A 54,758-nucleotide genomic window follows, 5' to 3' on the forward strand; every position below is an offset into this window, starting at 1 on the left:
TAAGCGGTGCTGCCTTGTCGGCGCCCTCGCGGCGATGGAAGATCAGTCGCGCTTCCACCTTTGTGTTTTGTGGGTCCAGTTCGAATGTGAGGTCAACCCGTTCAAGCACGAAATCCGTTTGGCGATAATCCGCCAACTGAACAATCTGACCCGTATCTGTTCGCATAACTATTCCCGAATGAACCTTGCTTCTGCCGCTGCCTGACCATCATGCGGGCATGATGGGTGAAAGTAAACTTGTCGACACGCGTCACCATCATGGAGAGGCGGGGGACATGTGTCCCTAAAATACTACCAGACAGAAGTTTTAACCCGCGTCTGAGCATTTCTGATCGGTGCATGATTTCATGAAATGTTGAACGATTACTGAAGCTGCGGACTCGTAGAAAGAGAATATCTTGAAAAAGAGGCTCGCTCCGCGCAGCCACAGCCACCCTGGAGCGCCGTTCGTCCTATTGAACGCACAATGAACGCTCTATCGTCTTTTATCTACGCATCGTGCTTTGCGAAAATCGATTCTGATTTTCGGGCCGATGCTGTAGACGATGAGACCGGCCGGCAGGGTCCGCCGAATCGGTTTACCTCCGTTGGCCAGCATGATCTAATGAACATGAAAGTCGATCTGCTGTGCTGTGCGCTCGGGTCAAACTCCAATCTGCGGGCATCTCGTCTGCAAATCCCGATCGCAAATTCCCATGAGTGCAGATACGTACAATCCCGTCCGGGGTATTGTCCTCAAACTCACCTCCGTCGCTTTCTTTCTTGTCATGCAGACCTGCATCAAGGCAGCCGGGCCGGATGTTCCTGCGGGGCAGATCACCTTCTTCCGCTCGGCTTTCGCCATCCTTCCCATCATCCTTTATCTGGCATGGCTCCGCAGCCTCACGCGGGCCTTTCACACAAGCAATCTGTTCGGCCATTTCAAACGCGGTTTTCTTGGCATTCTGTCGATGATGTGCGGATTTTACGGCCTCACCTTGCTGCCGCTTCCGGAATTCATTGCAATCGGTTATGCCTCGCCGCTGATGTCTGTCGTCTTCGCCGCCGTGATGCTGGGCGAAACGGTGCGCATCTACCGCTGGTCGGCGGTCGTCGTCGGTATGATGGGCGTCGTCATCATCTTGTGGCCAAAGATGACGTTGCTTCAGAATGGCGGCCTTGAGGCGAGCGAAAGCATTGGGGCTCTCGCGGTTCTGTTTGGTGCCGTCCTCGGTGGACTGGCGATGGTGCAGGTGCGCCAACTGGTTGTGACCGAACGTACCCCCACGATCGTTCTTTACTTTTCGCTGACCGGCACGCTCATTTCCGCCTTCAGCATGCCGTTCGGCTGGGAATGGCTGGATATGAAGCAGGCTAGTCTGCTGATTTCTGCGGGCATTGCCGGCGGGATAGCCCAAATTCTGCTGACAGAAAGCTATCGTCACGCGGAAGTGTCGACCATCGCGCCGTTCGAATATAGCTCGATCCTTCTCGGTATCTGCGTTTCCTACGTTCTCTTCGGCGATGTGCCGACCCTCACCATGCTGATCGGAACCAGCATTGTCGTTTCCGCAGGCATCTTCATCATCTTCCGCGAGCACCAGTTGGGGCTCCAGCGTAAAGCCGCACGCGAGGCCTCCACACCGTCCGGCTGACCCTGTCCGACTATGAATAAACACCTGTGAATTTTAAGAAAAATTTATGGTCACGCGCAAAAATGTGGTATGTACCTTCTAGGTTGCGGGTTTTAGGTGATGCATCTTGCGTTGGGATTTCAGGCCAAGGAAAATCAATCGACGGGGCGGGAAAAATGTCATGCGCCCTCTTTTCCCGTTTGAAAGAAGTGTCGCAGGCTCATCGAGTCCGGAGACGCGCCGATGAGCTTCTCCTATAACGACTTTATTGCTCATCCAGGTCTTCTAGGTGCGATTCAACACCTGGCGCGCACGTTGCGCGGACGTTTCGATGAAAATCCCCGTCTTGCGCGCTTGCTCTCCGCCCATCAGAAATGGCTGCTGACACAAATGGCGATGGGCCTCAGCGCCGAACAGCGGGCTCAGGGTTTCACCGTCGCGCAACTGCGCGATGTCGTCACCTCTACTGGTGTTGCCAGCCGCAACACGGTGCAGAACTATTTGGATCAGCTTGAGATCTATCGCTATCTCGAGAAGGCAAACCGCTCTGCGGCGACGAGACCTAAGCGCTACCGCGCCACGCAGATCAGCGAGCAGGGAATATTCAACTGGTACCTTGCAAACCTCTCCGCCATCGACGGCATTGACAATGGAAACCGCGCTGCAACTCTGATGGCATATCCCGAGATCGTCGTGCATGCGCAACCCGCCGCAGCGCGCGCTTGCCTTGCTGACCCGCATTGGGTCGAGCCGCCAAAGCGCGTCGGACAATTCCAGTGGGTGGAAGCGGGCGGCTTGGTGATGGACGAGATCGTCAGTCGTGTTCGAGACACCGAGAACGAGCAGATCGATATCGGCTATGTCGATGTTCGGGCGATGGCCTCAACATTCATGATGTCGCGCACGCATTTGCAAAGGCTTCTGAACAAAGCCGCCGACCAAGGCAGCGTCGGCTGGGTGGATGATACACCACGCAGCCCCATGTGGCTGTCGCGCGACTATCTTAGCGAGTATTGTGGCTGGCAAGCGAGGAAGTTCACGCACGTGGAAGACGCGTTCTTCGAAGCGAAATCACTGCTACGGGACCAAGTGAACGTGGCGCGGTGAAGCGCGACGGCTCGAGAAGCATTCTCCGCCCGAGAAACGGGTTAGCGCCCACGAATAATCGGGTCTATTGCTCCATTGGGCAGGGCTGCTGCGTAAACTCACCGTCTGAAAATGCAAAAGCGCCTTCCACATGAAAGGCGCCTCATCAGCATGGCAACGCATGCAGCGTGTGCGGACGTGACCGCACAAAGATCGTCTCAGCGTTCGCGAAAGTCTGCAAAAACCGCCGAAGGACGGGTTGTGCGGACCTGCTGCGTCGAAGCACGAGCGGTCAGCTGTTCGTTTGTAACACCGAAACGGTGGTAGCCCTGACTGGAGCGTGGGCCGAGGCCCGCCAGTCGAAGCGTTTCAAAGCCGGAATGAACCGGACGGTAGCGCGTGGTCATTGCCTTGGTTCCTTAAACCTTTTCCTCCCAAGACAGGGTTCTTATTGCAGTGCGGCATAGATTCGGCAATCCAACCGAATGCGTCGCTGTTATGCGCCATTTGCATGGCTTTTTTCATAATCTATTTACAATGATCAAAAAGGAAGCATTCATAGATCGCGCAGGCGCGCCTGGAATGCCAATAAATCGTTCCAGGCCAATGACTTACTCGCCGGAGCATTCAAAAGCTCCTGTGGATGCAGCGTTGCAATGGCGGGGGCTGTGCTGGGGCCAACTGCGACATCACGCCACTGTCCGCGCATCGTATGGATCGTGCCGGAGCCGCCAAAGAAAAAACGCGCTGTGAAGTTGCCCAGAAGCAACAGTACTTTCGGCTCGGCCAAAGCGATTTGTCGCTCGATGAACGGACGGCAGATTTCCATCTCCGGACCCGACGGCGAACGGTTGCCCGGCGGGCGCCAGGGAACGACGTTGGTGAGCATCAGCTTGCCGCGATCAAGACCGATCGCCGCCAGCATGCGGTCGAGAAGGAGGCCAGTCTTTCCAGTAAAGGGAAGGCCTTCCCGATCGTCATCCGCATCCGGCATGGGGCCGACGATCATGATGCCGGATGAAGGATCACCTTGCGCAAAGACCGTGTTGCGGGCGCTGTTTTTGAGATTGCAGCCGTTGAAGCTTTCGAGCGCGGTCTTCAACTCGAGAAGCGATCGCGCACTCTCGGCCGCGAAGCGTGCCGAAGCGATCGCCTGATCGTCCGGCAGTGCAACGTTGACCGGCGCGGGGGGCGCAGCGGCAGGCGCACGGGCAGCTTGCCGGGGAGAGCGGGCAGCTTGCTGCGGTGCGCTTCGTATCTCCGGCTGTTGCGGTTCGCTGCTTCTCTGCGGAGCGCGCGCCTGACGCCCTGCCGCAAATTCGGCAAATCGATCCAGCGGCTCGTCTTCCAGCAGCCAATCGACACCTGCATCTGCATGGAAATGCAGAAGCGCCGCCAGTTCTGCCGGGGAGAGGTCTTGTGCCGAGATCATGACCCGCAAACTAGAGCGTTTCCTTGTGAAATGGAAGCAGTTCCGCCAGGCATGTTTCTGCCGGGCTTAAAGCCAATATGCTCGACCGTAGCTTTGGATAGGCCACCCGCCAAACGCCCTTCGATCTGTCGACACCCGCTATTGCAAAACGCTTCTTATGCCGTCCAGCGCGCAATGTCGCCGCTTTCGCCGATCATCGCCAGACCATGGGCAATGGAAAGAAGTTCGCCGCCGCTTTCGATCTTGTCGGCATCAAACCGGCGGGTAAAGAGCTGGCGCACAGCAGGCACAAAGGAGGTGCCGCCGGTGAGGAAGACCTTGTCGATGGCCTGCGGCGCGGTGTTCGTCTTGGTCAGAACCTCGTCCAGAGCCTCTTCGATCTTGGCGAGATCGTCGGCAATCCATTGGTCGAAGTCCGACCGCTTCACCATCTTCTTGCCCGCGGCGCCAAGCGGCGAGAAGTTGAACTCCGCCTCTTCCTGCGAGGATAGCGCCATCTTGGTGGCAGAGATTGCCTGGTAGAGCGGGTAGCCCTCATCATGCTCGACCAGTTCAACGAAGAGCTCGAGCTTTTCTGGCTCAAGTGCCGAGCGCAGCAGCGATTTCAGATCGGAGAACTCTCTGGAGGTCTTGAAGATTGACAACTGGTTCCAGCGGCCGAAATTGACGTAGTAACCGGAAGGCACATCCAGAACCTTGTCGAAGCTCTTGAACTTGCTGCCCTTGCCGATTTCCGGCGACACTAGATTGTCGATCATGCGGAAATCGAAGTGATCGCCCGCAACACCGACGCCCGAATGGCCGACAGGGGTGGCAGAAAGCTTGCCACCATGCGTCTCGAAGCGGATCAGCGAGTAGTCGGTGGTGCCGCCGCCGAAATCCGCCACCAGAACATTGGCATCCTTCTTCAGACTCTGGGCGAAGTAATAGGCGGCTGCCACCGGCTCATAGACATAATGGATTTCGGGAAAGCCGGCACGTGTCAGGGCTTCATTGTAGCGGGCAAGTGCCAGTGCTTCATCCGGGTTGGAGCCGGCAAAACGCACGGGGCGACCGGCAATCACGGTCGATACATCGTTTTTCCATTCGTCGCCTGCGTAGGTCTTCAGCTTGCGCAGAAACACCTCCATCAAATCTTCGAAGCTCTGACGCTTGGCGTAGATCAGCGTGCCTTGAAACAGTGGAGAGGCAGCAAACGTCTTGATCGATTGCAGGAAGCGGCATTCGCCGGCGTTCTCGATGAATTGCTGGATCGCTGCCTGGCCGGCCTCGACATGCAGCGCTGCTGCACCAAGTCCTTTGTCCTTCATGAAAGACAGCGCGGTGCGCATGCTGTCTGTCGTTCCGGCACTGGAGGTAAAGCGCATGGAGTGGCTGCTGCTGCCGGTTTCCGAGAGCGCCATAACTGTGTTGGTCGTGCCAAAATCGAGCCCGAGTGTCCGTGCCATGGAGAGGATCCTTGTCAGTCAACGAGAGAGCATTCCCGGAATGCAGGCATCCGGGCAATAAAAGGCGCAACCGCGCCCGCCTGTTTTGAAGAGGGCGCGTGATGGCACAGCGAATTGTGAATGGCAAGCGCGCGGGTGCAGATTTTTCAGGCGTGCTGTGGCATCGCGGCAGCCTTCTCTTTCAGCCATGCAGCAAATGTTGCCATAGCATTGGTGACAGGTCGCGACTTGAGCCGTGTCAGCCAATAGCAGCCCTTCGACACGTAGACCGGAAAGGGCTGGACGAGATCTCCTGCGGAGAGGTGGCGCTGGAACATCAAGGGTGGCGCAAGCGCGACGCCAGATCCCTGCAGGGCCGCCTCCACCATGGGAACCGATGAGTCGAAGACGATGCCCTTGATCCTTGGCGAGGCAACGCCAGCCTCGGAAAACCAGTCCGGCCATTCATCGGCGCGGTAGGAGCGCAGCAACGTCTGTTGCGCCACGTCATGGGGGCTCTTGAGTTGCGCGGCCATCGTTGGAATGCAGAGCGCCGAGAGCGGTGCGGAAAACAATTCCTCAGCCTCGGTGTCGTGCCAGGCGCCATTCCCGAAGCGGATTGCAAAGTCGAGGCCCTCGGCAGCGATATCGACGCGGTTGTTGTTGGTGGAAAGGCGAATATCGATGAAGGGATAAAGGTCTTGGAACTCGGTGAGTCGGGGCAGTAGCCAGCCCACGGCAAAGGTTCCGACAGCGCCGACGCTCAACACTTCCTGCAGATGCCCGTCCTCGAAACGCTGGAGAATATCGGCCATGCGGTCGAAGGAATCACGAAGCGTCGGCAGAAGCGCCAGGCCCTCATCGGTGATCATCAGTCCGCGTGGCAGGCGCTTGAACAGCGTCGCGCCAACACGCTCTTCCAGCAGTTTGACCTGGTGGCTGATCGCCGTCTGCGTCACGCAAAGCTCGATGGCCGCACGGGTGAAGCTCAGATGCCGGGCGGCAGCCTCAAAGGCGCGCAGTGCATTTAGCGGAAGGTGAGGGCGAACCATGAAAGATCAGCTCCAGAAGAATGAAGGCCAAGTTTAATTCATGGCTCAAGCCAGATATCATCATTTGTGCCGCCCGCGCAAACCACCGTAAGTCTCTCTCATCGAAACTTTCGCGTTGACGCATAGAGGAGATAGTCATGCATCGTCCGATGGTACTGAAGAATCGAAGAACAGCGGCTTTCGCCTTGACGCTGGCCGTTTCGAGCCTTGCTTCGATAGAAACCAAAGCAGCCGAAAAGCTGCATTGCACGGTTGTGCTGGATGCCGAAAGCGGCGGCGTTCTGCACCGCGACGGCACGTGCGATAAAGCTTTCGCCCCACAATCCAGCTTCAAGCTTCCGCTTGCCGTCATGGGATATGACGCCGGGGTCCTGAAGGACGCGACGAACCCGCGTTGGAACTACAAGACGGAATGGAAAAAAACCAAGCGCGAACAGAAATCTGTCGATCCGACAATATGGGAGCGGGATTCGATCGTTTGGTATTCGCAGGAAATCACCCGGCGATTGGGCAAGGCCAAGTTTGCTGACTATGTGCAGCGCTTCGGTTATGGCAATGCCGATGTCCGTGGGGTGCCAGGACAGACGGATGGCCTGACGGAATCCTGGTTGATGTCCTCTTTGAAAATCTCCGCCGATCAGCAAGTAGATTTCGTGCGTCGCTTCGTCACCGGAAAGCTGCCCGTATCGAAGGAGGCGATCGCGAAAACGGAGGCGATCATTCCGCAGTTTTCAGCCGCGGATGGATGGCAGGTTTACGGCAAGACGGGATCCGGGCGCATGCGCACCAAAGCCAACACCTATGATGGCGACTGGTGGCTCGGCTGGTTCGTCGGTTGGGCGCAGAAGGGCGAACGCAAGGTCGTGTTTGCCAGCCTGAATATCGATGATTGGAAGAGTAAAGAGCCGATCAGTTTTTCAACCCGCGACGCTTTGATTGCCGATCTACCCAAACGCGTCAAATGACGATCAGCGAAGCGCCCTGCGCGCGACGACGATGAGCACGATGCCGGCAATAGCTGTCAGCGCGCCGCGCAACATCCATGGGCTTTGATTGATCATGAAACTGGAGGCGGGGTAGGGGAAATAGCCGCTGCCCTGTCCGATCCAGACAAGACCCATCAGCACGATCAGAACACCCAGTATGCTTAAAATCGTGCGAAGTGCCTGCATGATCGTCTCCCAAAAGCAAAGCCTTTCCGAATGTTATCCGGAAAGGCTTCCAATTCAAAGCGTTACCTATAAGCGACCGGGATGATCAGATCGACTTTGCCGCTCCACCATCCACATGCAGCATGGTGCCGGTAATGTAGCTCGCTGGCTGCGAGCACAGGAATGCGCCTGCTGCGGCGAATTCTTCCACCGTACCAAGCCTGCCGGCGGGGATGCTCTTGACCGAGGTTTCACGAACCTCTTCCATGCTCTTGCCAAGGCGCTTGGCGTTTGCGCCATCCAGCTCATCGATACGATCGGTGTGGATGCGACCGGGCAGCAGCATATTGGCGGTGATACCGAAGCCTGCGACTTCACTCGACAGCGTCTTGTTAAAGCCAACAAGTGCGCCGCGCAGCGTGTTGGAGAGCGCAAGATTTGGAATGGGCTCGAACACGCCGGAGGAAGCAACGGTCAGAATACGGCCCCAGCCTTGCTCCTTCATCTGCGGGACAAGCGCGTTGGTCAGGGTGATGACGCGCAGCACCATGGATTGAAAGAACGTATCGAGTTTTTCCGGGGTGATGTCCTGCGCCAGCCCTGGTGTCGGGCCGCCCGTGTTGTTGACGAGAATATCGATACCGCCGAGCTTCGTCTTCACTGCATCGATCATGGACGGCACGAAGGTCTCCTCGCCAAGATCGCCCCAGACCCATTCCGCCTTGCCCTTGCCGAGCGCGTTGATCGTCTTGGCGTTGGCGTCCAGCTTTTCGCCGCTACGGCCCACCATCAGCACGTTGACGCCTTCCTTCGCGAGCGCCGTTGCGATGCCGAGACCCAAGCCGCGAGATGAGGCCAGAACCAATGCGCGCTTGCCGGAAATACCCAAATCCATGACGGTGTCCTTTCATGCTCATGACGATTGCCCACGCTTGTAGCGTCTGCGTCCGGCCCTGAAAAGTGTTCATCGGCTGGGCATTGACCCGTTTGCTTGCGCGCCCTGTTGCGCCTCGGTAAGACAGCCCCGTGAATTTTGTGTTTGGAGAGGACGGGCTTGAACGTGTGGAACGAGCGTCAGAAAGTCGAAAACCGCAAGAGTGACGACGCCCGCAGCGAAAGCGACATCGATTATGGGCGGATCATTCACTCCACCTCTTTTCGGCGCCTGCAGAGCAAGACGCAAATCCTCAATCTCGGCGACAGCGATTTCTACCGCACCCGCCTCACGCATTCCCTCGAAGTGGCGCAGATCGCCGCGGGTCTGGTTAAGCACCTGCGCAAATCCTTTCCCCATCATCCGGTGACAGCTGAATTGCCAGAGCATAGCCTCATCCAGGCGATCGGCAGCGCCCACGATCTCGGCCATCCGCCCTTCGGGCATGGAGGCGAGGTCGCGCTGAATTACTGCATGCGCGTTGCGGCAGATCCGAATGAAGCGGGGCGCAACGGCAATGGCGTCATGACCGACATCGCCAAAGCCGGCTTCGAAGGAAACGGCCAGACTTTACGCATTCTCAGCCGTCTTGAGACATTTTCAAAAGCCCATGGTGCCAACGTCACGCGGCGTACGCTGCTGGGTATTCTAAAATACCCAGTCGCCTATTCGAAAGCTGCTCATCCCGGGCGAGTGCCAAAACTGCACGACGGACCTTCGACGCTTCGCATCATCGACACGCAGGCTTCCAACCCGCCAAAATGTTACATGGATTGCGAGACGGATGTGGTGGACTGGATCCTTGATCCTTTGCCGGAGTCCGACCGCGATCTCTTTCAGACGGCGACGCGTGAAGATGGCAAGCACGCAAAGTCCCTCTTCAAATCGCTCGATTGCACCATCATGGATGTTGCAGACGACGTCTCCTACGGGGTCCACGATCTTGAAGATGCCATCGCCATGCAGCTCATCACCAGGGATGCCTTCGAGAAGGAGGTGACGGCGGAGGATTGCGAGAGCTTCATTGCGATGCTCAACAAGAACCATAAGAATAAGCGCGGCAATGACGTCTATCGTGAAATCGTGGATGGGCTATTCGATAATAGCGGCGACCGCAAAATGTTCATTAGCATGTTGGTCGGCTATTTCATCACGGATGCGCGCTTTGCGGACGACGAGCGGTTCGAAACGCCACTCTTGCGTCACGGTGTGAAGCTTGGAGCGGACCGTGTTCGACTGCTGAAAGCCTTTCAGGATGTGGTGCGCAAACACGTGATCAAAAGCCCGCGTGTTCAGCATATGGAGTTCAAAGGCCAGGGAATGGTTGTTGCCGTGTTTGAAGCGCTCCAGTCCGATCCCGAACGGCTGCTGCCAGACGATGTCTTCCCCCTTTATGAAAAATCAGGCGGGGATTTGCGTGTCATCTGCGATTTCGTTGCCGGAATGACGGATGGCTATCTCATCAGGACCTATGAGCGCCTCTTTTCACCAGGGGCAGGTTCCGTGTTCGACAGGCTTTAACCGGGCTAAGCCCATCGACGCTTCTGGAAATTTGAGCGGGGAACGCTCTAGCTTGCTTCTCCCTGCCGCTGGCGCCACTCGCGGATGAGTAGACCATAGACAAGCAGATCGCAGACGCCGTTATGGGTTGTTTCGTGCTGGCGAAGGTACGCCTCGCGCAGGAAGCCCAAACTTTCCGCCAGAGCAATGGAGGAGCGGTTTTCGGCGTCGATCTCCATGTAAAGTTTGCGATATCGGCCCATGGTAAAGATATGGGCGATGAGCGCGGTCATACATTCGCGCGCCACTCCTTGTCTCTGCCGCTCAGTGGCTGTGATATATCCAAGCTCGAGAACGGCGTCGTCGCGACCAGGAAAAGCGACGTAGCGACCTGCAACCTCCTCGGTCACGCGGTCAATGGCGATCCAGGTTTGTCCGGGCCACTCTTTATCGTTCAGCCAATCGGAAAATGTCGCGATATCTTCAAAGTGAGGCTGAGACATAAATCGGCACTGGTCGGCACTTGAAAAAGTTGGGAACAAAGCTTTTGCATCGCTTTCAATCAAGCCCCGCATAGTAAAGCGCTGCGTCGTAAGCGTCGGTACGTCCATTATCTCCACTGCCGTTTTGTCATGCCATTCACGGGAACAGGTTTAATAGTCTCTCCTGGAACTGCCAAGCGTTCCGGTCAGCAAATTGTCTTCGATTGTTGGATGCCTCCAAAGCAGCTTCGCAATCAGCGCGATTCGCTACCTGTAGACGCGATGCCTAAAGCAACTCCTCAGCCCACCTTCTTCTCTTGACCATCTCATCAACCAATCCTATTCTTCTTGTTACGTGCACGTAAAAGTAAGCGTTTGTCATCAGGTTGTCAGACAATTCGATGGCTGCGACCGCGCTTGCTTGCTATTGGTCTCGACAAAGCGCTTGTCCTTTGCCAAGACAGATGACGCGAACTGCTTGTTGCGACGACGTTTTTTCACACGTCTTTGGCTGCGTGATGGTGTAGGGCAGGATAACGAAAAGCCGGACGGGACCGGCGTACTGACGAGGATCTTATGACGGAAGAAATGGAATTGCCGGAACGTGAATCGATGGAGTTCGACGTCGTTATCGTCGGCGCGGGACCTGCTGGCCTCTCTGCAGCTATTCGGCTAAAACAGGTCAATCCGGATCTGTCCGTTGTGGTGCTGGAAAAGGGCTCGGAAGTGGGTGCGCATATCCTCTCCGGCGCAGTTGTCGATCCCATCGGTATTGACCGTCTGTTGCCCGGCTGGCGCGAAGAAGAGGGGCATCCCTTCAAGACCGAAGTCAAGGACGACCAGTTTCTGTTCCTGGGACCTGCCGGCTCGATTCGCCTGCCGAACTTCCTGATGCCGCCGCTGATGAACAATCACGGCAACTATATCGTCTCGCTCGGTCTCGTCTGTCGCTGGCTGGCGGAGAAGGCGGAGGCGCTTGGCGTTGAAATTTACCCGGGTTTTGCCGCAACCGAAGTCCTCTATAATGACGAAGGCGCCGTCATCGGTGTTGCCACCGGTGACATGGGCATCGAGAAGAATGGCGAGCCCGGCCCTGCCTTCACCCGCGGCATGGAGCTGCATGGCAAATATGTGCTGATCGGCGAAGGCGTGCGCGGCTCGCTTGCCAAGCAGCTCATCAAGAAATTCGATCTGTCGAAGAACAGCGACGTTCAGAAGTTCGGCATCGGCATCAAGGAACTGTGGCAGGTCAAGCCTGAGAACCACCGCCAAGGCCTCGTGCAGCATTCCTTCGGCTGGCCGCTCGGCATGAAAACGGGCGGTGGCTCGTTCCTCTATCATCTGGAAGACAATCTCGTTGCCGTCGGCTTCGTGGTCCACCTGAACTACAAGAATCCGTACCTCTATCCGTTCGAAGAGTTCCAGCGCTTCAAGACGCACCCGGCGATCGCCCCAACTTTCGAAGGCGGAAAGCGCGTCTCTTACGGTGCGCGAGCCATCACCGAAGGCGGCTACCAGTCTGTGCCGAAGCTCACCTTCCCGGGTGGCGCGCTGATCGGCTGTTCGGCCGGTCTCGTCAACGTTCCGCGCATCAAGGGCAGCCACAACGCGGTTCTCTCCGGCATGCTGGCGGCAGACAAGATTGCAGCAGCTCTCGAATCTGGTCGCGCAAACGATGAAGTGATCGAGATCGAGAACGAATGGCGTGGCACCGATATCGGCAAGGACCTGAAGCGGGTCCGCAACGTCAAGCCGCTTTGGTCGAAGTTCGGCACGGCGATTGGCGTCGGCCTTGGCGGTCTCGACATGTGGACCAACCAATTGTTCGGATTCTCCATCTTCGGTACGCTGAAGCATGGCAAGACGGATGCGGAAAGCCTGGAGCCTGCGGCAAATCACAAGCCCATCGCCTATCCAAAGCCGGATGGTGTGCTGACCTTCGACCGTCTGTCCTCCGTCTATCTCTCCTCCACCAATCACGAAGAGGACCAGCCGGTCCATCTTCAGGTGAAGGACATGGAGCTGCAGAAGCGCTCCGAGCATGATGTCTATGCCGGCCCATCGCAGCGCTACTGTCCCGCCGGGGTTTATGAGTGGGTGGAGAAGGAAGGCGAACCGACCTTCGTCATCAACGCGCAGAACTGCGTCCACTGCAAGACCTGCGATATCAAGGACCCGAACCAGAACATCAACTGGGTACCGCCACAAGGCGGCGAGGGGCCGGTTTACGCCAATATGTAATATTGGCGCGGCGCGCACGGACCGCCGTCAGCAAGGATGTTCGGCGAGGGGCCGGTTTACGCCAATATGTAATATTGGCGAGGCCCGCTGTCTCATGGGGAATGGGACGGCAAAGCAGACAGAGGGAATGCCCACTTGGTCACGATCCGCGCGGGACAGAGGGAAGACTTTCCGCGTCTTGCGGAAATCGAGCTGGATGCGTTTGTTGTCTGGGCAGAAGCCTGCGGGGTGACGCAGGAGCCTGTCTCCGCGCCGGTATTCCTCCTTGAACAGAGCCTGCACGAGGAGCTGCTTCTGGTGGCTGAGGAAGTGGGACGTGTCGTCGGCTTTACGCTTGGGCTGAGTGAGGGAGATACCCTCTATATTGTCGAGGTCGATGTGGAGCGTGCGGCACAGGGTAGGGGCGTCGGCACTTCGCTGATCTTGGCTATGCTGGATCGCGGACGTGAAAGAGGCTTTGCTAAGGTCGCTCTCACCACGGATCGATACGTGCCTTTCAACGCACCCTTTTACACACGGCTCGGCTTTCGCATCCTGGAGGCTGCGGAGACCCCGGCCTTTCTCCGCAGAAGGCTGAAGGCTCAGATCGATTCCGGTCTTGATCCAGAGCGTCGCGTGGCGATGTTGAAGATCATATGAGGTCATCTGACTGTCCAGGGAGATATTGCGAGTGAACAACCTGCAACCTGTGGGGTTAGGCTGCCAATGATGGTCATCAGGGAGGCGTTTACAGTCGCAGGCTGGATCATTTAAAAGTAACGGAGCCCCTATATGTTAAGAGGGTCCCTCTTAGATCAAGAGGATCAATGTACCCCTGAAGGGGTTGGGAGTGAGCCAATGAGGAAACTTGCCGGAATGGTCTCGGCTTTGCGCAGCCATCATCTGCTGGCCGCGGTTGCAGCAGTGATCGGCACGATATCGACGAGCGGCCAACCCGCGATGGCGGCAAGCTGCCGCGCCGATGCATCGGCTGGCATCGACTGGAGCGAATGCAACAAGCGTCTCCTGATGCTGGGCGGCAGCGTCTTGGATGGTGCTGATCTGCACGGGACGGACTTCACCTACACCGATCTGCGCGGCTCCTCCTTCAATAAGGCCAATTTGGAGAAAGCCAAGCTGATCCGCACTTCGCTTGCATCCTCCCAGCTTGAGGGTGCCAATCTGATCAAGATCGAGGCCTATCGCAGCGATTTCAGCGATGCCAATGCCGAAAACGCCAAGTTCAACAGCGCTGAAATGCAGCGCGCCAACTTTGAGAACGCCAAGCTCGTCAATGCCGATTTCTCCAAGGCGGAACTCGGGCGGGCGGATTTCAATGGCGCGGTGTTGACGGGCACCAAATTCACCAAGGCCAACCTCTCTCGCGCCAGCTTCACCGGCGCCAAGTTCACCGGGCCGATTGATTTCTCCGACTCGTTCCTCCTGCTTGCCCGCATCGAGGGGCTGGACCTATCCGCCGCCACCGGGCTCGATCAAAAACAGATCGACATTGCCTGCGGCGACGACAAGACAAAGCTGCCACAAGGCTTGACCAAGCCGGCCACCTGGCCTTGTCCCGCCGATCCGGAAGATGATTGACCAAGAAGACCAGCCGGACAATGGTCCGACTGGTCTGTCACATGGCCGGATAAGCTCTTGGCTTAGAAGCCTGACAACACGATCTTGCCCTTGGCCTTGCCGCTTTCTATCAGCGCGTGCGCCTTGATAAGGTTTGCGGCATTGATCGTGCCGAACGTCTCCGTCAGCGTCGTTCTGATTTTGCCCTGGTCAATCAGTTCCGACACATGGTTCAGCAGCTTGTGCTGTTCCAGAATATCGGCGGTCTCGAAGACCGGACGGGCAAACATCATCTCCCAGTGAACGGAAATGGCCTTGCGCTTGAAAGGCAGAATATCGAAACCACCCTCTGGATCGTCGATCAGGCAGTAGCGCCCCTGCGGCGCAATCAGCTCTATGCTGTCGGCGCGGTGGAGATCGCTATGGGTGGTGGAAAAGACGAAGCTTGGCGCACCAAGACCGAGCGCTTCCACCTGCGGCGCAAGCGGCTTGCTGTGGTCGAGGACGTGATGCGCACCGAACTGCTCGACCCATTCCTTTGTTTCCGGCCGCGATGCTGTGGCGATGACGGTAAGATCCGTCAGGTGCCGCGCAAGTTGGATCGCGATCGAACCGACGCCGCCAGCCCCACCGATGATGACGACGGCATTGGCGCCGCCCGCAACCGGGTCCTTTACCTTGAGGCGATCGAACAGCGCTTCATAGGCAGTAATGGCGGTTAATGGCAGGGCGGCAGCTTCCTCGAAGCTCAAGCTTTTCGGCTTCCTTCCAACGATGCGCTCATCCACGAGATGAAACTCGCTATTGGTGCCGGGGCGGTTGATGGCGCCGGCGTAGAAGACTTCATCGCCGGGCTTGAACAGGCTGACCTTCTCACCCACCGCCTTGACGATACCCGCGGCGTCAAAGCCGAGAACCCGAGTTTGACCTGCCTCAGGTGCCTGATTGCGACGGACCTTGGTATCGACCGGATTGACCGAGACCGCCTTCACGTCCACCAGAAGATCGAGGCCTTTTGCCTCTGGCGCGGGCAGTTCAAAATCCACCAAAGCGTCTGCTTCCGTCACGGGCTTGCAGCTCTTGTAACCGATAGCGCGCATGTTCATTCTCCTTCGCTTGTTGCTTCGGCGTCTATTTGATAGCTATGAGCTAAGGCTGCAAGAATGCACATTTTGTGTCTATACTGACAAAAAGGATACTGTGGCCGCCTGCAGATCCTGAAAAACGGAGCTTTTCATGTCCCGCCCTCGCGCCAAACTGAAGGATAATTTTCCCGGCTGCCCGGTGGAATCGACACTCTGTTATCTCGATGGCAAGTGGAAGGGCGTGATCCTCTATCATCTGCTCAACGAGGGAACGCTGCGGTTCAACGCACTGCGTCGCCACATTCCAAGTGTCACGCAGCGCATGCTGACAAAGCAGCTTCGCGAGTTGGAAGATGCCGGCCTGATTTCCCGCACCGTCTTTCCCGTCGTGCCACCAAGGGTCGATTACAGCCTGACAACGCTTGGCCAGAGCATGGCGCCGGTCATATCGGCGCTCAAATCCTGGGGCGAAGCCCATGTGGTTTGCAAGGACGGGGTGAAGACGCTCGCTGTACCTGCGGATCGCGTCACAACGCTCGCCGCCGCCGAATGAGCACCATCGCTGATCTTTTGGGAGGACAGCGTCATGCTTTTCTCCAGGATGGACCGCCGTCGCTGGACGAGCGAAGAGCCGATCTCAAAGCGTTGCGCAGGGTGGTCATTTCTCATCGAAGCAGGATCGAACAGGCGGTCGATACGGATTTCGGTGGACGTTCGCCGAATGAGACCGCTCTTCTCGAGACGGTCGGCGTTGTTAAGGCGATCGACTACCTCGACCGGAATCTGAAACGCTTCATGAAGCCGCAACGGCGACACGTGGGTGCGCTGTTCCAGCACGGTCGCGCCTGGGTAGAATATCAACCGCTCGGCGTCATTGGTATTCTGTCGCCGTGGAACTATCCGTTTCTGCTGACCATGGTGCCACTCGCCACAGCACTCGCAGCTGGCAACCGGGCGATGGTGAAGCCCTCCGAACTCACCCCGGAAACCAGCGTCTTGATGAAGACGATGCTGGCCCAGGCCTTCCCGGAGGAAAAGGGTGCGGTGGTTCTCGGCGATGCGGGCATTGGCGCTGAGTTCAGCGGCTCACCCTTCGACCATCTGTTTTTCACCGGCAGCACTGACGTCGGGCGTCAGGTCATGAGGGCTGCGAGTGAAAACCTCGTTCCTGTCACGTTGGAGCTTGGCGGCAAGAGCCCGACGATTATCTTGCCGGGTCACGTCATTGCCAGGAAGGTGACCTCCATCGTCTTCGGCAAGCTCGCCAATGCCGGCCAAACCTGCGTTGCCCCGGACTACGTCTTTGTCCACGAAACGGAGGTCGATGCCTTTATCGATGCGTTCCACAAGGCGGTGGCGCAATCCTACCCAGATGGGCTGGCGAGCCGCGATTATGCTTCGATCATCAGCGACAGGCATTTCTCTCGCCTCAATGGGCTTCTTGACGATGCGGTCAGCAAAGGCGCGACGTTGCGGCGGGTGGGAATAGAGACGGACGCGGCAACGAGAACCCGCGTTTTTCCGCCGACGCTCGTCATCAACCCAACCGACGACATGGCCGTGATGCAGGAGGAGATTTTTGGGCCGATCCTGCCGGTGCTGAGCTACCGCGATGTTTCGCAGGTCATTGGCTATATCAACGAGAGGCCAAGGCCACTGGCGCTCTATGTTTTCGGAGAGGCGGATGGCGACGACTGCAAGGTGATCCTGTCCCGCACGACGTCGGGCAATGTCGGCATCAACAACACGGTGTTGCACGTCGCGCAGGATGACCTGCCTTTCGGCGGAGTGGGGCCAAGCGGGATGGGTGCCTATCACGGCATAGAAGGCTTTCGCCGCATGAGCCATGCCAAGGGCGTGTTTTCGCGAGGACGTTTCAGCGTGCCAAGCCTTCTACGCCCGCCCTTCGGGCGGATGGTCAAAGCCGGGCTTGATCACCTGCTACGATAAGGAGGTGCGATCAGGCGAGGCGGAGATCGTGTTGATGGGCAGGCAGATGGTGATGTCCAGTCCATCCGGCGACCAAGTATAGCAAATCTCTCCGCGCATGCCGGTGATCGTGCGCTGGATAAGGGTCGAGCCGAAGCCTTTGCTGGTCGGAGCGCGGACAACGGGTCCGCCGCGCTCGCTCCACATGATCTGCATCGTTTCACCCGTCGTGCAGGCGACCACGAGCCGGCCTTCTTCGCTGCTGAGCGATCCGTACTTGGCTGCGTTGGTGGCAAGCTCATGTAAGACGAGGGCGACGCTGGTAATGTGATCGGCCCGGATGCGCACGTCATCAGTGCCGACGAAGGCGACCCGGTCGGTCGCCGCATCCGTATAGGGTGCCAGAATGTCGCCGATGATCTGGCGCAAGGGAACGTCAGGCGCATAGGCCACATGTTCGGCCGAAAACGTCGGCTGAACGAGATCATGCGCACGCCCCAGGGCGCGCAGACGGCCTCGGACGGTGGAGGAAAGCTGCTCTGCGCTCGTTGCGGTTCGCGCGGTCATGGCCAGCATCGAATCGGCCAGTGCGAAGACGTTTTTCACCCGGTGGTTTAATTCTCGCAAAAGAAGCATACGCTGCTCTTCGGCCCGATCGCGCGCCTTCTCGTTCTGCGAACGCTCGATCGCGATGGCCGCTGTCCGTGAGACCATGCCGATGACCTCGAGATCGCGTTCGGAGGGCTTGCGCGGCTCCCGGTAATAATTGGCGAAGGTCCCAAGAACACGCCCATCAGCCGCCCGGATCGGCATCGACCAGCAAGAATGGAGATTGTGGGAGAGGGCGAGTTTGCGAAAATCTGCCCAGAGTGGATCCGTTGCAATATCGCTGACGATGACGGGGCTGCCCGTATGGGCCGAGGTGCCGCAGGATCCGATACCGAGACCGACGGCGATGCCCTCGATCGCGTCGTTGTAATCGCAGGGCAGGCTCGGTGCCGCCCCCTGGGTCAGATGCTTGCCATCCTCCGTCGTGAGCAGGACGGACGCCAGCAACTCGCCGCCCGCAGGCTTTTCCACGAGAAGCACGATATCACGCAACACATCTTTCAGCGGGCCGCCAAGTGCGACGCGTGACAGAATATCCCGCTCTGCCGTGAGAAGATCCGACGTTACCGACAGCGTGTTTATCAACGGCCCAGTCCATCCCGAAAAAGAAGGCCATGTGTCTGCGACAACGGCAATATCTGGAAGATATAGGCATCCTACCTTTAAATGTCTAATGGATAAAATGCTTGATTAAACCGCACTACTTTGAAGATGCTTATGACGAAGACATCAATATTATTAAGGTCTTACTTTAGGAATTACAGATTAACCGCTAAGCTGAATTTTCTGCTTAATCTTATGCCCGTTCCATTTGCGGATGCACCCTTGATTTCCGCACAATTTAGGAGGAAGGATTTTGCCGCGGCATTCGCCGGCTCTTCATCATTCACATTTTTTTGCACCGCAACATCGAACTGCCCGGATTGGTTCATAATTTCGCGCGCAGTGATTGTCAGTTCAGGGACGGACCAGCATGGGTATTGGTTGGATAGAAGCCGCGATCCTCGGCTTTATTCAAGGGCTTACGGAATTTTTGCCAATTTCCTCCAGCGCGCATTTGAGAATCGCGGGCGAGTTTCTAGGGACAGGGGAAGATCCTGGCGCCGCCTTCACTGCAATTATTCAGATCGGCACGGAATTGGCCGTCCTGGTCTATTTCTGGTCCGACATCATGCGGATCGCCCTTGCCTGGCTTCGCCATCATTTGCGGCTCGGCGGACAATATGATCCAGCGGACGTCCGCCTCGGCTGGATGATCATCGTCGGTTCGGTACCGATCGTGCTGCTCGGGCTCCTTTTCAAGGACGCCATCGAGCATTCGCTGCGCAATCTCTACATCACCGCCGTCATGCTCATCGTCTTCGGTATCATTCTGGGTTTTGCGGATCGCATCGGCAAAAAGAAGTATCCGATCAAGAAGCTGATCTGGCGTGATGCCATCATCTTCGGTTTCGCCCAGGCGATGGCGCTGATCCCCGGCGTGTCGCGATCCGGCGGAACGATCACCGCAGGCTTGCTGCTCGGCTACACGCGCGAAGCCGCTGCCCGTTACTCCTTCCTCCTGGCGGTTCCAGCCGTTTTCGGCTCGGGCTTCTACCAGCTCTTCAAGAGCATCGGGCAGCAAAACCCGGTCGGTTGGGGCCAAACGGCATTGGCGACGCTGATATCCTTTGTCGTCGGATATGCTGTCATCGTCGTCTTCCTCAAGCTGGTTTCGACGAAGAGCTACATGCCGTTCGTCTGGTATCGAATCGTCATTGGCGTCGCGTTGCTGGGCCTGCTATTTACCGGTGTCATCAATCCGATCTGACGCGTCTAGCGTGAGATCGGCGAGCGGTTTTATCCGGCACGGTCCTCCGTGCCGGATTATTTTTATGTCTTTCGTGCCGCGTAGAATGATTTTCCTTTCGATAATGTGACAGAGCGGTTATTTCCGCTGCAACATCACCTCCGCTTAGGCTGTTGTGACCCCTCGATCCTGTCAGGAAGAATGAATGACCGCCGACGTTCCTTGCGCCCTTGCTGTGGAGGACATCCACAAGAGCTTCGGCAATCACGAGGTTCTGAAGGGCATTTCGCTGACGGCAAAGAAAGGCGACGTCATCTCCATCATCGGTTCTTCCGGTTCAGGAAAGAGCACCTTTCTGAGATGCATCAACTTCCTGGAAACGCCAGACAGCGGCCGCGTCACTGTCAATGGCGAAGAGGTGGCGGTGACACGGAAGCGCGATGGCAGGTCCGTCCCGCAAAGCTGGCGTCAGGTGGAACGCCTGCGCACCGGCCTCGGCATGGTCTTTCAGAGTTTCAATCTCTGGGCTCACCTCACGGTCCTGGAAAATGTTATCGAAGCCCCCGTGCATGTCATGGGCGTCAAGCGCGCGGAAGCGGTCGAAAAGGCAGAGGCACTGCTGCACAAAGTCGGCCTCTATGAGAAGAAGGATGCCTATCCGGCGTTCCTGTCGGGCGGACAGCAGCAGCGTGCCGCCATTGCCCGCGCGCTTTGCGTTGAGCCTGCCGTGATGTTGTTCGACGAGCCGACATCGGCGCTCGACCCGGAACTGGTCGGCGAGGTGCTGAAGGTGATCCGCGATCTCGCCGAAGAGGGCCGCACCATGCTCCTCGTCACCCACGAAATGCGCTTTGCCCGTGACGTGTCGAGCCACGTCATGTTTCTACATCAGGGCCGGGTGGAGGAGGAGGGGTCTCCACAGCAGGTCTTCAACAATCCCGTAAGCGCGCGGACCCGAGAATTTACCGGCGCGCTCGCCAACTGATAATCTCACAGGAGTTTGATATGAAATTTGTTGCATCTCTGCTCGCCGGTACGGCTTTCGCATTGTCGGCCTTCACCGCCAGCGCCGAAGTTCGTTTCGGTGTGATGAATGAAAGCTACCCGCCCTTTTTTGCACAGGATGCCAGCGGCAAATGGCATGGCTGGGAAATCGATCTCATGGATGCCGTTTGCGCGGAAATGAAGGAAAAATGCTCCATCGTCGCACTCTCCTGGGACGGCCTGATTCCGGCACTCGAAAGCAAGAAATTCGACGTGATCTGGTCGTCCATGTCCAATACGGCAGAACGCCAGAAGGTCATCGACTTCACCAACAAATATTACAACACGCCAAGCAAGCTGATCGGTGCGAAAGACGGTAAGCCGGGTGCGACAGCGGAAGACGTGAAGGGCAAGACGATCGGTATCCAGGTCGCTACCATCCAGTCCAATTACTACGCCAAGTACTTCAAGGATGTGGCCGACGAGAAGACCTACCAGACGCTTGACGAAGCCTTCCAGGATCTGGCCGCCGGCCGCATCGATTATGTCTTCGGCGACTCGCTGGTACTCGACGATTTCCTGAAGACCGACACCGGCAAAGATTGCTGCGCCGATGCCGGCAATGTTGCCAACGACCCTGAGATCATGGGCCTTGGTGTTTCCGGTGGCGTGCGCAAGGACGATCAGGAACTGAAGCAGAAGTTAAATGCTGCGATCGCTGCCGTTCGCGCCAACGGCAAGTATGACGAGATCACCAAGAAATACTTCAGCTTCGATATCTACGGCGCAAAGTAAGCCGGGCTCTTATCGCAGATGGCAACGCCTGACAGCATCCTGGAGCTTTTGTCTCCCTATCCTCCGGGATGGGGCGGCACGCTGCTGTCCGGTGCCGCCTCAACGCTTGCCATTTCTGCCGGTGCCTACCTGATTGGTATCGTCATTGGCATGGCCGGTGCGCTGGGCAAGCTCTCCGACAACCGGGCCCTCGGCGTCGTCCTCAATCTTTACACGACGCTGATCCGCTCGGTGCCGGAACTCATTTTGATCGTTGGCCTCTATTATGCCGGAACGGACGGCCTCAACCGTCTGTTACAGATGGCGGGCCTACCGCCGCTCGAAGTCAATGGCTTCGTCGCCGCAGTCGCCGTGCTCGGTTTCGTGCAGGGCGCCTATATGACGGAAGTGCTGCGCGGCGCGATCCTTGCGATCCCAAATGGCCAGATCGAGGCCGCCAAGGCCTTCGGCATGTCGCCATTCTTGCGCTTTCGCCGCGTCGTCCTTCCCGCTCTCCTGCCGAATGCGCTGCCGGGGCTCTCGAATCTCTGGCTGTCCGTCACCAAGGATAGCGCCCTGGTGGCGGTCGTTGGCTATCAGGAACTGGCGCTTGCCACGCGTCTCGCGGGCGCCAGCACCAAACACTATTTCCTGTTCTTCATGGCCGCAGCGCTGATCTATCTGGCGATCACCCTTGTCTCCAACTTTCTCTTCCGGTTGCTCGAACGGCGCGTGCGCCGTGGCCAGCCGGCACTTGCGTGAGGAGGGGCTATGACGTTTTCCTGGATTGAAAAATACTGGCCGCTTCTCCTCACTGGAGCATGGCAGACCGTTGCCTTGCTCGTCATCTCCGTCAGTCTCGGCTTCATTCTGGCGATCGGCCTTGCTTTTGCTCAGGTCAGTGGTGGCAGAGTGACGCGGCTTTTGGCGCGGGGCTATTGCACCTTCTTTCGAGGTACGCCGCTGCTGATCCAGCTTTGGCTTCTCTATTACGGCGTCGGTTCGTTCCTGCCGATGATCCCCGGTCTGCGGCAGAGCTTTCTCTGGCCAATCCTCAGGGAAGGCTTCTTCTTCGCCGCGGTCAGCTTCACGTTGAACTACGCGGCCTATGAGGCGGAAGTGCTGCGCGGTGCGCTGCTCGGCGTCCCGAAGGGTGAGTTGGAGGCCGCGCGAGCCTTCGGCATGAGCCCGTTCAAGCTTGCCCGCCGCATCTGGTTGCCGCGCGCCATTCGCAATGCGCTTCCCACCATCGCAGGTGAGGTGATCATGCAGTTGAAAGCCACGCCGCTGGCCTTCACCGTCACGGTCATGGATCTCTATGCCGTAGCTTACAAGGTCCGTCAGGACACGCTTCTGGTCTACGAGCCGCTTCTGGTCGTCACCGTCTTCTATCTCATTCTCACAGCCATCATTGCCCGCTGCTTCGGTATCATCGAAGCGCAGGTGCCAGTACGACGCTAAACGGGCGACGCTCGTTCAGCTTCGCCAATTCAAGGAGTTTCTTCATGGGCGATATTCGCATTCTCGACGGCGGCATGAGCCGCGAATTGCAGCGGTTGGGCGCGGAACTGAAGCAGCCCGAATGGTCCGCACTTGCGCTGATCAACGCGCCGGACATTGTCCGTCAGGTTCACGCCGAATTCATCGAGGCCGGTGCCGATGTCGTCACCACCAACTCTTACGCGCTGGTGCCCTTCCACATCGGCGAAGAGCGGTTTCGCAAGGAAGGCGCGTCGCTGATCGCACTCTCAGGCCGCCTGGCGCGTGAAGCAGCAGATGCGTCCGGCCGCAAAGTCACGGTGGCCGGATCGCTGCCGCCGATATTCGGCTCCTACGAGCCGCAGAATTTCGATGCGTCCCGTGTTCAGAATTATCTCGGCATTCTCGTCGAAAATCTCGATCCCTTCGTCGACGTCTGGCTTGGTGAAACGCTGAGCCTGATCGCCGAAGGCGAAGCAGTGCGCCAGGCGGTGGCAAAGACCGGCAAGCCGTTCTGGATTTCCTTCACCTTGGATGACGACACCGCGCAGGTAAACGGCGCCGAGCCGAAGCTGCGCTCCGGTGAGACCGTGCGTGCTGCTGCCGAATGGGCTGCCGGCTCGGGTGCTGCCGCTCTGCTGTTTAACTGCAGCAAGCCGGAGGTGATGAAAGCTGCCGTCGAGACCGCCGCTACCACCTTCAAGGAAAAGGACGTCTCGCTCGAGATCGGCGTCTATGCTAATGCCTTTGAAGGAGAGCAGGGGGAGACAGCCGCCAACGAGGGGCTCCACAGTACCCGCGCCGATCTGACCGACGATATCTATTCCCGCTTTGCCTGCACATGGGCTGACGCCGGTGCGACGATGATTGGCGGATGCTGCGGCATCGGTGCTGCCCACATCCACAAGGTCGCCGGAGCATTACGCGCTCTTTAAAGCATGTCGCGCAAAAGTGGTCACCGGTTTTGCGATAACGACATGCGACAAAACAAGGACTTAAAGCGTATGGAGCGAATCTGGAAGATCGCGACACGCTTTAGACCGCCACGCGTCCTATCGGACGCACAAAGGACGCTCTATCTTCTTTGATCTACGCGTCGTGACACCTATCGCGTCTCGATTGAAAATACATCGAGACCGGTCACGTTCTCTTCCAGCAGGCTGAAACCCTGCTTCAGATAGTAGGGTCGCTTTTCGGCGGTGGCACAGAGATAGCATGTGCCATGGCCGAGCCTCGCAATATGCTGGCGGGCCTGTGTCATCAAAGCAGCGGCAACACCGCGCTTTCGATAATCGGGATCGACCCAGAGCGCGGCAATCCAGGGCGCATAGTCTGGTCGCACGTCGAGATCGTTGTCGATGACGAGTACGGAGCCGATATAGGTGTCGCCGTCATGCGCTACGAGCGCGAATGGGATGGCATCTGTTCCCAGCATCGGATCGAGATGGGCTCGATAATCTTCAAGCGGTACGCCGCTTTCCGTCCACCAGGCATTCCAGCCGCGATGGGCGATCGTATCGGCGAAGGATGGCTGGTGGCGAAGGTTCGATATCTGCATGTGAAGCCTCATCATCCTGAATCAGAAAACGAGGGCAAGTCTACAAGCAATTGAAAAGCCTGCGCAATGATGACGCGCGATGTGGAGCCCAGCCGCCGGAGGCGGCCGGGCTGATGGCAGGTTTAGAGCAACGTGCCGCTGAGGATGACCAGCGCTACCGAGAAGTAGATGACGAGACCACTGACATCCACCAGCGTCGCGACGAACGGGGCCGATGCGCTTGCCGGGTCCAGACGCAGGCGCTGGAGGATGAAGGGCAGCATCGAGCCACAGACCGAGCCGAAGGTGACGATGCCGATCAGCGCTGCAAAGACAGTGAAGCCAACCAGCAGCCAGTGTTCGCCGTAGTCATAAAACCCTGCCTGCTGCCAGATGGTGAGCCGCAGGAAGCCGATGGCGCCGAGGATTGCACCGAGGGCGAGACCGCTTGGGAGCTCGCGCAGGAGCACGCGCCACCAGTCGGAAAGCTTCAGCTCGCCGAGCGCCAGAGCACGAATGATGAGCGACGTAGCCTGAGAGCCCGAGTTACCGCCAGACGACATGATCAGCGGAATGAAGAGCGTCAGCACAACGGCCTTTTCCAGTTCCCCTTCGAAATGCTGCATGGCGCTTGCCGTCAGCATTTCACCCAGGAAGAGGGCAGATAGCCAGCCGGCGCGTTTGCGGATCATGTCCATGAAGCCCATGGCCATGTAAGGCTTGCCGAGCGCTTCCATACCGCCGAACTTGTGGGCATCTTCCGTCGTGTCGGCAATCATCGTATCGATCACGTCATCGACGGTGACGATGCCGAGAATGCGGGCATGCTCATCCACCACTGGGATGGCAAGAAGATCGTGCTTGCGGATGAGGCGGGCGACATCCTCTTGCGACATCTGAGGATCGGCATAGACGACGCTTTCGCGTGATGCGGCGGACAGGATCGATGCCTGGGGATCGGCGGTCACGAGGCGGCGCAGCGTCACCACTTTGCTCAAGGTGCCGTCTTCGGCCAGCACATAGATGGCATAGACCGTTTCACGCGAACGCTCGACGACGCGAATGTGCGAAAGGGTCTGTTCCACCGTCCAGCTGTCCGGTACGCTGACGAACTCCGTCGTCATGATGGAGCCGGCCGTGCGCGGCGGATAGGTCATCAGATGCTGAATGGCAGCAGCCGTTGCCCGGTCCAGACGCGAGAAGAGCTTGGTGCGGTGCGCCTCATCCATCTCGGCCATGACGTCCGCCACGCGGTCGTCCGACATGAGGTTGACGAAGCGGGTGGCCTGTTCCAGCGGAATGGCGGCAATGATATCGGCAGCGTGGTGCAGTTCCGGACGGTCCAGAATGGCAACGGCTTTGGGCTGCGGCATTTTCAGCAGGGCGTCGACGGCGTCGTTGACGTCGAGTGCGTTCAGTTGCTCGACACGTTCTGCAATGGTGGAAAGACCTGCATCACCGCTGCGAAAAAGACGTGCGGCCTTGCTGGCTCTCTGGGAGAGGGTGTGAAAGTTCATGATTGCTCACCTTCGAGTCGATCCGCCGATCTCGGCGGGCCGTGGTGAGCCGACAGAAGTCAGATCAGAGCACGTCTCGCCGGTCTCGGCAAAGGCAATCGACTACTACTGTCGCTAGACATCAAACGATGCTCCGTGGATATCCGTGCTAGAAGGCTGTCGAACCCCTGCACGTGATCTGTGTGGTGCGCCTGAACCGCGTCATAGTCAAGCGGTCCAAAGATGAAATTTTGGCAAGGTTGATCTCTTCGGCAAGCAGAGCGGATTTCCCTCTGAAATCATGAGCCTGCGTTGCGACCGGACGACGTCCGGCCACGCCTTTCCCCAAAGTAGAATCCGCTTGGCGATCGAAAGCTTTTCCTGTTTCGCCCCGCCTGCATCACCCTGACAAGCGGCTAATATACATGGTTTTGATAGGGGATACGTGCCTCTCTCCGATCGGGTTTAATCGTTGATTAACCATAACCTCCATAGGGTGGGCGGCAACGTCGGCATGATGCGGCGTGACGACTGTCGGTATGCTTATGGTCCGCCACCAGCTCTTCGTAGCACCCAGATTTTTAGCCTTGCTTGCCGCAACTGCGCCCGTCGCCCTTATGGCGACCTATGCGGCTGCACAATCGGTATGGACTGGCACGGCGGATAATGCCTTCGACAATGACGCGAACTGGACGCCAGGCGCCCCCGCCGCAAGCGATAGCGCCACGGTCAACACCGGCTCGCCGCAAGTATCGACAGGGGAGACAATCGATCGGCTGAACGTTGGCGGTGGCAACGTCACCGTCACCAATACTGGCGCATTGTCCGTTACCAGCGGCACCACGATGACGTCGGGCAGCGTCACCATTAACTCTGGTGGGCTTTTGACATCGGATGTCGATCTCGTCGGCGGCAGCCTTGCTGTCGATGGTACTTTGGACGGCAAGCTGTCGCTACAAAATGGCAGCGTGACCGTGAATGGTACGCTCCGGGATGCCGTCGTCGGAAACGGAACCTCGCTCTCCAACAACGGCACGATGACAGGCGCTTCGGTCGCCACCGGCGGCAACTTCACCAACAATGGCGGCGCGACACTCTCTACCCTGAACAACGCCGGTACGGCATCGAATGCGGGTCGTGTCGGAACGCTGCAAAACATCGGCGGCAATTTCACCAACAATGCCGGCGGCGAGGTTCTTGGCAAGACGACGGTATCGGGCGGCAGCGTTACCAACAATTTCGTGGTGACGGATGTGGATGTCGCAGCCGCCGCGGCCTTCACCAACAATGTTGGCGCAACGGCTGGCAATGTCCGCAACTCAGGCACTGTCGCCAACGCCGGCACTGTGGCCTCGCTTCAAAATGATGGCGGCAGCTTTACCAACAATGTCGACGGCAGGATTAACGGCCAGACGACGATCGCTGGCGGGACGGTCACCAACAACTTCGTGGTGACGGATGTCGATGTTGCAGCGGCGGCGGCCTTTGCCAACAATGCCGGCGCGACCGCTGGTAACGTTCGCAATTCCGGCTCCGTCACCAATGCCGCGACGATCTCCTCACTCCGAAACGACGCCGGAACGACCACCAACAATACCGGCGGCAGGATCACCGGTACGACCACGGTTGCGGGAGGCACGGTTACCAACAATTTCGTGGTCACGGATGTCGATGTTGCGGCCGCCGCCGCCTTCGTCAACAATACCGGAGCCTCCGCTGGAGCTATTACCAACCGGGGCGCGACTACCAACGCCGGGACGGTCGCCTCGCTCGACAATCAGGCCGGGCTCTTCACCAACAACACGGGCGGAACGGTGACTGGGGCGACGACGATCAGTGGCGGTACCGTGGTCAATAACGACAGGCTCGGCAATGTTCAGAATCGAGCAGGTGGCCGCTTCATCAACAACCTCGGTGCGACAGTGGATGCTGTCGCGAATGAAGGAGCGGCGACGAATGACGGCACGGTCGCATCTCTCACCAACGCCGCCGGGCGCTTCACCAACACAGGGACCATCGCCGGTCAGGCCGCCATCACAGGAGGCGAACTCACAAACGACGGCACGATTTCCGGCACCGTGGACATCTTCAATGGCGGTCTGTTGAGCGGTACCGGTGTGTCGGGCGGTCTGCTGGTTCGCGCTGGCGGGGTGCTCGCGCCGGGACCCGGCATCGCGACGATGACTGTCAGCGGCGATGCAACCTTTCGGGCGGGGGCCATCTATGATGTCGATATCGATTCCACCGGTCGCTCCGATCGTCTCAATGTCTCCGGCACGGCGCGTCTGCAGGGCGGTGTGGTCGAATTGCGTGCAGCAAGCGGCACTTATGGCCTTTCGACAAACTATCAGATCCTAACGGCTGGCCTGGTCGACGGCGCTTTCGATCAAGTGACCAGCGACTTTGCCTTTCTGTCGCCGACGCTCACCTACGGGTTAACATCTGTTGATCTCCACCTTGACCGCAACGCGGTTCGCTTTGCGGATGTTGCGCGCACCTTCAACGACCGCGCGGCAGCGGGCGCCATTGAAGCGGCGGGATCATCGAACACACTGTTTCAGACGATCCTGCCCCTGGATATCCAGACGGCAGAGAGTGCCTTTGCCCAGCTCAACGGCGAGATCCACGCGTCGCTCAAATCCGCTCTCATCTCGGACAATCTGTTGCTGCGCGAAGCGATCCTTGACAAGACCAACCGCCTTACGAGCGAAGGCGACGTTGCGGACGCCAGCATATGGGCGACAGGCCTTGCCTCAAGAGAGGCTTTCGCGGGCAATGACACAGCGGGCGCTCTCGATATCAACAGAGCCGGAATGGTGATCGGCGGCGACGTTCCGGTCTCAGACGATTGGCGCCTCGGCGGTGTACTGGGCTACAGCACGCTTGACGCCGCCGCCGGAGCAGAGGCCCAGTCCTACCACATTGGACTCTACACCCATGCCGAGATGGAGCCGTTCAGTTTTACCGGCGGCGCCATCTATACGCGAAACGAGATCGCGACACGCAGGAGCGTCGCATTCGGCACGTTTTCCGATGTGCTGAAGGCCGAATACTCCCGCTCTACGTCGCAGCTATTCGCGGACGTGGGCTGGACCTTCGAGGCAGATAAACTTCTTTTGCAGCCCTTCGCGGGTCTTGCCTACACGACAATCGACGGAGGCGCGATCCGCGAGGACGGAGGAGCGGCAGCACTCGCCATCGAGGACAGGTCATTCGATACGACCACCTCCACTTTGGGTCTGCGCTTCTCGACCGATCTGGATATGGGCGAGGTCCCGGTTCTCCTGTCAGGCATGGTCGGTTGGCGCCACAATTTCGGCCAGACGGCATCCTTCGCGGTGGCGAGCTTCGATGGTGGCAGTCCCTTCATGCTGGAAGGGATCGGTGTGCCGGAGGATACGATGGTGGTAAAGGCCGGTGTTACCGTCCATCTGTCAAAATCGGCGCGTTTGATGCTGAGCTACAGCGGCGACTTTGCCAAAGGATACAGCTCGAACGCTGCCCTTGCCAACCTCACGGTCAATTTCTAGCAAATTCGATTCCCACAGCATATCGCGCAAAAGTGGTCACCGGTTTTGCGATGGCGACATGCGACAAAACACAGAGCGAAAGCGTAAGGAGCGAATCTGAAGAATTGCGACACGCTTCAGACGCTGCGGACTTTTTCCTGCCGCTCCAGAAAAACGGCAACGATGAAAACCAGCAGACCGGCAAAGGACAGAATGGCGCCGACATAGCCGGTGGAGGCGTAGCCATATCCGAGCGCGATGACCAAGCCGCCGAGCCAGGCACCAAGGGCGTTGGCGATGTTGAAAGCTGAATGGTTGGAGGCGGCGGCAAGCGTCTGCGCATCGGCTGCCACATCCATCAATCGGGTCTGGACGGCGGGGCAGGCGGCAAAACCGCAGCCGATCAGGAAGACACAGAGGCACAGCATATAGGGATTGTGCGCCGTCAGCCCGAAGATCGTCATCAGGACGACGTTGAAGGCCAGCATGCCGCCGATCGTGCCGTTCAAGGAGAGGTCTGCCAGACGCGAGCCGACGACATTGCCGACGTTCATGCCGATGCCGAAGAGTGCCAGCACGATGGGCACAGCGGACACCGGCATCATGGCGACATCCGTGGTGGTCTTGGCAATGTAGCTGAACACGGCAAACATGCCGCCGAAGCCGACGGCGGCGATGGCAAGCGACAACCACACCTGCACACGGCGGAAGGCACCGAGTTCTCGCCAGACACTGGCACCGTCCTGCACCTTATCGCGGGGCTGGAACAGGAAGAGAAGCGCTACCGTCAACAGCGCAATGCCGCCCACAATCAAGAAGGCTGCCCGCCAGGAAAACAGCTGACCGAAAAAGGTGGCAAGAGGCGTGCCGAGAAGCGTGGCGATGGTGAGGCCCAGCATGACCCGACCGACGGCACGAGCACGCTTGTGAATCGGCGCCATCGATGCGGCCACAAGGGCAGCAACGCCAAAATAGGCGCCGTGCGGCAATCCGGAAATGAAGCGCAGAGCAGTGAATGTCCAGAAGTCCGGCGCAAGTGCGCTTAGGATATTGCCGGCAGCAAACAGGCCCATCAGCGAAAGCAGAAGCACACGGCGTGTCAGGCGCGCAGCAAGAACCGCGATGATCGGCGCGCCGATGACGACGCCGAGCGCATAGGCCGTAATGACGTGGCCGGCGACGGGGACGCTGACCCCGTAGGTCGTTGCCACCTCCGGCAAGAGACCCATGATCGCAAATTCACCCGTACCGATGCCGAAGCCTCCGGCGGCAAGTGCCAGTTCGATGAGCGCGATGGAAAGGGGTGATAGACTGGTCTGCGCCGACGGCGCAACAGCATCGTCTGCCGCTTCGGAACGGTTTTCGCGTGGACTGCTTTGGCTCATGGGTTTCCTGGCTGCGACGGAACGCTGCCCATACAAAGAGACGTTCACGAAGAAAAAAGGGCAAGATCGACATTGCCGATCTGCCCTGACTGGAGATGCTGGCCACCAAAATGACCTTATGTTGCTTCTATCATGTTTTTGTGCGTCGCGGTAGTGTTTGATTCTACGAATTCCGGATTGACCGACTGCCGATGGAACCCTTTTGACGCTCGGCGATTTAGGTCGCGCTTCGTGCACAATAACTGGATGGATAGATGAGGCTGGTTGCGATCTTCAACCGCGATGGCGGAACGTTCAAGACCACCGATCTGGACGCTTATTGCGACCATGCGCGGAAGGTGTTTTCAGAGGCGGGTCACCAGATCGAATGCCGTCTGGTTTCCGGCAAGGATATCGTTCAGGAGATGGAGCGGACTGCCGATGATGCAGGGCTCGACGGCCTGATTGCCGGTGGCGGCGATGGCACCATATCTGCTGCGGCAGGCATTGCCTGGAAACACGGCATTGCCCTCGGTGTGGTGCCGGCGGGGACCATGAACCTTTTTGCGCGATCCCTGAAACTACCGCTCGATATCTGGCAAGCGGTGGACACGCTGGCCCAAGGCCATGTGCAGAACGTCGATATCGCCAGTGCCAATGGCCATCCCTTCGTGCATCAGTTCTCCGCAGGACTGCACGCGCGCATGGTGCGCTACCGCGACCGCATGCAATATGCCTCAAGGCTTGGGAAAATCCGGGCCAACATCCGCGCTGCCGTGAGCGTCGTATTAAATCCGCCGGCCTTCGACGTGGAATTCACTGTTGCCGGTGAAACCCAGCACCGGAAGGTTTGCGCCATCTCGGCCTCCAACAATGAATTCGGTCCCAATCCTCTATTGGTGGCAGATGATATCACTCGCGGCCGGTTGGGGTTTTACGTGGCTGACGCCTTGAGCCCCTCTGGCGTCGCGCGTCTTGCGATCGATATTATGCGCGGCAGGCTGAAGGAAAACGCGGCGGTTACGGCGATGGCGGTCGAACGTGCCGAGCTGCATTTTCCAAAGAGGCGGCATGACGTGCGCTGCGTCATCGACGGCGAACTCTTGCCGATGAAGCGCGATGTCGAGCTCAAAATTCACGCCGGTGAACTGAAGGTCATCGTCGCCAAGGACTTTGCCAACGTCTGATCCGGGCTTTAGACCGTCCTCTAGCACGCAAAAGCGCACCGTAACTCTTTGAATATACGCATCGCGCTTGCCCGAAACGGGATACCCATTTTCGGCCCGATGTCGTAGCCGTCGCTTGCAAAATCAACAACCAGCGGCCATGCTTCCTGTCACCAGACCAGGGAGCACACAAGGCGTGAACGATTTATCGAGACCAGTCTCCAACCTCGCTGCCATCGACGCTGCACATCATCTTCATCCCTTTTCAGACATGGGAAAGCTGAATGCCACCGGCACGCGCATCATCGAGCGTGCCGAAGGCGTTTTCATCTATGACAGCACCGGCAAGAAATATCTTGATGCCTTTGCCGGTCTCTGGTGTGTCAACATCGGCTATGGTCGCCGCGAGATTGCCGAAGCCGTGTCGCGGCAGATGAACGAGCTGCCCTACTACAACGCCTTCTTCGGCACCACCACACCGCCCGCGGCTCTCCTGGCACAGAAGATCGCCTCCCATGCCGGGCCGACGATGAATCACGTGTTCTTCACCAATTCCGGTTCCGAGGCCACAGACACGTGGTTTCGCATGGCGCGGGTCTATTGGAAGGCGCTCGGTCACCCAACGAAGACGAAGGTGATTGCACGGCGCAACGGCTATCACGGCTCTACGGTTGCCGGTGCTTCGCTTGGCGGCATGACCTGGATGCACGAGCAGGGCAATCTGCCGATCGAAGGCGTTAGCCATATCGGCCAACCCTACTGGTATGCGGAAGGCGGCGATCTCTCACCGGCAGAGTTCGGCCTCAAGGTGGCACGTGAGCTGGACGCCAAGATCGATGAACTGGGCGAGGAGAATGTCGCTGCCTTCGTCGCCGAACCCATACAGGGAGCAGGTGGCGTCATCGTCCCACCGGAGACCTATTGGCCAGAGATTGCCCGCATCTGCAAGGCGCGCAATATTCTGCTGGTCTCCGATGAGGTGATCTGTGGCTTTGGGCGATTGGGCTCCTGGTTCGGCTACCAGCAATTCGGTTACGAGCCTGATCTCGCACCGATCGCCAAGGGCCTGTCATCCGGTTATCTGCCGATTGGCGGTGTGCTGGTATCGGACCGCGTGGCCGAGGTGATGCTGACGGAAGTCGGCGATTTCAACCATGGTTTTACTTATTCAGGCCATCCGGTCTGCGCTGCGGCGGCTCTCGAAAATCTTCGTATCATCGAGGCGGAAGGACTGGTCGAGCGGGTGCGCGATGATATCGGCCCGTATTTCAATCAAGGCTGGCAGAGCCTGCTGGACCACGAGGTGGTGGGCGAGGCGGCCAATGTCGGCCTGATGGGCGGCTTGCAACTGACGGCAGACAAGGCGACGCGCAAGCGTTTCGACGAGCCGGACGATATTGGCGCCATGGTCCGCAACCACTGCCTGGACAATGGGCTGGTGATGCGCGCCACCGGCGATCGCATGCTGGCGTCTCCCGCCTTGACTGTCAGCCGCGGCGAGGTCGATCAGATCATTGAAACACTGCGCAAGGGGTTGGACCACCTGCGCGACACCACGGAAGTTTGACGATGGCCGATCACGAGCATCGCTATACCCTCAAGGTCACATGGTCGGGCAACCGCGGGACGGGCACATCCGGCTACAGGGAATATGACCGCGATCATGTCATCTCGGCAGATGGAAAGCCGGATATTGCCGGCTCTTCCGATCCGGCCTTTCGCGGCGATCCGGCACGCTGGAATCCGGAGGAGCTGCTGCTTGCCTCCATCTCCGCATGTCACAAGCACTGGTATCTGCATTTCTGCGCTGTCTCAGGCGTGGTGGTCAGCGACTATGTGGATGAGCCCGAGGGCACCATGGTTTTGAAGCGGGACGGCGCGGGTCATTTCACCGAGGTGATCCTGAAGCCTGTGATCACCCTCGCAAAGGGAGATCCGCAGACCGCACGAGAACTCCACGCCGATGCGCATGAAAAATGCTTTATCGCCAACTCCGTCAATTTCCCCATCCGCGTGGAGCCAACGATCAAATCGCGTTAATTGGATTGGGCAGTCTCGAGCGAATAGTAGAACGTGTGACTACGGCCAGAGGCGCCATAGGGCACGTTGACATGACGGATGTCTGTCGGCGCCGGAAGTGAAACGCGCTCAGCAAGCGAAGCAAGTGCGTCCTTGAAATCCTCGGGCGATTCCCCGTCGTCCTTCGTATCGACCAACAGGATAACTGCGCCAGCCGGCCAGAGCGCGGGGATCGTCTCGATATCAGTGTCCGTCGTCACGACCATCGCATCGGGAAACTGGATTTTCAGGTTTCCACCCGCAAGCCCGCCGAAAGCAATGACATAGTCAGGCTTGAACGGACCCTCATGGCGAAGCGTTTCGGCAAATCCGTCATAGGGAATGTGGACAAGCGAGTATCGCTCGAAATGGGGAGAGACAAGCCCGCGTGCGAGGAGAACGCCGAGGAAACCAATGGCCAGCGTGAAGGTGGACGTCAGCATTGGCTTGAGCTTCCGCTCACCGGACAGACCCGCGGCCTGTACTTTGAGACAGAGGTATAGCGGCCACAGCAGCACATAAACGGCAAGCCATTTTTGCCGCATATGCGTGATACCCATGGCCAGGACCATCAACAGCACAAAGATCATCGAAAAAAGAATGATACGACCGACGAGGCGTGTGGATTGATCGCTCGCTCGCAAAATTGTTTTGATGTCGCGGAAATAGAGAGCGGCACAGATTGCTGAGGGCAGGGCGACACTTTTCAGGAAGGCGACCAGGAGATCGAGCGTTCCATCGACAGCATAAAGCGTGGTGCTGTCGCTGATATCGCGCATTTCGCGTGTTGTCTGTGTGGTGGCGATATCGAAATGGTTTACCACCCAAAGACAGTGCGGCAGCACAAGCGCAACAGCTGCGCCGATCGTCAACAACATGCGCCAATCGAACAGACGCTGACGCAGATCCTTGTCCATTGCGATGGCAACGACGGCTGCAAGTGGAACGAAGACGAAGTTATATTTGGCAATCGCGCCGATGCCGATGGCAAGCCCTGTCAGGAGATAACCGCCGACGCTCGGAGCCTTCAGCGTCATGAAAAGAGCGTAAGAAAACAGAGCGACGGATGACAGCGCCAGAACCGTATGGGTCAAATCCCTCTGCGCCATGACGAAGACAGTGGGCATCGTCAGCACGCCGAGCGTTGCTATATTGGCCAGTGTCCTGTCGCGCAGCAAAAGCCTGGCTGTCAGCCAGAAGAACAAGCAACAGAGGAAAAGCAGCCCGTTCTTCAACAGGCTGAGAGACGCGATCGACGGGCCGACGAGCACGTTTACGCCATGCTGTAGCCAGGTGTAAAGGAACGGTTGGGAGCCGTATCCGAGCAGCAGGTGCTGGGACAGAAGCGCCTGTTGGGTTTCGTCAATTTCCAGGGCCGAGGAACGGACAATGCGGACGACGAAGGCAAGGAGGAAATATCCTGCAATCAGGATCAACGTTAAATCGAGATTGCGGGAGAAAACCTTGCGCATCGTGTCAGGTCTCGTCTGAGGTGAAGGTCTTGCTGACAATGTAGTTCGGCGTGCGGTCGTCGCGGTAGTAGAGGCGGGCAATCATTTCCGCCAATATCCCCGTGGTGATGAATTGCAGGGACGAGAGCGACAGGACCACGCACACCATCAGCAGCGGGCGTGTGCCGATGTCATTGCCGAGGATGAACTTTTCGATGAAGAGATAGGCCATGATGACGACAGCAAGCGCGCCGAGGCCAAGGCCGAGAGAACCGAAGAAATGCCCCGGCCGCGCCCTGTAGCGCATGAAGAACATGACCGACAACAGATCGAGGATGACTCGGAAGGTGCGGGAGATCCCGTATTTCGACGTGCCGAACTGGCGCGCGTGGTGGGTGACCGCCATTTCGCCGATCCGGCTGCTCGGCACGACGCCCGCTACCCAGGCCGGGATGAAGCGATGCATCTCGCCCATCAGCTTGACCTGCTTGATGACCGAGGTCCGATAGATTTTCAGGCTGCAGCCATAATCATGCAGACGCACGCCGGTGATGCGGCCGATGAGCCGGTTGGCAATCCAGGACGGGATTTTGCGGAGCACCAGCCCATCCTGGCGGTTCTTACGCCAGCCAACGAGAAGATCAAGCTCGCGCCGTTCGAGTTCGGCCACCAGCATCGGAATGTCTTTGGGGTCGTTTTGCAGATCGCCATCAAGGGTGGCAATCAGTCGCCCTTTTGCGGTGTCGATGCCCGCTTGCATCGCAGCCGTCTGGCCGAAATTGCGCTGAAGCGCAACGATTTTGAGATCAAGCCCATCGCGACCGAGATAGGATTTGGCATTGACGATCGTCGCATCCGTGCTGCCGTCATCCACGAGGATCAGTTCCCAGGTGCCAGGGTAGCTTGTCATCGCGTCAAGAACGCGCTCTATCAGAGGGCAAACGCTTTCTTGCTCATTGAAAATCGGCACGACAAGCGATAATTCCGGCGCAGTGCTCGTCGGGATTTCGCTTCGAAGGGCTGTCGTTGTGGGCACGAGGCTTCCCCGGTAAGACTTTATTAAGACGCTCAATTTCGGGATATGCGTCACCACGCCAGTTGTCCAGTTAGGCCGTCATTTGAAAGACAATTCACACAGGATCAAACCGGCAGCGTTGCTTGCAAGCAACGCAATGACGCTCGGCATGGTGGTCGTCATCGTCGCCTACGCCGCTTTCATTCAATGGGTGTGGGGTTGGGGCACGATCATGGGCCTCTGGTCTCATGCCGGCTGGGGGACGATTGCCCTGGCACTGTTGCTTCTCGTCGCCACCTATCTTCTGCGCACCTGGCGCATTTACGACTACTTCCCGCAGGAAACGAAACGCCGCTTTGCGACGCTTTTCCGTGTTGTTCAGCTCCACAACATTCTCAACATCATGCTACCGTTTCGAAGCGGCGAGACCAGCTTTCCGTTGCTGATGAGGCGAGAGTTCGGCGTCAACCTTCTGCGCGGCACCTCTGCCCTTCTGGTCATGCGGCTCTTCGATCTGCACGCACTTTTGGCTGCAGCCGGAATGGGGTGGGCGCTGGAAGAAGGAAGCGTGTGGATATGGACCGGTTGGCTGGCATTTCTGCTTCTACCCGCGCTGGGATTTTTCGCGCGTGACTTCGCTTTCGGTCTCGTCGGTCGAAGATCGTCGACCAAGCTTGCCAAGGTCATTGCAGAGCTAAGGGCAGGGCTGCCGGTGGACGGTAACGCCTTTCTACGAGCGTGGGTTGCCACGCTGATCAACTGGTTCGTCAAGATCGCCGTGCTGGCTTGGGTGCTGATGCTGATGGGAGAGATCAGTCCGCCGGCGGGCTTTGGTGGAGCCCTCGGTGGTGAACTGTCTTCCGTGCTGCCGGTTCATGCACCAGGAGGCGTCGGTACCTACCCGGCAGGCATCACGGCAGGTGCGATCGGTTTCGGAGCGTCGGCTGAAGAGCATGCGCTATCGGTACTCGGCCAGGCGGCCGTCAACCTCCACCTGCTGGTTATCCTGTCGTCGCTGATTGGAACGGCTCTGGCGCTTTTCGTGCCGACGCGAAAATAGCGCCAGAGCAGAGACCTACTGGAACGCCGTTTCGTAGAAGCTTCTGAGCTTGCGCGAATGCAGTGTTTCCGTGGGCATGGCTGCGAGTTTCTGGACGGCGCGAATGCCGATCTGCAGATGCTGCGCCACCTGGGTGCGGTAGAACTCCGTTGCCATGCCGGGAAGCTTCAACTCGCCATGCAGAGGCTTGTCGGAGACGCAGAGCAGGGTGCCATAGGGCACGCGGAAGCGGAAGCCGTTGGCGGCGATGGTTGCCGATTCCATGTCGAGCGCGATGGCGCGTGATTGCGACAAACGCTTCACCGGGCCCGCCTGGTCGCGCAGTTCCCAGTTTCGGTTGTCGATGGTCGCAACCGTGCCGGTGCGCATGATGCGCTTCAGCTCAAATCCTTCATAGCCGGTGACTTCCGCCACCGCGCCTTCCAGCGCAAGCTGCACTTCGGCAAGCGCCGGGATCGGTACCCAGACGGGCAGGTCGTCGTCCAGCACGTGGTCTTCGCGCACATAGGCGTGGGCCAGCACGTAATCGCCCAGACGCTGGCTGTTGCGCAAGCCCGCGCAATGGCCGACCATCAGCCAGGCATGCGGACGAAGAACGGCAATGTGGTCGGTGATCGTCTTGGCATTAGACGGACCAACGCCGATATTGACGAGCGTGATACCCGCATGTCCCTTCTTCTTAAGGTGATAAGCAGGCATCTGCGGCAGACGTCCAAGCGTCATGTCCGTCTCGGGCCGGTCCGATCCGGCATGGGTAATGATGTTGCCGGGCTCCACGAAGGCGGTATAGCCATCGCCACCATCAGCCATCAGCTTGCGTGCCCATGTGGCAAACTCGTCGATGTAGAACTGATAGTTGGTGAAGAGCACGAAGTTCTGGAAGTGGTTCGGGCTGGTCGCCGTATAGTGGCTGAGCCGCGCCAGCGAGTAATCGATACGCTGGGCGGTAAAGGGCGCCAACGGTGCGGGCTCGCCCGGCACCTGATCGTATTCGCCATTGGCGATCAGATCGTCGGTGTTGTTGAGATCCGGCGTATCGAAGAGGTCGCGCAGCGGCACGTCTGAGAGCGAAGAGGCCGCAGACGCTTCCACATAGGCGCCCTCGCCGAAGGCGAAATGCAGCGGAATGGGCGTTGCCGATTCGGAGACAGTGACGTGGACGCCGTGGTTCTTGATCAGAAGCCCGAGCTGTTCCTTCAGGTAATGGCGGAAAAGCTGCGGCCGTGTGATCGTGGTCGTATAGACACCGGGCGAGGTTACATGACCATAGGAGAGGCGGGAATCGACATGTCCGAATGTCGACGTCTCCATGCTGACCTGCGGATAACAGGCGCGGTAGCGACCCTCGATGGGTGCGCCCTTGGCAAGATCGGTAAAGGATTTGATGAGGAAATCGGTGTTGCGATCATAGAGCGCCGTCAGCGCGTCTACGGCCTCTTTCGGATCATCGAAAGTCCGTGGCGCGAAAGGCTCTGGCGTTATGAAGGCGAGGGGCGGAATCGTGTGCTTTGCTATTGTCATGGCCCATTATAGGGAGCCTATTTCGACAGGCAAGCGACAGAAATATGTGCATTTTGAAAAAGCTGGCAAAAACCGGCTCAGCCGATAGCCCCGCGCTGCAAGCTCATCAGCAACACAAAGCCGACACCTTTGGAGACCGGCCTTGTATCGGCCTTGTAGACGGCAAGTCCTGCAAATGGACCTAGAAAAACCGACGCCATGATAAACACCCGAAGTCCGGAGAAGAGCGCGTTAGAGAAGTTTCTGTTCATTGCCGGCCTCACAAGGTCACGTGGCAGCTCGGCGAAAAGCCATGCTGGCAGGTATAGGCAGTGCCGACACTGATGCGCTGGAAGCTGCGATTGGGATTGACCACGAGGGCGGCGAACGAGATGGCGAAAATCGCCATCAGAAGAACGATGATGCTGAAGCGACGTATCAAGATTGCCATGTCCATTCCCCTTGTTGTTGCCATCCCTTACTCTGGACATGACATTGCCACAGTTGGACTGAACCAACCCTGAGAGGCAGGTTCATGTGGGGTTCAGGGAGGTTAATGACGTGGAAGATGATAGCTCCGTCGGAGCACATCATTCAGCAACGACATTGGACACTGGCGCCGCGGTTCAACGAGAGTGTGCGGATTCGGACGATGGGTGGACGTTGGCCTTTAGCTGGGTCTGGATCGCGGTGTTTTCTCCCGCCATGATCGCCCCGTTCTTCCCAAACGTAGACGCGGTATTGCCACTTTTACTGACCTTTCTCCTCGTGTTATTTGTCGCTATAGCCCATATCGCGATCTTCATATTCCTCGTCTGCATGAGACGGTGGCGCAATATTTTGTCGATGATTATTGGGCCGTTTCCGGCACTTTTTCTAACCGTTGGTTTGTTTGTGTCGTCATATCCCGTGATGCCATACTTCCTGCTGCACAAGAGCGGCTACCTGGAGCAAGTGAAACGAGAGCCGCTGAATGAAAACGGTGAAATGCTATTCTGGGTGGGGAGCTTCGGGATAGTAGGCTCCACCGAAGAATACTTCGTAGCCTATGATCCGTCCGAGAGGACAGAAAAGGAAATTGGCCGGATCAACGGTGCATCAGTGCAACGACTGGCCAAAAACTTCTACTTTTTAGCTGTGGCTTATTGAGCGCTGTAGGGCAAACTGGCCATCTCAAACATACTGAAAATTTCGCTCGTCTCGGCACTTAAGAAGGGCGTATCGTTGCTTACGCAAGACATGCCAAGCAGGGGAAACTGGGGTTACCAGTCGCACCCTGAAAAGTTGGACTGATATTCTGGAAGAACAAGACGTGTGATTAAAGCTTGAGAAGCTTTCCTTGTGCGTGAAAAGCGCGTTCCGCTCAAAGGCGAAACGCTCACACGCGGACCTTAGCCTTCTTCTTCGCCGGCGCGGCTGGCGTGACGATGACGGTCTCGGCTTCGCGCGCAAGGCGCGCTTCACGCAGCCGCTCTGTCTTCTTCAGGCGCTGTGCGGTTTCCGCAGCCAGAATCTGAGAAACGGCATCATTGGTTGCGGAGGCTTTTTGCTGAGGGGTCAGTTTGCCGGGCTTGAAGAATTCATCTTTCGTAGCGGTCATTTTGAAACCCTTTCATTGCGATAGAGCGCTGTGCGTCTCTCTAGACGCACAAAGGACGCTCCTACTTCAATCTACCCATCGTGTTTTCCGAAGATCGAGCTCGATTTTCGGACCGATGCTGTTGCTGTCAACGCGTGCGGACAGCTTTCTTCGGTGCAGGCAGAAGGCCTTCACGCTGCATCTTCTTCTTCGCAAGCTTGCGATGGCGACGAACGGCTTCGGCCTGTTCGCGAACGCGCTTTTCCGAAGGCTTCTCGTAAGACTGGCGCGCACGCATTTCGCGTAGCAGGCCTTCGCGCTGCATCTTCTTCTTCAGTACGCGAAGCGCTTGATCGACATTGTTATCTCTAACGAGGACTTGCAAAGGCTTTTCCTAACTCGGTTCTACACCGCTATTTTCGTGTTCGGACGAGGTCGTGGTTGATCCAACCGCCCGGTTCGGAGACTTTGGTAGCAACGGCAACAGGCGTCTGCTTGGCCGTTGCCGCAAGATCGATATCGTCCTGACTAACCGTGCGATCAAAATTTTCGCCGTCGAGCCGAATACGGTAACGTCTGCTTCCCTGTGTTTCCGGCATTGCCGCGATAACCCGGGCGCTCTGCTGGGAGGCATGACCGCCGTTACTTCTGGGCTTCAAGACGATGATATTGCCGGTTTTGTAAGGCGTTTTTGGCATCAGGGTTCTCCTAAGCCATAAAGACAAAAGGCCGAGCGATAGGCCCGACCTTTCTTCAGTCACTCAGCGTCTGCTGCCAGTACATCCGTGGTCAGCGTCAGCGAGAGACAATTTATGCCGCCTGAAGATTGTCAGCAGAGTTCTTGCCGGACTTGCGGTCCTGGACAATGTCAAAGCTGATCTTCTGCCCGTCGACGAGCGAGCGCATGCCCGCACGTTCAACAGCGGAGATGTGAACGAAAACGTCCGTGCTGCCGTTGTCAGGCTGAATGAAGCCGAAGCCCTTGGTGGCGTTGAACCACTTTACAGTACCAGTGTTCATAACGATTTCCTTTCGTAGCAATCGTTGTTTGTCCCGAAATACCTTGCGGGATTAGATCGATGTTTTGAGAGGAAATCCGACGGGAGCTAGGCTCTGGACCGACGTCACAAGCAATGGTCGATAAATTCAATATAGGCTCAATTTTCGGTTTTGCAAGGACGGAATGGAAATCAGCGCGAGAAACCGTCTCTTAAACTTTTCCCGTAGCCGCTCACATATCGCATCGTTTGGACCAGCCGTCGCGCGCAAAAAGATGTCGAGACGACTGGTACTATTACGGGTCGCTATCGTATCAGCCCGAAAACCGAAATCGATTTTCGGAAGAGAACGACGCACTTCAAAACAGTAAGCGCGTCACTTCTGCGCCCAGAAGAACGCAGAGCGCGCTACTGCTTGAAGACTTTCTGCAGGAAGGCCTCGAACGATGGACGCCAGACATCCATCTCATGGCCGAGGCCCTTATAGTCCACGTATTCGTGTTTGATCTTCCTGTCGTCGAGGATGGTTTTCAGCCCGGCGATGTCTTTGCCGGTCACCTGATCTTCCGTGCCGACGGTGACGGTGAAATTGCGCAGGCTCTCGTTGATTTTTTCCGGCGTGCTGAGCGCGGCTTCAACGGCCTTGTTGGGCACCGTGGTCGTTGAGACCCCGCTGAAGTTCGCAATCCAGCCAAACGTGCCGAGATGGGTCAGACCCGAGACGAGCGCTTGGTAGCCACCTTGCGACAGGCCGACGATCGCCCGCCCATCCGCATCGTCTCGCACGCGGTAATGCGCCTTCATATAGGGGATAAGGTCTTCTACCAGTTCGCGATCAATGGCGTCGGCATTGATAGGGTAAAAGGTCTTGCGCCGATCGGCAGCGGGGAAGTTTTCCGCGATTGCCTCCGGGATATCCGCCTCGGTATCCGGGATGACGACGATCATGGGCTCGATCTTTTTCTCCGCCAGCAGATTATCGAGGATCTGCGGCGCGCGACCCTGCGTCACCCACGAGTCCACCGTGTCGCCAAAACCGTGATAGAGATAGAGGACCGGCAGCGGTTTGGTCTCATCATGATAGCCCGGCGGCGTATAGACATAGGTCTGGCGCTGCGATTTCAGTGCCTTCGATGGGATCGTCACCCGGCGCAACTCGCCATGGGGCACATCGCGGATATCGAGAACGCTCCCCGGCACGAGAACCAGGCTGGTGTTCACCTGACGCTGGGGCTTCGGCATATTCGTGCCGGTATCGATGCTGCGGAAGCCATCGATGTTGAAGTAGTACTCATAGAGGTTAGGCTTTAGCGCCTCGGTCTTTACGCTCCACAGACCGTTCTCGGCCTTCTTCATCTCCATCGGCGCACGAGAGCCTAGCACGACAGAGACCGTTTTCGCCGAAGGCGCGAAGAGACGGAAGGTGATGGAGCCGTCTTGTTCGACCGCGGTCACGAATTCATTCAAGGGCCGGTCGGCAGGTGGTGCCGCAGGTGGATCGATTGCCATGGCAGGTCCGCTCACGATGCAGGTGGCGACAAGAATATAGGGCAGAAGTAAACGCAACTCATTCTCCTCCAGTTCAAATACCCCCGGACGGAGACTGGCAGATCAACCTCGATAGTTCAATGCGTTAGAAGGTTCTGATTTACGTGCGGACCTGAGCGGCTTGGCATTGTCCACCCGTCGAATATCCCAAGCCTCACGAACCTCCAACGTTCTGCAAGAAGTCAAGACTTGGCATAGTCGTTGGGTCTGCTGAGTAAAATGAGAAGAGGCGCCGCAATGAACGGCGCCTCCATGTCGTGTCGTCTTCTTGAGCCTTAGCCAATCATTGCATTGTCGTTTCGCTTGATCGCAATAACGGTCGAACGCGGCAGCTTGCCTTCGCCATCCGGGAAGGGGGCATCCGGATGCTGTATACCGACGAAGTGGGTGCGCTTGTCGGCCGACCATGTCTGGCCAGTTACTTCCGAACCCTTTGGCGCCGTCAGGAAACGCTCGATGCGGCCGGTAACCGGGTCGCCCGCCAGCATCTGGTTGTTGCCCTGACCGGCGAACTGGCCTTCATTGCTGTCTTCGCCATCGGTCTGGATCCAGAGAAGGCCAGTGGAGTCGAACATCATGCCGTCCGGCGAGTTGAACATGTTGCCGGAGTTGATGTTGGAGGAGCCCGCATAGGCGTCCTTATGCACATCCGGATTGCCGGCCATGCAGAACAGATCCCACTTGAACTTGCCGTCGGCGTGATCGTCATTGGCGGGATACCAGCGAACGATCTGGCCATATTCGTTCTTCTCGCGCGGGTTGGCGGCGTTGATAGCCATGACATCGCCACCGGCATTGGTGCGCATCTTGCCGTCCTTTACTTCGCCGCGGCGGCTGTTGTTGGTCAGCGCGCAATAGGCTTCGATGGCGACGGGGTTGATTGCGACCCATTCCGGGCGATCCATGGTCGTGGCGCCGACCTTCGACGCTGCCTGGCGCGTAAAGACGGAGATTTCGTCCGGTTTCATTCCGGTCGATTCCGGCGTCAGAGCCACCCACTCGCCATTGCCCTCATCGGTAAACTTCGCCACGTAAAGCGTGCCTTCGTCCAAAAGTTTCGAGGTGTCACCGCCTGGCACGTAGATGCCATTGGAGACGAACTTGTAGAGGAACTCGCCGCGCTCATCGTCGCCCATGTAAACCACGACACGGCCATCGCGCGCTACGACCACGGCAGCATTTTCATGCTTGATGCGGCCAAGTGCGGTGCGCTTGATCGGTGTGGAAGACGCGTTGGACGGATCGATCTCCACGACATAGCCAGCACGACGCGGCTCGTTGGGATTCTTCGACACATCGAAGCGCTCGTCGAACTTCTCGTAACCGTAGCGTGTCTCGGCGGCGATGCCGTAGCGCTTGTAGTCATCCGGCATTTTGAAGTTGGCATCGGTGGAGCCGAAATAGCCGTTGAAGTTTTCTTCGCAGGTTAGATAGGTGCCCCAAGGCGTGCGACCGGCGCCGCAATTGTTGAAAGTGCCAAGACAGTCGACACCCTTCGGGTCGGCTGCGGTCTTGACGAGATCGGAGCCGGCAGCGGGTCCCGAAAGCTTCATCGGTGTGTTGTGGTGAATACGGCGGTTGAACGGGCTATCGACGACAATCTCCCAGCCATCCTTGCCTTCCGCCACTTCCATGACAGTCACGCCCTGCATGTGCTGAAGGATCTTCACCTCATCCAGATTGGCGGGCATGCCTTTTTCGCGGTGGGGGAGGTTGGTTTCGTTGTTCACATATTCGTGGTTCACGGCAATCAACTGATGACCACCGACCACGAAGAGCTCCATGCCGTCGGTATTCTCGCCGAAGACCTTGTCGGAGTTCTCCAGGCTGACGCCCTTCGCGGGGTCGATATCCGGCACGTTCGGAAAGAGTGGCTGCCCCCACTTGGCAAGTGGTTTCCAGCTATAACCCTCCGGCACATGAACGGTGTGATCAGTCGCCGCTTGCACCGGCTTGAACGGGAAGCGGGAGGCTGCGTCCTGGGCTTGAACGGACGTGGACGTCGCGAGATTGCCCAGCGTACCGAGAGCCGCGGCGGCAGATCCAAAGGCGAGCACACCGCCAAGGAAACCGCGGCGCGAAATGGCGGATTCGACGACGCGGTCGAAATCGGTCACGGCTGGGGGCGGATTTTGCAGCTCGTCCCACTCGTCCCAGCTTAGCTTGCTTGTGTCGATATTGGTCATGGCGCTCTCCATTGTCGTCGTTTCGAACAATTCTAGAGAGGGCAACTAAAGCGGGTTTATCACAGCGATATGACAGACCCGCAAAGACGAAACGTCTTAAGGTTGTATTGGTCCTGCTGTTTAAGTTTCCGCGCTGGGCAGGTGACTGAGCGGCAAAGGGCCTTCAGATTTGACCGTCTGGATGGCAAAATTGCTGCGAATGTCACTGACGCTTGGAAGTTTCAGCAGGCGGTCCACCAGCAACCGTTCGTAAGCCGCGAGATCGGGCACGACGACCTGCAAGAGAAAATCAGCCTCGCCGGAGACAAGATGGCATGAAATGACATCTGGCAGCACGGAGACCGCCTCTCTGAAGGCGGCGGCAGAAGCGTCCTGATGGCGCTCGATTTTGACGCTAACGAAAACCGTCAACCCAAGACTGAGACCGGCGCGGTCCAGGCTCGCATGATAACCCCGAATGACGCCTGCCTTCTCCAGCGCACGAACCCGCCGCAGACAGGGGGATGGCGACAATCCAACCTCTTCGGCAAGCTCGACATTGGTCAGACGCGCATCCCGCTGCAGCGCGGTGAGAATTCGGCGGTCAATTGCATCAAGTTTAAGATTTGGCATAAACCACCATAAATCGATCTATTATTGGCACAAACGGTGCTTTATCGTCATTTGTATTGATACAATTCGCAAGGACACGCCTCAAGTCCCTGATCTAGTTTGCGCCGACCATTATCTTGAGGCTTGATCATGAGCGAGTTCATTCTGTTCGTCGGCGCGCTGGTTGTCGTCTATCTGTTGCCGGGGCCAGACATGGTGCTTGTCCTGCAAACCGGTGCGAGTGCAGGGCGCGGTCCAGCTATCGCAACAGGCGCAGGTTTGGCGCTTGCAAGAGCCGCCCATGTGGCGTTCGCGGGCTTGGGGCTGGCAGCCTTGTTGACGACGAGCCCCATGGCATTCGAAGTGGTCCGCTTTGTCGGTGCCGCCTATCTTCTCTGGCTTGGTTTGGAGATTCTAAGATCGGAATATAGTGGAGATGACGCGGTTCAGATCAGCGGGCCAAAACAATCGTCCTCGCACGGCACGGCACTGTGGCGGGGCTTTCTCACCAATATTCTAAATCCGAAGGCGCTGCTGTTCTGCTCTGTCTTGCTGCCACAGTTCATTGTACCGGGCGAGCAGGGGCTGGGCGTTCAGTTTCTGATGCTGGGAATGACGTTGGTGGTTGTCGGCCTTGCCTTCGACCTGACCTATGCGACCGCCGGTTCGTTGCTGAGCGGCTGGATGTCGAGACGTCCACTTGCCCAGCGCGCACAGAGTTGGACTTTCGCCGCCCTATTGATCGGGTTCGCACTTCGGCTGGTTCTTATGCCTCATCCCTGATGGGAAGAGTGAACATCTGGAAACCGTTTCACCATTTTAAATGAAGAAGGGGCAGCCCTTGGCTGCCCCAGATGTTTAAAGTCTTGTCCAGGTCTGCGACTTGCACAGCACCTTCAATACGCAACCCTTCATGCTGAGAGAGTTGCCTGATACGGTGCCGGAACCGCTATAGGTCTTGTCGTTGGCAGGGTCGGTGATCTCGCCGGCATAGTTGTCGCCGCTTCCCGTCATTTTGCCGATCTGCTTGCCCGCATGTTTTCCGGTCTTCAGCGTCACGCAGAAGGCAGAGCCGCATTTGGCAATCGCTGCGGTCTCGCCGCTTGCCGTCTTCCAGTTGCCTTCGATGGCTTCGGCAGCAAAGGCACTGCTGCTGATCAGAAATGCCAGACCTGCGAGAATCGTCAATTTCTTCATATGGACCTCCCAATCCAAACCAGGCGCGACAGCGCATCGTCGCCGTCCGCCTTCGCAACTCCCATGCGAATGCCAATCTTTATAGTTGACGTTCACGTAAAAGGAAACATGGGGTGGAGCCTCGTGACGAATTTTTTGACGCGCTCGACGCCGAAGATTGCTGCACCGAAAAATCGCGAGCTTCTGCCGTGGTTAGCAAAGCGTTTAAATCCATCCGTAAACTTTTCGTAAAATTGCGTGGAAAATCCTTAATTTGCAGGCCTTCCCATATTTAACAAAAATCCAACTTTACCAATCGTTTGGACTTTGTTTGGCCCCCGTTAATCATGGATTTTAAGCGCCCGTTGAAAGCCGTTTGGCATAGTGAGGTCAACAAAGAGCAGGGACAACCTGACAACAGCAGGAAACGAAAAAGCCGCAGAAGACGGCAGCGTTCCCAGGCTGAAAGCTTCCGCAGAGAAGCACCAAAACAGGAAGAATACGGGCAAACAGGGACTAGAAAAATGGCAAGATTTGAAATGTGCGATATCGAGTTGGCAGTTGCCGGTGGACAAAGCCGCGCGGATGTCTTCTGCAATCTCGGCCTGATCTATGCGACAGGCCGGGGATGCCCGGTGGACCTCGTTGCTGCCCATAAGTGGCTGAACATCGCAGCCATCAAGGGTTCGGAAAGAGCAGCATCGTTGCGCGCCGATCTTGCCCGGAACATGACCAAGGCAGACCTCGCAGCAGCCCTTCGCGCCGCTCGAGATTGGATGACCACACACTAAATTCCAGGACAATTCAAAAAGACGGAGCGATCAAAAGATTGCCAATCGTTTCGACTGGTCCCTCCAGTCCCGGTCGGAACACCAGCCATACCCGCAAACGAAGACGGTAAAGCCGCACGCTTGCAACGAGATCAAAACCGTGACCGGCAGAAACAAGGCTGGCACGGTTTTTTCTTGTCTTGATATCAGCCGAGTGACTGGAGAACCTTGGGCAGAGCCTCAGCGAAAAGATCGAGCTTGTCATCGGGGCCAGCGCTGACACGGATGCAGCGGTTTAGCGGCTCAACGCCTGGCATTCGGATGAAGACGCCATGGTCCATCAGGCCATCCACGATCGACTTCGCATAAGCGCCGTCCTTGTGGCAATCGATCGCAACGAAGTTCGTGGCGGAGGGCAGGGGCGACAGGCCGTTCTGGCGAGCAATGGTGGAGATGCGCTCACGTGCATTGGCGATACGCTTGACGACGTCGCGCAGATAGGCCTGGTCATTCAGGGCTGCAAGCGCTGCCGCGACGGAAACTCGCGAAATGCCAAAGTGATTTCTAATCTTGTCGAAGGCTTCAGCATTGCCAAGCGTACCGATCGCGTAGCCCACGCGTGCGCCTGCAAGGCCATAGGCCTTGGAGAAGGTGCGCATGCGCAGCACATTCGGCATGCCGATCATGGCGCGAACGCTGGGAACGGCGCTCTCGGGCGCCGTTTCGCAATAGGCCTCGTCCAGAATCAACAGACAGGTTTCCGGCAGGGCCTTGGCAAATGTCAGAACCTCGTTTGCATCCCACCAGCTTCCCATCGGGTTGTCCGGGTTTGCGAAGTACACCAGCGGCGCATTTTCCTTGATGACGAGATCGAGCAGACCGTCGAGATTTTCGTGGTCGTCGAGATAGGGCGTCGTCACCAGCCGGCCGCCATAGCCATTCACATGATAATTGAATGTCGGATATCCGCCGAAGGAAGTCACGACGGGTGTACCCGGCTCAACCACCAACCGGACGATTTCGCCGAGAAGTCCATCCACGCCGCTGCCGATGGCGATATTGCCGCGCGAAATGCCATGATGGATGGCGAGCGCTTCACGCAACTCGTAATTCTCCGGGTCGGCATACATCCAGGTTTCATGCGCAGCATTGCGCATGGCTTCCAGGACGGATGGGGCGGGACCAAAGCCGCTTTCGTTGGCGCCGATACGCGCTTTTACCGCCAATTTACGAGTCCGCTCGATGGCCTCCGGGCCGACGAATGGGACGGTGGAGGGTAGCGAGGAGGCGAGAGGCGTAAAGCGCGAAAAGGCGGACATTTCAGTACGTTCCGTGGTTCTTGAGGCGGACGGGCTCACAATAGAAACAAAATCGGCCTGCGCAAGGCAGGCCGGGATGAATGCGACGGTTTTAGGCGAGTTTTTCGCGCCAGTCGAAGTCCGGGCTCATCAGAGCGATGTCTCGAAACTCAAGCGGCGGATATGATGCAGAAACTCGGGGTCAATCAGCATGTTGAACCCGACGGATGCATTCTCGTCTTCCCGGCGGATCAATGTGCAACCGATCTCATCGCGAATGCCGATAATTTCGAGGTAGAAATTACTGGGCAGGTCGAGATGCGGACTGACTTCGATATCCGCGCCATAAAGAGAGATTTTGCGGATGAGGCAGCGCATTGTGTTGCTGGTACTGAGATGATGGCCGATGAACGTGATCTTGCCAGGACGGTCGATCACATACTTCTCATACATCTCGTCTTGCGGAACCGTATCCTTTGCCTTGATATCGATATTGAGTGTCATGACAACCTCCCGATTGTCTCTTCTCGTTCCTGAATGATATGCCTGCGACCTTGCCGGATCCTGAATGAAATCACTAGGAATCGATCCTTCTGTTTCGTTTCGGACCTTTGCAACCCCGCCATCAGTCTCACCTGTCTCATCGCTAAAACATTATAGCATGCAGAAGGTTGCGCCGGGCTGGTTGATCCACGCAGGCGAGAGCGTAAGCGCGTGGTTGACGTGAAGCGTACTTGCCGTTACGCCTTCGCTGGTAATCGAGACGACGGTTTGGGTGGAGCATCTCATATGGCAGGCAGATTGGTCATTGTTGGCGCTGGACAGGCAGCCTTCGCCCTTGCTGCCAAGCTTCGTTCTTTGAAGGACGATCGCCCTATCACCATCATCGGCTCGGAAGACGTGCTTCCCTATCAGCGTCCGCCGCTCTCGAAAAAATATCTCATGGGAGAGATGACCTTCGATCGACTGGAGTTTCGCCCGGCCGAGTGGTTTGTGGAGAACAATGTCGATATCCGCCTTTCGACCTGGGTGGAGGAGATCGACCGTGAGGCTAAGACCGTGCGGATGCAGGACGGCTCTCTGCTGGAATATGACAAGCTTGCACTGACGACGGGCGCTGCGCCGCGTGAGCTTCCGGCGGGTGTGGGGGGAGATCTGGAAGGCGTTCTGACAGTGCGCGATAAGCGCGATGCCGATCGTCTGATGGAGGAAATGCAGCCCCGCCGCCGATTGCTGGTGATTGGTGGCGGTTACATTGGGCTTGAGGCGGCAGCCGTTGCGCGCCAGCTTGGGCTTGAGGTGACGCTGATCGAGATGGCGGATCGCATTCTTCAGCGCGTCGCCTCAGCCGAAACTGCGACCATCATGCGCGACATTCACATCGCAAAAGGCGTTTCCATTCGCGAGAAAACGGGCCTCGTTCGGCTGGACGGGAAAGATGGACGTGTGACGAAGGCGGAGCTTTCCGATGGCTCAACGCTCAACGTCGATTTCGTTATCGCCGGCATTGGCGTGACGCCGAACGACCGCCTGGCTCGTGAGTCGGGTTTGCAGGTCGGCAATGGGATCGTTGTGGATGAATTCACCCGCACATCCGACCCGGACATCCATGCCATGGGGGACTGCACGCTTCTACCGATGGAGGGTGCTGCCGTTCGCCTCGAATCGGTGCAGAACGCGGTCGATCAGGCGGAAGCCGCAGCGCTGGTGCTCGCAGGGGAAGATAAACCCTACCGACCGAAGCCATGGTTCTGGTCGGATCAGTATGACGTAAAATTGCAGATCGCCGGCTTCAACGCAGGTTATGACGAAACAGTGCTGCGCCCGGGTCAACGAGAAGGCAGCCACTCTGTCTGGTATTTCAGGCAAGGCCGCCTCCTCGCCGTGGATGCCATCAATGATGCCAAGGCCTACGTCACTGGCAAGAAGCTGCTCGACGCTGGCGCGCGGCCGAACCGCGCTGTGCTTGATGACCATACCGCCGACCTAAAATTGCTTTTGACATGAGGACTGCCATGCCGACCCTTGAGAACCGCTTCAAGAACGCTATCCACCGGGGTGAACCACAGATCGGGCTTTGGCTCGATATGGGCGAGGCGATTACTGCTGAGATCGCCGGCACGGCTGGTTTTGACTGGCTCGTCATCGATGGCGAGCATGGTCCTAACGATCTGCGCAGCATTATAGAGCAGTTGCGCGCCCTCTCGACATCGCCGGCCGAACCCGTCGTGCGCGTGCCAACGGGTGAAAGCTGGATTATCAAGCAGATGCTCGACGCCGGTGCGCGCACGCTCTTGGTTCCGATGGTGGATTCTGCGGATCAGGCCCGTGCGCTCGTATCCGCCATGCATTATCCGCCGCGCGGCATTCGCGGCATGGGTGCGGTTGTTGCCCGGGCATCGGCGTTTGGCAGTGTCAGTGATTACAATCAAAAGGCTTCGGACAATGTCTGCCTTCTGATTCAGGCGGAGACGCGCGCCGCGATTGCCGATCTCGATAACATTCTTCAGATCGAAGGTGTGGATGGTGTCTTTATCGGCCCGGCCGATTTGGCGGCGGATATGGGATATCTCGGCAAGATCGATGAGCCGGAGGTCCAGAACGTCATTGAGGGAGCGATTCGCAAAATTGTTGCGGCAGGCAAGGCTGCCGGGATTTTGACCTTCAACGAGACCTACAATAAGCGCTATCTCGAGTTGGGTGCGTCATTTGTTGCGGTGGGTGCCGACGTCTTCGAATTCTCGAATACGCTCCGCCAGCTTGCATCTCGCTACAAGGGTCGCACGGCGGTGCCGAAGCCGTCTGGCTATTAAACGTCAGTCGTCATTGGTGGCGTTCAGCTTTTCCGGCGGAATGCCTTCCTGGCCGGATGCCAGATGTCCTTCCGCAATCAGCCTTTCGCGGAGAATGCGAGCGATTGCTTCATCTCTAGTAACACCGCTGTTTCGCGCAAAGGCGGCGAGGGCGTTTTCGATCTCCTGAGAGAATTGCACGTCACTCCTCCGTTTAAAATAAAAATAGGGCAGGAAGGCGTTGCCTTCCTTCCCTTGAACTAGACGCTGTCAGCGCCAGCGATACAGGCTGCTGCTTTTGTGCTGAGTCGAGGCATTCGCCACGAAATAGCCAAGAGCAAAGCCAAGCGCGCCAACCACCGTCAGCACCGATGTCGCTGTCGCGGGGTTTTCCCTGACCGCTTCCACCACATTTTGGCTTTGCGCCTTCACGGTTTCTGCCGCGCTGTGTGCTGCACGCTGTACGCGACCCTTTGCTTCATCTACAAAGTCGGACGCCTCTTCGGAGATCGCGCCTGCGCGGGACGACACCGACTTGGAAAGAGACGCGATCTGGGAGCGAAGTTCCGAGATCTGGCTTTCGAGAGAATCATCAACAACGTTCAATTTGGTCTGTGCCATCTGAAATCACCTCATGTTGTTTCCGAGGCAATAACGCGACCAAACTCGATAATGTTCCATAGCGGACGAAGGTGAAATCGTTGCTACTTTGGGTCGGAGGGTGGATATCTGATTCTACGGCGTTCCCTCGCATAACACCATATCCTGCGTGACGCTGGCGTAATGGTCTGCGTTTCGTCTCTTGCGCTCAGAATTTTCGACCAAGCCTGATCGAGTGAGTGTCGTGAAATTCGATATTGAATGGATCAGGTAATGCTCAGTGGTGAGGCCCTCTTTGCGTTCGAACACATAACTACAGAGAAGACCACCTTTGTCGGTGGCTTCGTCGCCGAGGAATGAAGCGCATTTGAGTTCGACGACTTGCAAGCTGCCGTCCGCAGCGATGTAGCTGAAGACCCCAGTTGAGCCGTTCACGAGCAAAGACTCTTTCTGCCCGTAAGGATCAGGACCGATTTTATTGCACTTAAGCTCCGCGGCAGCGCTGCCCAACGAGGCCGCGCTCACGTATGAAAGATGCGCGAAACAAGCCCTAAGGCATCTACTTATGCTGCAACCCGGTATCGCTGTTTTAATATTCTTGATCGGGAGGAAGCAAGCCGGAATCATCGGTCGTCCCTCTGCTGCTTGATAACCAACTGACCCTATCGGGCCCGGTCAACAAGAGTGGACGATTTCGGCTATAGACGATTTCGGCTATAGGAGGGTGTACCAGATGACTTCTGAGAGATGCGGATCAGAATGTTTTATTGAAATGCACTCAAGCCGTTCGGCGGGAGATTGTAACCTATGTCTTAGGTACAAACTTACCTATGTCTTCGATTCGGACAAATTGGGGAATGGCGGAGAGGAAGGGATTCGAACCCTCGATACGCTTTTGACGTATACTCCCTTAGCAGGGGAGCGCCTTCGACCACTCGGCCACCTCTCCGGTGCCGCCTGATTATTGCGTAAGAAAAACGAATGCAAGCGCTTTTAATGAGAGTGTGGAAAAAGACTTTCCGACAAGCCAGTTTTCGCTCGTAATAACTCCAAGGGCAAGTCCGAACCCCTGCGTTCGCGACGAATCGAGTCGCTGCTCGAACTGATTCCATTCTGAGGGAAATCGCGATTCACGCGATTTTTATTCGCACATACGTATCGTGCCCTACCGCACTGGGCATCAGAAAGGCCGTTAAGTTCCCCATCAGGCGCTGACCATCGCGGCCTTCTGCCAAAGTGGCGACGTTGGTCGCGGTCTATTTTAAGTCTCTAATGCTCGAGCTTCATCTTTGTTTTTATTAACTATTTGTTAAATCATTGGACAGTGCTGCGGCTCTAAATGTGTTGTTTAAGCAACATGATTATCTGAAGCATCTAGTTATAGCGGTCATAAATCTCTTTGCCGATTGCGCCCGGCGAAAGCTTTTGTATTTTCAGCAACGGAAGCGCGGCGGTGGATCGCTCGTTTTCGAAAAAAACGGGAATGGGGCAGGGAATGCTGTCCTTCAGCTTAAGAACCCAGACCCTTATGAAACTTGACTGGAGGTCAACATGAACATCAAGAGCCTTCTCATTGGCTCCGCTGCAGCTCTTGCAGCAGTATCTGGCGCAAAGGCCGCTGACGCGATCGTTGCTGCTGAGCCTGAGCCACTGGAATACGTTCGCGTTTGCGACGCTTTCGGCGCAGGCTTCTTCTACATTCCTGGTACGGAAACCTGCCTGAAGTTCGGCGGCTACGTTCGTTTCCAGACCAATTTCCAGCGCGGTGACGGCACGACTGCTGGCACCTCGAACGGCGGCACCTCTGACTGGGACGCATTCACGCGCGCTCAGTTCGAAGTTGATACTCGCACAGACACCGAGCTCGGCGCTCTGCGCGGCTTCATCGGCTTCCGCGGCAATGCTGACAACGGTTCTTCCGCTTCTTCGTCGGTATTCGT

The 54,758-nt window shown here is 57.5% G+C and carries 57 protein-coding genes and 1 tRNA gene (1 of these 58 only partly in view); 26 read left to right on the top strand and 32 right to left on the bottom strand.

Translation table 11 applies throughout. The features are described from left to right. A protein-coding gene (pepN, locus tag ACTJKV_RS04065; protein WP_274103832.1) for an aminopeptidase N crosses the window boundary here: on the bottom strand, positions 1-166 show its beginning. The gene continues 2,483 nt to the left of window position 1, outside the view; the window shows 166 of its 2,649 coding nt (coding positions 1-166); its start codon is at positions 164-166; its stop codon lies off the left edge, out of view. A gap of 529 nt (positions 167-695) precedes the next feature. On the opposite strand from pepN, the gene ACTJKV_RS04070 reads away from it, so the two are divergent. Next, positions 696-1,634: a DMT family transporter gene (locus ACTJKV_RS04070; RefSeq protein ID WP_274103831.1), complete on the top strand. Its 939-nt coding sequence runs from the start codon at positions 696-698 to the stop codon at positions 1,632-1,634. Between the two features lie 222 nt (positions 1,635-1,856). After that, positions 1,857-2,720: a hypothetical protein gene (locus ACTJKV_RS04075; RefSeq protein WP_062425728.1), complete on the top strand. Its 864-nt coding sequence runs from the start codon at positions 1,857-1,859 to the stop codon at positions 2,718-2,720. Positions 2,721-2,917: 197 nt separating this feature from the next. Here ACTJKV_RS04075 and ACTJKV_RS04080 read toward each other — a convergent pair whose 3' ends face one another. From ACTJKV_RS04080 to ACTJKV_RS04095, 4 genes are all read right to left on the bottom strand, one after another. Further along, positions 2,918-3,106, bottom strand: coding sequence for a hypothetical protein (locus ACTJKV_RS04080; protein WP_062425727.1), 189 nt, complete (start codon positions 3,104-3,106; stop codon positions 2,918-2,920). A 149-nt stretch (positions 3,107-3,255) separates the two neighbouring features. Further along, positions 3,256-4,131, bottom strand: a complete 876-nt coding sequence (locus ACTJKV_RS04085) for a uracil-DNA glycosylase (protein WP_274103924.1) — start codon at positions 4,129-4,131, stop codon at positions 3,256-3,258. A 155-nt stretch (positions 4,132-4,286) separates the two neighbouring features. Further along, entirely contained in the window at positions 4,287-5,579 is a 1,293-nt protein-coding gene (locus ACTJKV_RS04090; RefSeq protein ID WP_274103830.1) for an Hsp70 family protein, read from the bottom strand. A 146-nt stretch (positions 5,580-5,725) separates the two neighbouring features. Continuing rightward, entirely contained in the window at positions 5,726-6,610 is an 885-nt protein-coding gene (locus tag ACTJKV_RS04095; RefSeq protein ID WP_274103829.1) for a LysR family transcriptional regulator, read from the bottom strand. Between the two features lie 149 nt (positions 6,611-6,759). On the opposite strand from ACTJKV_RS04095, the gene blaOXA reads away from it, so the two are divergent. Then, positions 6,760-7,575, top strand: coding sequence for a class D beta-lactamase (blaOXA, locus tag ACTJKV_RS04100; RefSeq protein WP_440598485.1), 816 nt, complete (start codon positions 6,760-6,762; stop codon positions 7,573-7,575). A gap of 3 nt (positions 7,576-7,578) precedes the next feature. Here the strand turns inward: blaOXA and ACTJKV_RS04105 are convergent, their stop codons facing one another. Beyond that, a complete protein-coding gene (locus ACTJKV_RS04105; RefSeq protein WP_112518902.1) occupies positions 7,579-7,782 on the bottom strand; it encodes a hypothetical protein in 204 nt (67 codons plus the stop codon). 85 nt (positions 7,783-7,867) lie between these two features. Then, positions 7,868-8,656, bottom strand: coding sequence for an SDR family oxidoreductase (locus ACTJKV_RS04110; RefSeq protein WP_062438084.1), 789 nt, complete (start codon positions 8,654-8,656; stop codon positions 7,868-7,870). A 165-nt stretch (positions 8,657-8,821) separates the two neighbouring features. On the opposite strand from ACTJKV_RS04110, the gene ACTJKV_RS04115 reads away from it, so the two are divergent. After that, entirely contained in the window at positions 8,822-10,216 is a 1,395-nt protein-coding gene (locus ACTJKV_RS04115) for an anti-phage deoxyguanosine triphosphatase (RefSeq protein ID WP_274103923.1), read from the top strand. A gap of 47 nt (positions 10,217-10,263) precedes the next feature. On the opposite strand, the gene ACTJKV_RS04120 is transcribed toward ACTJKV_RS04115, so the two are convergent. Beyond that, positions 10,264-10,806 carry a GNAT family N-acetyltransferase gene (locus ACTJKV_RS04120; RefSeq protein ID WP_153311178.1) on the bottom strand — a complete coding sequence of 181 codons (543 nt, stop codon included), beginning with the start codon at positions 10,804-10,806 and terminating at the stop codon, positions 10,264-10,266. A gap of 447 nt (positions 10,807-11,253) precedes the next feature. Here ACTJKV_RS04120 and ACTJKV_RS04125 point away from each other — a divergent pair, with 447 nt between their 5' ends. The 3 genes from ACTJKV_RS04125 to ACTJKV_RS04135 all read left to right on the top strand — a co-directional run bounded on the left by ACTJKV_RS04125 (position 11,254) and on the right by ACTJKV_RS04135 (position 14,496). After that, complete coding sequence (locus ACTJKV_RS04125) at positions 11,254-12,918, top strand: electron transfer flavoprotein-ubiquinone oxidoreductase (protein ID WP_112952290.1); 1,665 nt, start codon at positions 11,254-11,256, stop codon at positions 12,916-12,918. A 135-nt stretch (positions 12,919-13,053) separates the two neighbouring features. After that, positions 13,054-13,557: a GNAT family N-acetyltransferase gene (locus tag ACTJKV_RS04130; protein WP_194286702.1), complete on the top strand. Its 504-nt coding sequence runs from the start codon at positions 13,054-13,056 to the stop codon at positions 13,555-13,557. Between the two features lie 198 nt (positions 13,558-13,755). Continuing rightward, on the top strand, positions 13,756-14,496 hold the full coding sequence (locus ACTJKV_RS04135) for a pentapeptide repeat-containing protein (RefSeq protein WP_062598299.1): 741 nt from the start codon (positions 13,756-13,758) through the stop codon (positions 14,494-14,496). 62 nt (positions 14,497-14,558) lie between these two features. Here ACTJKV_RS04135 and ACTJKV_RS04140 read toward each other — a convergent pair whose 3' ends face one another. Further along, on the bottom strand, positions 14,559-15,575 hold the full coding sequence (locus ACTJKV_RS04140; protein ID WP_274103827.1) for a zinc-binding alcohol dehydrogenase family protein: 1,017 nt from the start codon (positions 15,573-15,575) through the stop codon (positions 14,559-14,561). 136 nt (positions 15,576-15,711) lie between these two features. Here ACTJKV_RS04140 and ACTJKV_RS04145 point away from each other — a divergent pair, with 136 nt between their 5' ends. Both ACTJKV_RS04145 and ACTJKV_RS04150 read left to right on the top strand, forming a co-directional pair. Next, positions 15,712-16,113 (top strand): winged helix-turn-helix transcriptional regulator, encoded by a 402-nt coding sequence (locus ACTJKV_RS04145; RefSeq protein WP_274103826.1) that lies wholly within the window; start codon positions 15,712-15,714, stop codon positions 16,111-16,113. Further along, positions 16,110-17,510, top strand: coding sequence for a coniferyl aldehyde dehydrogenase (locus ACTJKV_RS04150; RefSeq protein ID WP_440598472.1), 1,401 nt, complete (start codon positions 16,110-16,112; stop codon positions 17,508-17,510). Before ACTJKV_RS04145 ends, ACTJKV_RS04150 begins: the two co-directional genes overlap by 4 nt. Here the strand turns inward: ACTJKV_RS04150 and ACTJKV_RS04155 are convergent. After that, on the bottom strand, positions 17,502-18,683 hold the full coding sequence (locus tag ACTJKV_RS04155) for a sensor histidine kinase (RefSeq protein ID WP_111847745.1): 1,182 nt from the start codon (positions 18,681-18,683) through the stop codon (positions 17,502-17,504). The two genes, ACTJKV_RS04150 and ACTJKV_RS04155, sit on opposite strands and share 9 nt — an antisense overlap. A gap of 388 nt (positions 18,684-19,071) precedes the next feature. Here ACTJKV_RS04155 and ACTJKV_RS04160 point away from each other — a divergent pair, with 388 nt between their 5' ends. From ACTJKV_RS04160 to ACTJKV_RS04185, 6 genes are all read left to right on the top strand, one after another. Continuing rightward, positions 19,072-19,908 carry an undecaprenyl-diphosphate phosphatase gene (locus ACTJKV_RS04160; protein ID WP_111847747.1) on the top strand — a complete coding sequence of 279 codons (837 nt, stop codon included), beginning with the start codon at positions 19,072-19,074 and terminating at the stop codon, positions 19,906-19,908. A gap of 184 nt (positions 19,909-20,092) precedes the next feature. Beyond that, positions 20,093-20,872, top strand: a complete 780-nt coding sequence (locus ACTJKV_RS04165) for an ABC transporter ATP-binding protein (RefSeq protein ID WP_274103824.1) — start codon at positions 20,093-20,095, stop codon at positions 20,870-20,872. Between the two features lie 20 nt (positions 20,873-20,892). Beyond that, entirely contained in the window at positions 20,893-21,666 is a 774-nt protein-coding gene (locus ACTJKV_RS04170; RefSeq protein ID WP_062425711.1) for a transporter substrate-binding domain-containing protein, read from the top strand. Between the two features lie 18 nt (positions 21,667-21,684). Then, complete coding sequence (locus tag ACTJKV_RS04175) at positions 21,685-22,407, top strand: ABC transporter permease (protein ID WP_274103823.1); 723 nt, start codon at positions 21,685-21,687, stop codon at positions 22,405-22,407. A gap of 9 nt (positions 22,408-22,416) precedes the next feature. Continuing rightward, positions 22,417-23,106, top strand: coding sequence for an ABC transporter permease (locus ACTJKV_RS04180; RefSeq protein ID WP_274103822.1), 690 nt, complete (start codon positions 22,417-22,419; stop codon positions 23,104-23,106). 44 nt (positions 23,107-23,150) lie between these two features. Then, positions 23,151-24,059, top strand: coding sequence for a homocysteine S-methyltransferase family protein (locus ACTJKV_RS04185; RefSeq protein WP_274103821.1), 909 nt, complete (start codon positions 23,151-23,153; stop codon positions 24,057-24,059). 170 nt (positions 24,060-24,229) lie between these two features. Here the strand turns inward: ACTJKV_RS04185 and ACTJKV_RS04190 are convergent, their stop codons facing one another. Both ACTJKV_RS04190 and mgtE read right to left on the bottom strand, forming a co-directional pair. Continuing rightward, the gene (locus tag ACTJKV_RS04190; RefSeq protein ID WP_274103820.1) at positions 24,230-24,682 is read right to left on the bottom strand and encodes a GNAT family N-acetyltransferase; all 453 of its coding nucleotides are present in this window, start codon (positions 24,680-24,682) and stop codon (positions 24,230-24,232) included. 122 nt (positions 24,683-24,804) lie between these two features. Beyond that, entirely contained in the window at positions 24,805-26,178 is a 1,374-nt protein-coding gene (gene mgtE / locus ACTJKV_RS04195) for a magnesium transporter (protein WP_062425706.1), read from the bottom strand. 566 nt (positions 26,179-26,744) lie between these two features. On the opposite strand from mgtE, the gene ACTJKV_RS04200 reads away from it, so the two are divergent. Next, positions 26,745-29,687: an autotransporter outer membrane beta-barrel domain-containing protein gene (locus ACTJKV_RS04200; protein ID WP_274103819.1), complete on the top strand. Its 2,943-nt coding sequence runs from the start codon at positions 26,745-26,747 to the stop codon at positions 29,685-29,687. A 116-nt stretch (positions 29,688-29,803) separates the two neighbouring features. On the opposite strand, the gene ACTJKV_RS04205 is transcribed toward ACTJKV_RS04200, so the two are convergent. Next, the gene (locus ACTJKV_RS04205; protein ID WP_274103818.1) at positions 29,804-31,051 is read right to left on the bottom strand and encodes an MFS transporter; all 1,248 of its coding nucleotides are present in this window, start codon (positions 31,049-31,051) and stop codon (positions 29,804-29,806) included. A 254-nt stretch (positions 31,052-31,305) separates the two neighbouring features. Between ACTJKV_RS04205 and ACTJKV_RS04210 the strand changes: the two genes are divergently transcribed. The 3 genes from ACTJKV_RS04210 (at position 31,306) to ACTJKV_RS04220 (ending at position 34,236) form a co-directional block, all read left to right on the top strand. Next, the gene (locus ACTJKV_RS04210) at positions 31,306-32,217 is read left to right on the top strand and encodes a diacylglycerol/lipid kinase family protein (protein ID WP_111847756.1); all 912 of its coding nucleotides are present in this window, start codon (positions 31,306-31,308) and stop codon (positions 32,215-32,217) included. 175 nt (positions 32,218-32,392) lie between these two features. Next, a complete protein-coding gene (locus ACTJKV_RS04215; protein ID WP_162741942.1) occupies positions 32,393-33,763 on the top strand; it encodes an aspartate aminotransferase family protein in 1,371 nt (456 codons plus the stop codon). A gap of 2 nt (positions 33,764-33,765) precedes the next feature. Further along, entirely contained in the window at positions 33,766-34,236 is a 471-nt protein-coding gene (locus ACTJKV_RS04220) for an OsmC family protein (protein ID WP_113262040.1), read from the top strand. Here the strand turns inward: ACTJKV_RS04220 and ACTJKV_RS04225 are convergent. Beyond that, positions 34,233-35,726, bottom strand: coding sequence for an ArnT family glycosyltransferase (locus ACTJKV_RS04225; RefSeq protein WP_113262039.1), 1,494 nt, complete (start codon positions 35,724-35,726; stop codon positions 34,233-34,235). The genes ACTJKV_RS04220 and ACTJKV_RS04225 overlap by 4 nt on opposite strands. Positions 35,727-35,730: 4 nt before the next feature. Continuing rightward, positions 35,731-36,741 (bottom strand): glycosyltransferase family 2 protein, encoded by a 1,011-nt coding sequence (locus ACTJKV_RS04230; RefSeq protein ID WP_113262038.1) that lies wholly within the window; start codon positions 36,739-36,741, stop codon positions 35,731-35,733. A gap of 136 nt (positions 36,742-36,877) precedes the next feature. On the opposite strand from ACTJKV_RS04230, the gene ACTJKV_RS04235 reads away from it, so the two are divergent. Next, positions 36,878-37,780: a lysylphosphatidylglycerol synthase domain-containing protein gene (locus ACTJKV_RS04235; protein ID WP_113262090.1), complete on the top strand. Its 903-nt coding sequence runs from the start codon at positions 36,878-36,880 to the stop codon at positions 37,778-37,780. A 15-nt stretch (positions 37,781-37,795) separates the two neighbouring features. Here the strand turns inward: ACTJKV_RS04235 and amn are convergent, their stop codons facing one another. From amn to ACTJKV_RS04250, 3 genes are all read right to left on the bottom strand, one after another. Next, positions 37,796-39,301 carry an AMP nucleosidase gene (gene amn, locus ACTJKV_RS04240; RefSeq protein WP_062425698.1) on the bottom strand — a complete coding sequence of 502 codons (1,506 nt, stop codon included), beginning with the start codon at positions 39,299-39,301 and terminating at the stop codon, positions 37,796-37,798. A 77-nt stretch (positions 39,302-39,378) separates the two neighbouring features. Further along, the gene (locus tag ACTJKV_RS04245) at positions 39,379-39,552 is read right to left on the bottom strand and encodes a hypothetical protein (RefSeq protein ID WP_312804914.1); all 174 of its coding nucleotides are present in this window, start codon (positions 39,550-39,552) and stop codon (positions 39,379-39,381) included. Between the two features lie 8 nt (positions 39,553-39,560). Further along, positions 39,561-39,731: a hypothetical protein gene (locus ACTJKV_RS04250; protein ID WP_162686453.1), complete on the bottom strand. Its 171-nt coding sequence runs from the start codon at positions 39,729-39,731 to the stop codon at positions 39,561-39,563. A 110-nt stretch (positions 39,732-39,841) separates the two neighbouring features. On the opposite strand from ACTJKV_RS04250, the gene ACTJKV_RS04255 reads away from it, so the two are divergent. Beyond that, a complete protein-coding gene (locus ACTJKV_RS04255) occupies positions 39,842-40,429 on the top strand; it encodes a hypothetical protein (RefSeq protein WP_312804915.1) in 588 nt (195 codons plus the stop codon). A 229-nt stretch (positions 40,430-40,658) separates the two neighbouring features. Here the strand turns inward: ACTJKV_RS04255 and ACTJKV_RS04260 are convergent, their stop codons facing one another. From ACTJKV_RS04260 to ACTJKV_RS04290, 7 genes are all read right to left on the bottom strand, one after another. Further along, a complete protein-coding gene (locus tag ACTJKV_RS04260; RefSeq protein ID WP_113179394.1) occupies positions 40,659-40,880 on the bottom strand; it encodes a hypothetical protein in 222 nt (73 codons plus the stop codon). 127 nt (positions 40,881-41,007) lie between these two features. Then, a complete protein-coding gene (rpsU, locus tag ACTJKV_RS04265) occupies positions 41,008-41,244 on the bottom strand; it encodes a 30S ribosomal protein S21 (RefSeq protein ID WP_062425696.1) in 237 nt (78 codons plus the stop codon). Positions 41,245-41,272: 28 nt separating this feature from the next. Beyond that, complete coding sequence (locus ACTJKV_RS04270; protein ID WP_062425695.1) at positions 41,273-41,557, bottom strand: hypothetical protein; 285 nt, start codon at positions 41,555-41,557, stop codon at positions 41,273-41,275. Between the two features lie 112 nt (positions 41,558-41,669). Next, positions 41,670-41,879, bottom strand: a complete 210-nt coding sequence (locus tag ACTJKV_RS04275; RefSeq protein WP_062425694.1) for a cold-shock protein — start codon at positions 41,877-41,879, stop codon at positions 41,670-41,672. 386 nt (positions 41,880-42,265) lie between these two features. Then, on the bottom strand, positions 42,266-43,423 hold the full coding sequence (locus ACTJKV_RS04280; RefSeq protein ID WP_440598473.1) for an esterase: 1,158 nt from the start codon (positions 43,421-43,423) through the stop codon (positions 42,266-42,268). Positions 43,424-43,680: 257 nt separating this feature from the next. Further along, entirely contained in the window at positions 43,681-45,591 is a 1,911-nt protein-coding gene (locus ACTJKV_RS04285; RefSeq protein WP_440598474.1) for a PhoX family protein, read from the bottom strand. Positions 45,592-45,711: 120 nt separating this feature from the next. Continuing rightward, positions 45,712-46,203 carry an Lrp/AsnC family transcriptional regulator gene (locus ACTJKV_RS04290; RefSeq protein ID WP_343107719.1) on the bottom strand — a complete coding sequence of 164 codons (492 nt, stop codon included), beginning with the start codon at positions 46,201-46,203 and terminating at the stop codon, positions 45,712-45,714. Between the two features lie 129 nt (positions 46,204-46,332). On the opposite strand from ACTJKV_RS04290, the gene ACTJKV_RS04295 reads away from it, so the two are divergent. After that, positions 46,333-46,965, top strand: coding sequence for a LysE family translocator (locus tag ACTJKV_RS04295; RefSeq protein ID WP_440598475.1), 633 nt, complete (start codon positions 46,333-46,335; stop codon positions 46,963-46,965). 75 nt (positions 46,966-47,040) lie between these two features. Here the strand turns inward: ACTJKV_RS04295 and ACTJKV_RS04300 are convergent, their stop codons facing one another. Beyond that, a complete protein-coding gene (locus ACTJKV_RS04300) occupies positions 47,041-47,379 on the bottom strand; it encodes a DUF2147 domain-containing protein (RefSeq protein ID WP_062425689.1) in 339 nt (112 codons plus the stop codon). Between the two features lie 503 nt (positions 47,380-47,882). On the opposite strand from ACTJKV_RS04300, the gene ACTJKV_RS04305 reads away from it, so the two are divergent. Continuing rightward, positions 47,883-48,149: a tetratricopeptide repeat protein gene (locus ACTJKV_RS04305; protein WP_113262034.1), complete on the top strand. Its 267-nt coding sequence runs from the start codon at positions 47,883-47,885 to the stop codon at positions 48,147-48,149. A gap of 185 nt (positions 48,150-48,334) precedes the next feature. Here the strand turns inward: ACTJKV_RS04305 and ACTJKV_RS04310 are convergent, their stop codons facing one another. Together ACTJKV_RS04310 and ACTJKV_RS04315 are read right to left on the bottom strand one after the other, a co-directional pair. Further along, entirely contained in the window at positions 48,335-49,447 is a 1,113-nt protein-coding gene (locus ACTJKV_RS04310) for a pyridoxal phosphate-dependent aminotransferase (protein ID WP_113262033.1), read from the bottom strand. A 129-nt stretch (positions 49,448-49,576) separates the two neighbouring features. Next, entirely contained in the window at positions 49,577-49,930 is a 354-nt protein-coding gene (locus ACTJKV_RS04315; RefSeq protein WP_062598278.1) for a hypothetical protein, read from the bottom strand. A gap of 285 nt (positions 49,931-50,215) precedes the next feature. Here ACTJKV_RS04315 and ACTJKV_RS04320 point away from each other — a divergent pair, with 285 nt between their 5' ends. Then, the gene (locus ACTJKV_RS04320) at positions 50,216-51,433 is read left to right on the top strand and encodes an NAD(P)/FAD-dependent oxidoreductase (RefSeq protein ID WP_113262032.1); all 1,218 of its coding nucleotides are present in this window, start codon (positions 50,216-50,218) and stop codon (positions 51,431-51,433) included. A gap of 8 nt (positions 51,434-51,441) precedes the next feature. Beyond that, on the top strand, positions 51,442-52,239 hold the full coding sequence (locus ACTJKV_RS04325) for an aldolase/citrate lyase family protein (protein WP_440598476.1): 798 nt from the start codon (positions 51,442-51,444) through the stop codon (positions 52,237-52,239). Positions 52,240-52,242: 3 nt separating this feature from the next. Here ACTJKV_RS04325 and ACTJKV_RS04330 read toward each other — a convergent pair whose 3' ends face one another. The 4 genes from ACTJKV_RS04330 to ACTJKV_RS04345 form a co-directional block, all read right to left on the bottom strand. Beyond that, the gene (locus tag ACTJKV_RS04330) at positions 52,243-52,419 is read right to left on the bottom strand and encodes a hypothetical protein (RefSeq protein ID WP_274103809.1); all 177 of its coding nucleotides are present in this window, start codon (positions 52,417-52,419) and stop codon (positions 52,243-52,245) included. Positions 52,420-52,488: 69 nt separating this feature from the next. Further along, a complete protein-coding gene (locus ACTJKV_RS04335; RefSeq protein WP_062425683.1) occupies positions 52,489-52,839 on the bottom strand; it encodes a hypothetical protein in 351 nt (116 codons plus the stop codon). A gap of 114 nt (positions 52,840-52,953) precedes the next feature. Further along, positions 52,954-53,328 carry a hypothetical protein gene (locus tag ACTJKV_RS04340; protein WP_274103808.1) on the bottom strand — a complete coding sequence of 125 codons (375 nt, stop codon included), beginning with the start codon at positions 53,326-53,328 and terminating at the stop codon, positions 52,954-52,956. Positions 53,329-53,676: 348 nt separating this feature from the next. Beyond that, positions 53,677-53,767, bottom strand: a tRNA-Ser gene (locus ACTJKV_RS04345). 602 nt (positions 53,768-54,369) lie between these two features. Here ACTJKV_RS04345 and ACTJKV_RS04350 point away from each other — a divergent pair. After that, positions 54,370-54,758 (top strand): porin (locus ACTJKV_RS04350; RefSeq protein WP_440598477.1); only part of this gene is annotated, 389 nt, incomplete at its 3' end.

The sequence above is a fragment of the Agrobacterium sp. 22117 genome, from assembly GCF_052045735.1.
Classification (GTDB): Bacteria; Pseudomonadota; Alphaproteobacteria; order Rhizobiales; family Rhizobiaceae; genus Agrobacterium; species Agrobacterium cavarae.

Excerpts from the sequence above, each read along its gene's own strand:
- ACTJKV_RS04070 (WP_274103831.1), top strand. The coding sequence starts at position 696 with ATGAGTGCAGATACGTACAATCCCGTCCGGGGTATTGTCCTCAAACTC.
- ACTJKV_RS04075 (WP_062425728.1), top strand. The coding sequence starts at position 1,857 with ATGAGCTTCTCCTATAACGACTTTATTGCTCATCCAGGTCTTCTAGGT.
- ACTJKV_RS04080 (WP_062425727.1), bottom strand. The coding sequence starts at position 3,106 with ATGACCACGCGCTACCGTCCGGTTCATTCCGGCTTTGAAACGCTTCGA.
- ACTJKV_RS04085 (WP_274103924.1), bottom strand. The coding sequence starts at position 4,131 with ATGATCTCGGCACAAGACCTCTCCCCGGCAGAACTGGCGGCGCTTCTG.
- ACTJKV_RS04090 (WP_274103830.1), bottom strand. The coding sequence starts at position 5,579 with ATGGCACGGACACTCGGGCTCGATTTTGGCACGACCAACACAGTTATG.
- ACTJKV_RS04095 (WP_274103829.1), bottom strand. The coding sequence starts at position 6,610 with ATGGTTCGCCCTCACCTTCCGCTAAATGCACTGCGCGCCTTTGAGGCT.
- blaOXA (WP_440598485.1), top strand. The coding sequence starts at position 6,760 with ATGGTACTGAAGAATCGAAGAACAGCGGCTTTCGCCTTGACGCTGGCC.
- ACTJKV_RS04105 (WP_112518902.1), bottom strand. The coding sequence starts at position 7,782 with ATGCAGGCACTTCGCACGATTTTAAGCATACTGGGTGTTCTGATCGTG.
- ACTJKV_RS04110 (WP_062438084.1), bottom strand. The coding sequence starts at position 8,656 with ATGGATTTGGGTATTTCCGGCAAGCGCGCATTGGTTCTGGCCTCATCT.
- ACTJKV_RS04120 (WP_153311178.1), bottom strand. The coding sequence starts at position 10,806 with ATGGACGTACCGACGCTTACGACGCAGCGCTTTACTATGCGGGGCTTG.
- ACTJKV_RS04125 (WP_112952290.1), top strand. The coding sequence starts at position 11,254 with ATGACGGAAGAAATGGAATTGCCGGAACGTGAATCGATGGAGTTCGAC.
- ACTJKV_RS04135 (WP_062598299.1), top strand. The coding sequence starts at position 13,756 with ATGAGGAAACTTGCCGGAATGGTCTCGGCTTTGCGCAGCCATCATCTG.
- ACTJKV_RS04140 (WP_274103827.1), bottom strand. The coding sequence starts at position 15,575 with ATGCGCGCTATCGGTTACAAGAGCTGCAAGCCCGTGACGGAAGCAGAC.
- ACTJKV_RS04145 (WP_274103826.1), top strand. The coding sequence starts at position 15,712 with ATGTCCCGCCCTCGCGCCAAACTGAAGGATAATTTTCCCGGCTGCCCG.
- ACTJKV_RS04150 (WP_440598472.1), top strand. The coding sequence starts at position 16,110 with ATGAGCACCATCGCTGATCTTTTGGGAGGACAGCGTCATGCTTTTCTC.
- ACTJKV_RS04160 (WP_111847747.1), top strand. The coding sequence starts at position 19,072 with ATGGGTATTGGTTGGATAGAAGCCGCGATCCTCGGCTTTATTCAAGGG.
- ACTJKV_RS04165 (WP_274103824.1), top strand. The coding sequence starts at position 20,093 with ATGACCGCCGACGTTCCTTGCGCCCTTGCTGTGGAGGACATCCACAAG.
- ACTJKV_RS04170 (WP_062425711.1), top strand. The coding sequence starts at position 20,893 with ATGAAATTTGTTGCATCTCTGCTCGCCGGTACGGCTTTCGCATTGTCG.
- ACTJKV_RS04175 (WP_274103823.1), top strand. The coding sequence starts at position 21,685 with ATGGCAACGCCTGACAGCATCCTGGAGCTTTTGTCTCCCTATCCTCCG.
- ACTJKV_RS04180 (WP_274103822.1), top strand. The coding sequence starts at position 22,417 with ATGACGTTTTCCTGGATTGAAAAATACTGGCCGCTTCTCCTCACTGGA.
- ACTJKV_RS04185 (WP_274103821.1), top strand. The coding sequence starts at position 23,151 with ATGGGCGATATTCGCATTCTCGACGGCGGCATGAGCCGCGAATTGCAG.
- ACTJKV_RS04190 (WP_274103820.1), bottom strand. The coding sequence starts at position 24,682 with ATGCAGATATCGAACCTTCGCCACCAGCCATCCTTCGCCGATACGATC.
- mgtE (WP_062425706.1), bottom strand. The coding sequence starts at position 26,178 with ATGAACTTTCACACCCTCTCCCAGAGAGCCAGCAAGGCCGCACGTCTT.
- ACTJKV_RS04205 (WP_274103818.1), bottom strand. The coding sequence starts at position 31,051 with ATGAGCCAAAGCAGTCCACGCGAAAACCGTTCCGAAGCGGCAGACGAT.
- ACTJKV_RS04210 (WP_111847756.1), top strand. The coding sequence starts at position 31,306 with ATGAGGCTGGTTGCGATCTTCAACCGCGATGGCGGAACGTTCAAGACC.
- ACTJKV_RS04220 (WP_113262040.1), top strand. The coding sequence starts at position 33,766 with ATGGCCGATCACGAGCATCGCTATACCCTCAAGGTCACATGGTCGGGC.
- ACTJKV_RS04225 (WP_113262039.1), bottom strand. The coding sequence starts at position 35,726 with ATGCGCAAGGTTTTCTCCCGCAATCTCGATTTAACGTTGATCCTGATT.
- ACTJKV_RS04235 (WP_113262090.1), top strand. The coding sequence starts at position 36,878 with ATGACGCTCGGCATGGTGGTCGTCATCGTCGCCTACGCCGCTTTCATT.
- amn (WP_062425698.1), bottom strand. The coding sequence starts at position 39,301 with ATGACAATAGCAAAGCACACGATTCCGCCCCTCGCCTTCATAACGCCA.
- ACTJKV_RS04245 (WP_312804914.1), bottom strand. The coding sequence starts at position 39,552 with ATGAACAGAAACTTCTCTAACGCGCTCTTCTCCGGACTTCGGGTGTTT.
- ACTJKV_RS04250 (WP_162686453.1), bottom strand. The coding sequence starts at position 39,731 with ATGGCAATCTTGATACGTCGCTTCAGCATCATCGTTCTTCTGATGGCG.
- ACTJKV_RS04260 (WP_113179394.1), bottom strand. The coding sequence starts at position 40,880 with ATGACCGCTACGAAAGATGAATTCTTCAAGCCCGGCAAACTGACCCCT.
- ACTJKV_RS04270 (WP_062425695.1), bottom strand. The coding sequence starts at position 41,557 with ATGCCAAAAACGCCTTACAAAACCGGCAATATCATCGTCTTGAAGCCC.
- ACTJKV_RS04275 (WP_062425694.1), bottom strand. The coding sequence starts at position 41,879 with ATGAACACTGGTACTGTAAAGTGGTTCAACGCCACCAAGGGCTTCGGC.
- ACTJKV_RS04285 (WP_440598474.1), bottom strand. The coding sequence starts at position 45,591 with ATGACCAATATCGACACAAGCAAGCTAAGCTGGGACGAGTGGGACGAG.
- ACTJKV_RS04290 (WP_343107719.1), bottom strand. The coding sequence starts at position 46,203 with ATGCCAAATCTTAAACTTGATGCAATTGACCGCCGAATTCTCACCGCG.
- ACTJKV_RS04295 (WP_440598475.1), top strand. The coding sequence starts at position 46,333 with ATGAGCGAGTTCATTCTGTTCGTCGGCGCGCTGGTTGTCGTCTATCTG.
- ACTJKV_RS04300 (WP_062425689.1), bottom strand. The coding sequence starts at position 47,379 with ATGAAGAAATTGACGATTCTCGCAGGTCTGGCATTTCTGATCAGCAGC.
- ACTJKV_RS04305 (WP_113262034.1), top strand. The coding sequence starts at position 47,883 with ATGGCAAGATTTGAAATGTGCGATATCGAGTTGGCAGTTGCCGGTGGA.
- ACTJKV_RS04310 (WP_113262033.1), bottom strand. The coding sequence starts at position 49,447 with ATGTCCGCCTTTTCGCGCTTTACGCCTCTCGCCTCCTCGCTACCCTCC.
- ACTJKV_RS04315 (WP_062598278.1), bottom strand. The coding sequence starts at position 49,930 with ATGACACTCAATATCGATATCAAGGCAAAGGATACGGTTCCGCAAGAC.
- ACTJKV_RS04320 (WP_113262032.1), top strand. The coding sequence starts at position 50,216 with ATGGCAGGCAGATTGGTCATTGTTGGCGCTGGACAGGCAGCCTTCGCC.
- ACTJKV_RS04325 (WP_440598476.1), top strand. The coding sequence starts at position 51,442 with ATGCCGACCCTTGAGAACCGCTTCAAGAACGCTATCCACCGGGGTGAA.
- ACTJKV_RS04335 (WP_062425683.1), bottom strand. The coding sequence starts at position 52,839 with ATGGCACAGACCAAATTGAACGTTGTTGATGATTCTCTCGAAAGCCAG.